Consider the following 57671-nt stretch of genomic DNA (forward strand, 5'->3'; position numbering starts at 1 on the left):
ACACAAGTATGCCAGAGAAAGCTTATCGTTACCCTCTACCAACAAAATATTACACAGAAAACAAGGTTCGTAAATACGGTGCCCACGGCACAAGTCACCAGTTTGTAGCAGGAGAAGCTGCAAAACTATTGGGACGTCCATTAGAGGATTTGAAATTGATTACTTGCCACATCGGTAATGGTGCTTCTATTACAGCCGTTAAAGGTGGTCAATCTGTCGATACTTCAATGGGCTTCACTCCACTTGGTGGTGTGATGATGGGTACTCGTACAGGAGATATTGACCCAGCTATTATTCCTTATTTAATGCAATATACAGAGGACTTTAACACGCCTGAAGACATTAGTCGCGTCCTTAATCGTGAATCAGGGCTTATGGGTGTCTCAGGTAAATCTAGTGATATGCGTGATGTGATTGCTGCGAAAGAAGCAGGAGATCATGATGCTACCTTGGCCTATGAAATCTATATTGATCGTATCCAAAAACATATCGGTCAATACCTCGCAGTCCTAAACGGAGCAGATGCTATTATCTTTACAGCGGGTGTAGGAGAAAATGCAACCGATGTACGTGAAGATGTTATCTCAGGTATCTCTTGGTTTGGCTGTGATGTTGACCCAGAAAAGAACGTCTTTGGTGTGACAGGAGACATCTCAACAGAGGCAGCGAAGATCCGTGTATTGGTTATTCCAACAGATGAAGAGCTAGTTATTGCCCGTGACGTTGAACGCTTGAAAAAATAAGTAAAACTAGTAAAAATATTCCGTACAAGGAGTTGGGAAAGAGATTTTCCTGCTCCTTTTTCTGATGAAATTGTCCAAAACCTTGCTATGATTGGCTTTTTTGAAAAATATGGTATAATAGTAGTAATTTAATAGATGGAGTTGAGTTTTGAAGAAAAACTTTCGTGTAAAAAGAGAGAAAGATTTTAAGGCGATTTTCAAGGAGGGGACAAGTTTTGCCAATCGCAAATTTGTTGTCTACCAACTAGAAAACCAGAAAAACCATTTTCGAGTAGGTCTATCAGTTAGCAAAAAACTGGGGAATGCCGTCACTAGAAATCAAATCAAGCGACGAATTCGACATATTATCCAGAATGCAAAAGGGAGTCTGGTAGAAGATGTCGACTTTGTTGTCATTGCTCGAAAAGGAGTCGAAACCTTGGGATACGCAGAGATGGAGAAAAATCTACTCCACGTATTAAAATTATCAAAGATTTACCAGGAAGGAAATGGGAGTGAAAAAGAAACTACAGTTGACTAGTTTGCTAGGACTGTCTCTATTAATCATGACAGCTTGTGCGACTAATGGGACAACTAGCGATATTACGGCAGATTCGACTGATTTTTGGAGTAAATTTGTTTACTTCTTTGCGGAAATCATTCGCTTTTTATCGTTTGATATCAGTATCGGAGTGGGGATTATTCTCTTTACAATCTTGATTCGTACAGTCCTCTTGCCAGTCTTTCAGGTGCAAATGGTGGCTTCTAGGAAAATGCAGGAAGCTCAGCCACGCATTAAGGCGTTGCGAGAACAATATCCAGGTCGAGATATGGAGAGCAGAACCAAGCTAGAGCAAGAAATGCGTAAAGTCTTTAAAGAAATGGGTGTCAGACAGTCAGATTCTCTTTGGCCGATTTTGATTCAGATGCCGGTTATTTTGGCCTTGTTCCAAGCTCTATCAAGAGTTGACTTTTTAAAGACAGGTCATTTCTTATGGATTAACCTTGGTGGTGTGGATACAACATTTGTGCTTCCGATTTTAGCAGCAGTATTTACCTTTTTAAGTACTTGGTTGTCCAACAAAGCCTTGTCTGAGCGTAATGGAGCTACGACGGTGATGATGTACGGTATTCCGGTCTTGATTTTTATCTTTGCAGTTTATGCGCCAGGTGGAGTCGCCCTATACTGGACAGTGTCCAATGCTTATCAAGTCTTGCAAACCTATTTCTTGAACAATCCATTCAAGATTATCGCAGAGCGCGAGGCGGTAGTTCAGGCACAGAAAGATTTGGAAAATAGAAAAAGAAAAGCCAAGAAAAAGGCTCAGAAAACGAAATAATAAGGAGGAATCTGGTAATGGTAGTATTTACAGGTTCAACTGTTGAAGAAGCAATCCAAAAAGGACTGAAAAAATTAGATATTCCAAGGAAGAAGGCACATATTAAAGTCATTTCCAGGGAGAAAAAAGGCTTTCTTGGTTTATTTGGTAAAAAACCAGCCCAGGTTGACATTGAAGCTATTAGTGAAACGACTGTTGTCAAAGCAAACCAACAGGCAGTAAAAGGTGTTCCGAAAAAAATCAATGATTTGAATGAGCCTGTTAAAACAGTTAGTGAAGCAACTGTTGATTTGGGTCATGTTGTAGAGGTGATTAAAAAGATTGAAGAGGAAGGTCAAGGTATTTCTGATGAAGTCAAGGCTGAAATCTTAAAACATGAAAGACATGCCAGCACTATCTTGGAAGAAACTGGTCACATTGAGATTTTAAATGAACTTCAAATCGAGGAAGCGATGAGGGAAGAAGCGGGCGCTGATGACCTTGAAACTGAGCAAGACCAAACTGAAAATCAAGACTTGACAGAGATGGGCTTGAAAGTTGAACCGAGCTTTGATATTGCCCAGGTGGCTACGGATGTGACTGCCTATGTTCAAGCGATTGTGGATGACATGGATGTTGAAGCCACACTTTCAAATGACTATAACCGTCGTAGCATCAATCTACAAATTGATACCAATGAACCAGGTCGTATTATCGGTTATCATGGTAAAGTTTTGAAGGCCTTGCAACTATTGGCTCAAAATTATCTTTATAATCGCTATTCAAGAACCTTCTACATTACAATCAATGTCAATGATTATGTCGAACACCGTGCAGAAGTCTTGCAGACCTATGCGCAAAAATTGGCGATTCGTGTTTTAGAAGAAGGGCGTAGTCATCAAACAGATCCCATGTCGAATAGTGAACGCAAGATTATCCACCGTATTATTTCACGTATGGATGGCGTGACTAGTTATTCTGAGGGTGATGAGCCAAATCGCTATGTCGTTGTAGATACAGAATAAACAAAATCAGGCTTGACCTGATTTTTTGCTAGCTAGAGGAGATTAAACTAATGTTGAATAAGATAAGAGATTATTTAGACTTTGCTGGTTTGCAGTACCGTAATCCTGACAAAGCAGGAGCAGAGCGAGAGAAAATGCTGGAATTGCGCCACAAAGGCCAAGAGGCTCGAAAGGCTTTTACAGAACTGGCTAAAGCCTTTCAAGCAAGCCATCCAGAATGGCAACTCCAACAGACTAGCCAGTGGATGAATCAAGCGCAGCGTTTGCGACCACATTTTTGGGTCTATCTACAGAGAGACGGACAAGTGACAGAACCTATGATGGCTCTTCGTTTGTATGGAGTACCCTCTGATTTTGGTGTCTCACTAGAAGTTAGTTTTATCGAGCGCAAGAAAGATGAGCAAACTTTGGAGAAACAAACCAAGGTATTAGAAGTTCCAGTTGTAGAAGGGATTTATTATCTAGCCTACTCTGATGGTCAAAGTCAACGGTGGGAGGCGAACGAAGAAAATCGTCAGATCTTAGTCGAGAAGGTAGGCAGTCAAGAAATCCGAAAAGTTTTAGTTAAGGCAGATGTTTCTTTTATTGAAAATCAATCATTGGAAGTGATTTTAGAAAAATTAGATGAAGCTTATGAACGTTTACTTCCCTACTATCAGGCGACCAGAGGGTAGAAGTCACGAGACTTATCTAGCGTCGAATTGTTTAATTGCTATTCTATGTATTTTTTCATATAATAGTAAAATAGAATGTGTGATCCAATAATCACCTCAAATAGAAAGGAAATTCTATGTCAAATCTATCTGTTAATGCAATTCGTTTCCTAGGTATTGACGCTATCAACAAAGCCAACTCAGGTCACCCAGGTGTGGTTATGGGAGCAGCTCCGATGGCTTACAGCCTCTTTACAAAACAACTTCGTATCAATCCAGCTCAACCAAACTGGATTAACCGCGACCGCTTTATTCTTTCAGCTGGTCATGGTTCAATGCTCCTTTATGCTCTTCTGCACCTTTCTGGTTTTGAAGATGTCAGCATGGATGAGATTAAGAGCTTCCGTCAATGGGGTTCAAAAACACCAGGTCACCCAGAATTTGGTCATACAGCAGGGATTGATGCTACGACAGGTCCTCTAGGGCAAGGGATTTCAACTGCTACTGGTTTTGCGCAAGCAGAACGTTTCTTGGCAGCTAAATATAACCGCGAAGGCTACAATATCTTTGACCACTATACTTACGTTATCTGTGGAGACGGAGACTTGATGGAAGGTGTCTCAAGCGAGGCAGCTTCATACGCAGGTTTGCAAAAACTGGATAAGTTGGTTGTTCTTTATGATTCAAATGACATCAACTTGGATGGTGAGACAAAGGATTCCTTTACAGAAAGTGTTCGTGACCGTTACAATGCCTACGGTTGGCATACTGCCTTGGTTGAAGATGGAACAGACTTGGAAGCTATCCATGCTGCTATCGAAACAGCTAAAGCTTCAGGCAAACCATCTTTGATTGAAGTGAAGACTGTCATTGGATACGGTTCTCCAAATAAACAAGGAACTAATGCCGTACACGGTGCTCCTCTTGGAGCAGATGAAACTGCAGCTACTCGTCAAGCTCTCGGTTGGGACTACGAACCATTTGAAATCCCAGAACAAGTTTATGCTGATTTCAAAGAACATGTTGCAGACCGTGGCGCATCAGCTTATGAAGCTTGGACAAAATTAGTTGCTGACTATAAAGAGGCTCATCCAGAATTAGCTGCAGAAGTAGAAGCCATCATCGATGGACGTGATCCAGTTAAAGTGACTCCAGCAGACTTCCCAGCTTTAGAAAATGGCTTCTCTCAAGCAACTCGTAATTCAAGCCAAGATGCCTTGAATGTTGTGGCGGCTAAATTACCAACCTTCCTAGGTGGATCAGCTGACCTAGCTCACTCAAACATGACTTATATCAAGACTGACGGACTTCAAGACGATGCCAATCGCTTGAACCGTAACATTCAGTTTGGTGTTCGTGAATTTGCAATGGGAACGATTTTGAACGGGATGGCTCTTCACGGTGGACTTCGTGTATACGGTGGAACTTTCTTCGTCTTCTCTGACTATGTGAAGGCAGCTGTTCGCTTGTCAGCCTTGCAAGGACTTCCTGTGACTTATGTCTTTACTCACGATTCAATCGCAGTTGGAGAAGACGGTCCAACGCATGAACCGGTGGAACATTTGGCAGGTCTTCGTGCCATGCCAAATCTGAATGTTTTCCGTCCAGCAGACGCGCGTGAAACACAAGCAGCTTGGTACCTTGCAGTGACAAGTAAGAGAACGCCAACTGCCCTTGTCTTGACACGTCAGAATTTGACTGTTGAAGAGGGAACAGACTTCGACAAGGTTGCAAAAGGTGCCTATGTTGTCTATGAAAATGCAGCAGACTTTGATACCATCTTGATTGCGACAGGCTCAGAGGTTAATCTTGCTGTCTCAGCTGCCAAAGAATTGGCTAGTCAAGGTGAAAAAGTCCGCGTAGTCAGCATGCCATCTACAGATGTCTTTGATAAACAAGATGCAGCTTACAAGGAAGAAATTCTTCCAAATGCAGTTCGCCGTCGTGTTGCAGTCGAAATGGGTGCAACTCAAAACTGGTACAAATACGTTGGTCTTGATGGTGCCGTTCTCGGTATTGATACCTTCGGAGCCTCTGCCCCAGCACCAAAAGTATTGGCAGAATATGGCTTTACTGTAGAAAATCTTGTAAAAGTTGTTCAAAACTTGAAATAATCCTAAAAATCAGGGCGCAAGCTCTGGTTTTTCTTACTAGAAAAGCAAGGTACAATCTTGTAAAAGTAGCTGAAATTTGATATAGTAGTCCTATGTAAAAGACAAAGGAGAAACGAATGAATCCAAATTATACATTTTTAATCATGCTAGCCCTTATGTTGGGCTTGATGTTCTTTACGCAACGTTCTCAAAAGAAACAAGCAAAAAAACGTATGGAAAGCTTAAATAAGCTGCAAAAAGGCTATGAAGTGATTACAATCGGTGGACTTTACGGAACAGTCGATGAAGTAGATACGGAGAAGGGAACAATTGTTCTTGATGTAGATGGAGTTTACTTGACTTTTGAATTAGCTGCTATCAAGACCGTATTACCGCTGAAAGAAACAGCTTCACTAGAAGGCGCAATTGAAAAATAAGACGGGATTACGAACTCCCGTTTTTCTATAAAAGAAAGGAAATGGGATGAAAAAACTAGTCTTTGTCTGTCTAGGAAATATTTGCCGTAGCCCTATGGCCGAGTTTGTGATGAAATCGATGACAGATAACTACGAAATCCAAAGTCGAGCGACGTCCTCTTGGGAACATGGCAATCCGATTCATAAGGGGACTCAGGGAATTTTGCAACAGTATGAGATTCCTTATGACAAAGGCAAGACATCGCTTCAGATTAGTAAGGAAGATTTTGAAGCCTTTGATTATATTATCGGCATGGATGCTTCAAATGTTTCTGACTTACGTCAGATGTGTCCAGCAGACTGTCAAGATAAGATTTACTCATTTGCATCTGAAAGTGTTCCAGATCCTTGGTATACAGGAGATTTTGAGGAAACCTATCAGCGTGTTCAAGAGGGCTGTCAAGCTTGGTTAGAACGTTTAGAAAAGGAGAGTGAAGGTGGAAAATCTTAAGAATGTTTACGAAAAGTATCGAGTGTATCTGACTCGTCCACGTTTAGAGCTTTTAGCAGTAGTTGCCATTGTTTTCTGTGCTGTACTCGTCTTTTTTCTAAATATTCCCGGAAAAGGTGTTCTAAAGCTTGATAATGGAACGATTGTTTACGACGGTAGTCTTGTACGTGGTAAAATGAATGGCCAAGGAACCATTACCTTCCAAAATGGGGACCAATATACAGGTGGTTTCAACAATGGAGCCTTCAACGGAAAAGGCACCTTTCAATCCAAAGAAGGCTGGACCTACGAAGGTGATTTTGTAAATGGTCAGGCTGAAGGAAAAGGAAAACTAACAACAGAACAAGAAGTCGTTTATGAAGGGACTTTTAAACAAGGCGTTTTTCAACAAAAATAAAGCCTCCTTATCAAAGGAGGCATTGTTAGAATTACAAAGTAAGCGCTTACCTGCAAATCCCTATCTTTCCAAGCTCCTCTTCCAAGCAAGTTTGTGAAATAAAAAACATTTGAAATAAATTTCACAAACTTTAAAAGAAAAGCTTGCTAAGAAAAGAAAATAACAAACATTTCACAAGGTGCTAAAAATTCTTTGTGAAATACTTATGAAACTGTTTACAAAATATAAATAATGCGTTATAATAAACTTGTGAAAAAATTAACAAAGGATTAAATCCTTGATAGCTATGGAGGAAAATATGGCTGATAAAAAAACTGTGACACCAGAGGAAAAGAAACTCGCTGCTGAAAAACACGTAGATGGCTTGGTGCAAAAAGCTCTAGTTGCTCTTGAGGAAATGCGTAAACTCGATCAAGAACAGGTCGACTACATCGTAGCTAAAGCGTCAGTGGCAGCTTTGGATGCCCACGGAGAATTGGCTCTACATGCCTATGAAGAAACAGGACGTGGTGTATTTGAAGACAAAGCGACTAAGAACTTGTTTGCTTGTGAACACGTAGTAAACAACATGCGTCATACTAAGACAGTTGGCGTTATCGAAGAAGACGATGTAACAGGTTTAACCCTTATTGCTGAACCAGTTGGTGTTGTTTGTGGTATCACTCCTACAACAAACCCAACATCAACAGCAATCTTCAAATCATTGATTTCATTGAAGACACGTAACCCAATCGTCTTTGCCTTCCACCCATCAGCACAAGAATCATCTGCTCATGCGGCACGTATCGTCCGCGATGCAGCTATCGCAGCTGGTGCTCCTGAAAACTGTGTGCAATGGATTACTGAACCATCTATGGAAGCAACTAGTGCCCTTATGAACCACGAAGGTATTGCAACAATCCTTGCAACAGGTGGTAATGCCATGGTTAAAGCCGCATACTCATGTGGTAAACCAGCTCTTGGGGTAGGTGCCGGAAACGTGCCAGCTTATGTTGAAAAATCAGCAAACATTCGTCAAGCAGCACACGATATCGTCATGTCTAAATCATTTGATAATGGTATGGTCTGTGCATCTGAACAAGCGGTTATCATTGATAAAGAAATTTACGATGAATTTGTAGCAGAGTTCAAATCTTACCACACTTACTTTGTAAACAAAAAAGAAAAAGCTCTTCTTGAAGAATTCTGCTTCGGCGTGAAAGCAAACAGCAAAAACTGTGCTGGTGCGAAATTGAACGCTGACATCGTTGGTAAACCAGCAACTTGGATTGCAGAGCAAGCAGGATTTACAGTTCCAGAAGGAACAAACATTCTTGCTGCAGAATGTAAAGAAGTTGGTGAAAACGAGCCATTGACTCGTGAAAAATTATCACCAGTTATCGCAGTTTTGAAATCTGAAAGCCGTGAAGATGGTATTACTAAGGCTCGTCAAATGGTTGAATTTAACGGTCTTGGACACTCAGCAGCCATCCACACAGCTGACGAAGAATTGACTAAAGAATTTGGTAAAGCTGTTAAAGCTATTCGTGTTATCTGTAACTCACCTTCTACTTTCGGTGGTATCGGGGACGTTTACAATGCCTTCTTGCCATCATTGACACTTGGATGTGGTTCTTACGGACGCAACTCAGTTGGGGATAACGTTAGTGCCATTAACCTCTTGAATATCAAAAAAGTCGGAAGACGGAGAAATAACATGCAATGGATGAAACTTCCTTCAAAAACATACTTTGAACGTGATTCAATTCAATACCTTCAAAAATGTCGTGACGTTGAACGTGTCATGATCGTTACTGACCATGCCATGGTAGAGCTTGGTTTCCTTGATCGTATCATCGAACAACTTGACCTTCGTCGCAATAAGGTTGTTTACCAAATCTTTGCTGATGTAGAACCAGATCCAGATATCACAACTGTAAACCGTGGTACTGAGATTATGCGTGCCTTCAAACCAGATACAATCATCGCTCTCGGTGGTGGATCTCCAATGGATGCTGCTAAAGTAATGTGGCTCTTCTACGAACAACCAGAAGTGGACTTCCGTGACCTTGTCCAAAAATTCATGGATATCCGTAAACGTGCCTTCAAATTCCCATTGCTTGGTAAGAAGACTAAATTCATCGCGATTCCAACTACATCTGGTACAGGGTCTGAAGTAACACCATTTGCCGTTATCTCTGATAAAGCGAATAACCGTAAATACCCAATCGCTGACTACTCATTGACACCAACTGTGGCAATCGTAGACCCTGCTTTGGTATTGACAGTTCCTGGATTTGTTGCTGCGGACACTGGTATGGACGTATTGACCCACGCGACTGAAGCTTACGTATCACAAATGGCTAGCGACTACACTGACGGTCTTGCACTTCAAGCCATCAAGCTTGTATTCGAAAACCTTGAAAGCTCAGTTAAGAATGCAGACTTCCATTCACGTGAAAAAATGCACAACGCTTCAACTATTGCTGGTATGGCCTTTGCCAATGCCTTCCTAGGTATTTCTCACTCAATGGCCCATAAGATTGGTGCCCAATTCCACACAATCCACGGTCGTACAAATGCTATCTTGCTTCCATACGTCATCCGCTACAACGGTACACGTCCAGCCAAGACAGCAACATGGCCTAAGTACAACTACTACCGTGCAGATGAAAAATACCAAGATATCGCACGCATGCTTGGTCTTCCAGCTTCTACTCCAGAAGAAGGTGTGGAATCTTACGCAAAAGCTGTCTACGAACTTGGTGAGCGCGTAGGTATCCAAATGAACTTCAAAGCACAAGGAATTGATGAAAAAGAATGGAAAGAACATTCTCGTGAATTGGCCTTCCTTGCTTATGAAGATCAATGTTCACCAGCTAACCCACGTCTTCCAATGGTTGACCACATGCAAGAAATCATCGAAGATGCTTACTATGGCTACAAAGAAAGACCAGGACGCCGTAAATAATTGTTATCAGCCTAGAGGCAGGAATTTCCTGTCTCTTTTTTGTAATTCTATTTGAAAAATGGTATAATCATCGCATATATTTATTTGAAAATCAAATCTTTTATAATCATGCGAGGGGCAAATGAACAAGATAAATGAGTTAGGGGATAAAGTGCGACTTTTAAGAGAGGAGAAAGGCCTTAGTCGTCCAGTTTTTTGCGGGGATGAATCCGAATTATCAGTCCGTCAGTTGGTGAGAATCGAAAAAGGAGAATTTCGCCCGACGATAAAAACACTAGAATATATTGCAGATAGATTAGAAATTCCGTCCTACGTCTTGATGCCAGATTATAAGGAATTACCCAAGCGTTACCAAGAATTAAAGTACTTTCTTTTACATCATCCTGACTATGGAGACAAGGAGTTGCAGGAACAAAAGGAAGAATATTTCGATGAGATTTTTGAGAATTTTTATGATGATTTGCCACGTGATGAGAAGATGATAGTGGATTGTCTTCAAGCTATAGATGCAGTGAGAGCGACGGATAATGAACAGTATGGGATAGCGCTTTTAGATGAATCTTTTGAGGAACTATGGAATCAAAGAGAATTTTCCTTTTCAGATCTTTTAAAAATTAGATTGTATTTTTTGTGTAGTTATTTAGAAAATATAAAAAAAGGACAGTTATCTATTAGCGAACAGCAGAAACTTCAATTAATGTTTCAAAAAGTATGTGATAACGTAGAAAATAGCAGTACGGACGATTTATTTCTTGTTCGTGATGTATTATTTGCAGGGCTGGGAAGTTGTGAATTATTGAATGACTTAGAGTTATTTAAGTTAGCTGTGGAAAAACTTAATTGGATTTCTGAAAAAACACGAGATTTTCAAAAACAACCGATTGTCTTGATGGTGGAGTGGAAATATTATCTTCGGACTGATTATGATACGGCAAAACAAAAGTATGAAGAAGCAAAAATGATGGCGAGGATGTTTGGCAATGAGAAGTTAATCGTTAGTTTAGATAAGGAATGGAGTAAGGATAATAAAAGAGTCTAAGGAAAACTTGACAGTAGAAAACGAAGTAAATGTTTTCACAATAAAAGGCATAATATCAGTCATACAAAAACTTTGATATTATGCCTTTTATTATGGAAAGACGTTTTAAATATTAGCTTTGAATTGAATTTTTGTCTAGTCTAATTTATATTATATTTTGAGAAATGTGATATTTTTGAATACTAGTTTAGATAGCTTTTTACTCTAATTTTACCAGTTTAAATAAAATAGTGACATTTCTGTCATTGGAGAATTTTTTATAAACTGATATAATCCAATGTGTAAGCAAGAAGTTTACTAATTTTTGTTTACTTGAAAAGTTATTGAATAATGTAATTTATCATTAACTTCATTTATATAAAAGGAGGTAGTTAAAGATGGTTAAGTTTTTTTCACTTTTAGGAACGTTGCTTTGGTGGAAATAGACAATCGTTGCTATTTTTATGAAGGTGAGAAGCATGCTAGAATTTGAACGAATAAATAATGTTTTATTGCCTAGCATGTCAGAAGTTGGAGATGTACTGCTCATTCGACAAACGCTATCAACTCTTCTTCAAGCGGAAATAAGAGTTAACGGCTATTTATTGGATTTGATTACAATAAAACCCCAGATATTAAAAATCTATCCATTAGTCGGTATAGCAAATAATGCACTTATTATTGTACGAGAAGTAAATGAGGGACTTGATATGACGTTGGAGAATAACAGGACATTTAGGAATATTGATTTTTTCAGAAGATTAAAGTAGGAATCACAGAAAAGGAGAAAGAATAAATGTGGCGTTGGGTATGGAGAATTATAAAATGGATTCTGATTAGTTTGATATGGGAAGCTATCTGGGGCTGGGTTAAACAATGGTTTAGTAAATAGGAGGAATTATTATGTGGAGCTTCGTATGGAGAATTATCAGATGGATTATTATTGACTGGATTTTAACAGCAATTTGGGGCTGGGTTAAACAGTGGTTCTAGTTTAGAAATTAATAGAACAGAGTTGATTTTTACATAAAATATTAGTAAAATTAGAAATTAATATAAAAGGAGAAAAAATGAAAGTAGAGAACATTTCGTATAGGATAAATAGTAGGATACTGTTTAACAATATTTCTTTTGATACTTCAAATTCAGGTCTTACACTGATTACTGGAAAAAATGGCTCAGGAAAGTCAACATTATTGAAAGTATTACTAGGAATTGTTCAACCACATTCTGGCTCATTGATTTTTGAAGAAAAAGTTAGCTATGTTCCAGATTCTTCGGACAACTATTTCATTGGTTTATCTCCTAATTTATTATTCGGATTTTTACAGAAACAATTTTTTATTGAAACAAATTTGTTCGAAGAACGGTTAAGAGAATTACGAGAACAATTTTATTTGAATGAGAAATTAATGACACAAACAATTCAATCATTGTCATTAGGAGAAAAGAAAAAAGTAATGCTTATAGCAGCATTTTTATTGGATTCGGACTTGTATGTTATGGATGAACCTTTATCAGGTTTAGATCAAATTTCGGTTGAAAATCTGCTTCAATTGATGGAGCAAAAGATAAATCTAGGCAAACACTTCATTATTGTAAGTCACGAGAGGCAAGAAATTTTACCGACAGTTGATCAGATTATTTCTTTGTAGAGGAAAGTTATATGGAAAAGTTTTATTATTCTATTACTCTATTATTCCTATCTCGACAGGGATACTGGAATGATTCGAATAATGTTAAGGAATTATCGTTGCTTCAATCGACCTACAAATATTTTTTTTCATCTGTTAGTTTGATTTTTATATTTTGTTTTGCTAAACAAGAAGTTTATAAGCTATTAAGTGCAAATCAAATTTGGGGTATCCTATCATACTTTGAATTAGTAAAAATACTTGTTCCTGCAATTTTGTTATTAGGAATAATTTATGAAAATATTTATGTTTTAAAAACTAAAACAGAGAGTACAATGAGGATATTTTTCAATGTCACAGGGAGAGAATTTTGGAATATAGTATTTTTAAAGAATTTAATTCTAGTTTCCCCCATCTTAGTAGTTATTTTTTTCTATGATATTTCTTTAGGAATATTTGCGTGTCTACTTGTTTTTTTACTTAATAGTATATTTTTTATACCGAAAATCAGGTATGTTAGGCCAAGGTTTAAAAAATCGTTCAGTATGACCTATTTATTATCTGTCGTTGATGGTTTGACGGTGTTTAAAGCGATGACTATACCTGTATTTTCAACTTTTATGTTTATGTTCATGTGGTTGGTTTTACCAGATTTTTTAGGAATTGATATCTCGAATAAAGCGATGATATTGAATACAGCTTTATTTTCAGGGACAGTATTTTTTAGCAATAAAGGGATAAATTTTTATTTTCTTACTTTAAATAAGGACTTCCCTTATCTTAAGGCTGTGGGGGTCAATCTTAATAGGTTTATAAAAAAAAGAATTTGGTCTTTAAATTTTATTAGTATCTTAGTTCCGTCGATCTCGCTATATTTCTTTTTAAATTATCTGGGGTACGGTTTTATAGATATTTCCCTATTTCTTTTCGGAGTTTCTCTAGCATATTTTTTATGCCAAGGGATACAAATGTTAGAGATAATTATATTTAGAAAGTATCATTTCAAGAATGCGAAAGAATTAGATGCTTTTTCAATTCCTATAAATACAAGGATAACGTTGTGCATTATTCGCTTCGTACCAATTATGGTTTGCTTATTATTCAATCAAATTAAACTATTTGGTTTATGGGGCTTGATATTGTTAAATATAGTTTATATCAGTATTATTTATTGTAGTTTATATCGACATATGTTGTCAAAAGTAATTAAAGGAGATAATCATGTCCATTTTATCCATTAAAAATATTTCAAAGTTTTACACTTTGGACGGTAAACATCAAGAGCAGGCTCTAAGAAATATAAACCTGCAGATTGCAAAAGGTAAAATTACAGCGATTTATGGTCCGTCAGGCTGTGGCAAAACCAGTCTACTCAATATCATCAGTGGTTTAGATAGACAATATGAAGGAGATTTAGAGTTTAAAGGGGAATCCCTCCGTGACTTATCAGAGATTGAACTAACTCAATTTCGTAAAAACAAGATTGGATTTGTGTTTCAAAACTTTAACCTCATTCCTCATCAGTCTGTCTTGGACAATGTCAAGCTACCTCTCTATGTCAAAGATTTATCTGACAGGGAGATGACAATGATTGCAAAGGAGCAATTAAGTAACTTGGGCATGGAGCCTTTTGTAGCTAAAAATGTTAAACAACTTTCTGGCGGACAAAAGCAACGTGTAGCAATAGCGCGTGCTTTGGTGAATCAGCCTGATATGATTGTAGCAGATGAGCCAACGGGTTCGCTGGATTCTCAATCCCAAGAAAAGGTATTGGAGGTATTTAAAAATTTAGCCCAAACAGGGAAAACAGTATTGATTGTAACCCATAATCCAGAGGTTGCCGAATATGCAGATGTGATTATCAAAATGAAGGATGGTGAAGTCGTTGAAGAAGTCAAAAAATAAAGGATTATCATTGAAAAATAAATTCAAACTTTCTTTAAATAACTTTCTGGAAAGAAAGTGGCGTAACCTATTGATTGCGCTAGCAACCTCAATCGGTTTTGTAGGAGTCTTAATTTCTTTCGGCTTGGGAAATGCATTGATTTCGATGATTGATGAAAATACGAATGGAGGTCAAATCCCTTCTCAAGTTCAGATTGCTTTAAACACAAAAAATGTTGGACGAGGCTTCTTGAACCAAGATGATAAGAACTATATCACGGATACAGTTGGAAAAGAAGCTATTAAATATTTGGAGAGTCCTTTTGGGATGATCATGTCAAATATTACTATAGATGGTCAAGAAATGGATCTGAGTCAAACGATGCCTTCTTATGCTCAAGTAGTGAGTCTATATGAGGATACAAGTATTTCTGTTAGTAGTAATGAGGCGGACAAAGTATTAGCTGGCTCCCTCTATACTGATGCAAATGAACAGGGCTTGACGATTCCAAGCAGTTTACTAAAAAATTGGAATGAACAGACAGGAAACAATCTGACAGCTACTGATCTTATTGGCAAATCAGTCTCAGCAAGTATTGTAGAAAATGCTGCCGAAGCTAGCAAGACTGCTCAATTTCAAACAAAGATTGTGCGTGTGATCAATGATGAAGATGACATGGAGGACAGCAATAGTTTCATGCCGTCTCATCAAATGGAAACGATTTTGAAAGAGGCTGGATTTACAAAAGCTGTATCTTATTTTATCTTGGAACTCAAAGATCCATCACAGACAAAAGCGATAACAGAAGAATTGCAGAAAAACAAGAAGTATACTGTTCTTTCTCAACAGAAGGTTCTTGATATTGTGATTACTTTTATTCGTGTCATTCAGGGATTGTTGATTGTACTTTCATCACAAGCTATTGTGGTAGCAGCGGTCATGATTGGTATCATTATTTACATCAATATCATGCAACGTTCTAAGGAAATAGGTGTCATGAAGGCAGTTGGTTATCAAAATCGTGATGTCAAAGGAATTTTTATTTACGAGGCTATCTGGATTGTAGGAATCGCCTTGCTGCTGGCATTTTTGGTTGCACAAGGGGTGGGAAGTTTGGCGAATGCGATTGTAAGTCACTTTTACCCATCCATCACGAAGGTTTTTGAATTAAATTTGTTATCTGTTTTAGGAACTCTAGCTTTCGCTCTCTTGCTTGGTTATGTATCAGCTTACTTCCCGGCGCGTAAAATTAGTAAAATGGATCCTGTAGAATCGCTACGATATGAATAGTAAGGGATTACTTGATTTACAGTTTAAAAAAGAAACTAACATAGAAAAACAATGTCCGTACTTGCAATTAAACTTAAATAGTTATATAATAGGTTTGTTGAAAGGTGATTTGTAGTGATTCAAGTTACTCTTTTCACAATAAAAATTTCATGATTTTCATAAGGAGGAAATCACTAATGGTAGTTAAAGTTGGTATTAACGGTTTCGGACGTATCGGTCGTCTTGCTTTCCGTCGTATCCAAAACGTAGAAGGTGTTGAAGTTACACGCATCAACGACCTTACAGATCCAGTTATGCTTGCACACTTGTTGAAATACGACACAACTCAAGGTCGTTTCGACGGTACTGTTGAAGTTAAAGAAGGTGGATTCGAAGTTAACGGTAAATTCGTTAAAGTTTCTGCTGAACGTGATCCAGAACAAATCGACTGGGCTAACGACGGTGTAGACATCGTTCTTGAAGCAACTGGTTTCTTTGCTACTAAAGCAGCTGCTGAAAAACACTTGCACGCTGGTGGTGCTAAGAAAGTTGTTATCACTGCTCCTGGTGGATCAGATGTTAAAACAGTTGTATTTAACACTAACCATGACGTTCTTGATGGTACTGAAACAGTTATCTCAGGTGCTTCATGTACTACAAACTGTTTGGCTCCAATGGCTAAAGCTCTTCATGACAACTTCGGTATCGTTGAAGGTTTGATGACTACTATCCACGGTTACACTGGTGACCAAATGGTTCTTGATGGACCACACCGTAAAGGTGACCTTCGCCGTGCTCGTGCTGCTGCAGCTAACATCGTTCCTAACTCAACTGGTGCTGCTAAAGCAATCGGTTTGGTTATCCCTGAATTGAACGGTAAATTGGATGGAGCTGCTCAACGTGTTCCTGTTCCAACAGGTTCTGTAACTGAATTGGTAGCAGTTCTTGAAAAGAACGTTACTGTTGATGAAGTGAACGCAGCTATGAAAGTAGCTTCAAACGAATCATACGGTTACACAGAAGATCCAATCGTATCTTCAGATATCGTAGGTATGTCTTACGGTTCATTGTTTGACGCAACTCAAACTAAAGTTCTTGACGTTGACGGTAAACAATTGGTTAAAGTTGTATCATGGTACGACAACGAAATGTCATACACTGCACAACTTGTTCGTACTCTTGAATACTTCGCAAAAATCGCTAAATAATTCTTGAGTCGATAAAAAGCAAGGCCTCTTGGTCTTGCTTTTCTTATATGGAAAAATGGATGACACAATCATCCATTCTTTTTTAATTCTTTTTCAAAAGTATTCGAGAGGGCAGTGAAGCTTAATTTCTCTAATGTAAGCGGATGGGTAAAGGACAGTCGAAAGGCATGAAGCATAAGCCGACTTGTTTTTGATTTACTATTATAGAGAGGGTCGCCTAGGATCGGGGAGTTATGATGGGAAAGGTGGACACGAATCTGATGGGTTCGCCCTGTCTTTAGTTTGCAACGAACCAAGGAAGTCTTATTTGAGAATTGCTTTAATCTGCTTACATGCGTTTCAGCATATTGCCCATTTTTTGCATCAACTATTCTTTTTCTACGATCATGGCGATCACGTCCAATTTTGTCTCTGAAAACAAGCTCTTTACGGTTGGCATTTCCATCAACTAGAGCCCAATATTCCCTAGAAATCTCTTTTTTCTCCAATAAGCGATTGAGAATGGGCAGGATAAAAGGATTTTTGGCAAAGAGAATCAAACCACTGGTTTCCATATCCAGGCGGTGAACGACATAGCAGGTTTGGCCAACATAGGCACTGACATGGTTAAGAAGGGCGATTTCGTTTGGCTGATTACCATGCGTTTTCATACCCTCAGGTTTGTTCACAATAACCAAGTGTTGATCTTGATAGACTTCTTGAATTAAGTCTGGGTTGCCCCAAGGGATTTCTTTTTCGGGATAATCTTCCTTGTCAAAAGTTAACTGGCAAATATCTCCAGGATTTACCATCTCGTTCCAGTGAACTTCTTCTTGGTTTATCAAAATATGTTTCTTGATTCTCAAAAAATGACGGATTTTTCTAGGGATGAGGAGTTGTTCCTCTAGTAATTGCTTAACCGTCATTGGAGGTAAAGAGGCGGGTAATGTAAATGTGAATTTCATACAGATATTGTAACAAAAAAAGCCCTATTTGGATAGAAAATAGCTAAATTCTTGTCTTCCTATGATGAAGATGATAAAATAAACGCATGAAATTAGATAAATTATTCGAGAAATTTCTTTCTCTTTTTAAAAAAGAAACAAGTGAACTAGAGGACTCTGATTCTACTAGCTTACGTCGCTCTCGTAGTGATCGAAAAAAATTAGCCCAAGTGGGTCCAATTCGAAAATTCTGGCGTCGCTATCACCTAACAAAGATTGTTCTTATACTAGGTTTGAGTGCAGGATTACTAGTTGGAACCTATTTGTTTGCTGTAGCCAAGTCAACCAATGTCAATGATTTGCAAAACGCCTTGAAAACTCGGACTATCATTTTTGACCGTGAAGAAAAAGAGGCTGGTGCCTTGTCTGGTCAAAAAGGAACCTACGTTGAACTGACTGACATCAGTAAAAACTTGCAGAATGCTGTTATTGCGACAGAAGATCGTTCTTTCTATAAAAACGACGGGATTAACTACGGCCGTTTCTTCTTGGCTATTGTCACTGCTGGTCGTTCAGGTGGTGGTTCTACTATTACCCAACAGCTGGCTAAAAACGCCTATTTGTCACAGGATCAAACTGTTGAGAGAAAAGCAAAAGAATTTTTCTTGGCTTTAGAATTGACTAAAAAATATAGCAAAAATCAGATCCTAACTATGTATCTTAACAACGCCTATTTTGGAAATGGTGTGTGGGGTGTAGAAGATGCGAGTAAGAAATACTTTGGAGTTTCTGCATCAGAAGTGAGTTTGGATCAAGCTGCGACTCTGGCAGGGATGCTCAAAGGGCCGGAACTGTATAATCCTTTGAATTCCGTAGAGGATTCTACCAATCGTCGCGATACTGTTTTGCAAAATATGGTTGCAGCGGGATATATTGATAAAAATCAAGAAACTGAAGCTGCAGAAGTTGATATGACTTCGCAATTGCACGATAAGTATGAAGGAAAAATTTCAGATTACCGCTATCCTTCTTACTTTGATGCTGTGGTTAATGAAGCTGTTTCCAAGTATAATCTAACAGAGGAAGAGATTGTCAATAATGGTTACCGCATTTATACAGAGCTGGATCAAAACTACCAAGCAAATATGCAGGTTGTCTATGAAAATACATCGCTATTTCCGAGAGCAGAGGATGGAACATTTGCACAATCAGGAAGTGTAGCTCTTGAACCGAAAACAGGAGGAGTTCGTGGAGTTGTCGGTCAAGTTGCTGACAATGATAAAACTGGATTCCGGAATTTCAACTATGCAACCCAATCAAAACGTAGCCCTGGTTCTACAATTAAGCCTTTAGTTGTTTATACGCCAGCAGTTGAGGCAGGTTGGGCTTTGAATAAGCTCTTGGATAACCATACCATGCAGTATAACAGCTATAAGGTTGATAACTATGCAGGAATCAAAACGAGTCGAGAAGTTCCTATGTATCAAGCCTTGGCAGAATCGCTTAATCTACCTGCTGTTGCCACTGTTAATGATTTGGGCCTTGATAAGGCTTTTGAGGCAGGAGAAAAATTCGGACTCAACATGGAAAAGGTCGACCGTGTTCTTGGCGTCGCCTTGGGAAGTGGTGTCGAAACCAATCCTCTGCAAATGGCTCAAGCATATGCTGCCTTTGCAAATGAAGGTTTAATGCCGGAAGCTCATTTTATTAGTAGAATTGAAAATGCTAGTGGACAGGTTATTGCAAGCCATAAAAATTCACAAAAACGGGTGCTTGATAAAGCTGTAGCTGACAAGATGACCAGTATGATGTTGGGGACGTTCACCAACGGAACTGGTGTTAGTTCATCACCTGCAGACTATGTCATGGCAGGGAAAACTGGTACAACCGAAGCAGTTTTTAATCCTGAATACACAAGTGACCAGTGGGTAATTGGTTATACTCCGGATGTAGTGATTAGTCACTGGCTTGGTTTTCCGACCACTGATGAAAATCACTATCTAGCAGGATCTACTTCAAACGGTGCAGCCCATGTCTTTAGAAATATTGCAAATACCATTTTACCTTATACGCCAGGAAGTACCTTTACAGTTGAAAATGCATATAAGAAAAATGGAATTGCACCAGCTAACACAAAAAGACAAGTACAAACTAATGATAATAGCCAGACAGATGATAATTTGTCTGATATTCGAGGACGTGCGCAAAGTCTAGTAGATGAGGCTAGTCGGGCTATCTCGGATGCTAAGATTAAGGAAAAAGCTCAAACAATATGGGATTCGGTAGTCAATCTATTTCGCTAGGGTATCCACATTAACTCCCTTAGCCTTGATCATCATTTCAGGAGAAAACTTTTGGTTATGGTAGTGGAGAATCTTTTCCTTTATACTCAATGAAAATCAAAGAGCAAACTAGGAAGCTAGCCACAGGTTGCTCAAAGTACAGCTTTGAGGTTGCAGATAAAACTGACGAAGTCAGTAACCATACGTATGGCAAGGTGAAGCTGACGTGGTTTGCTCTTTGATTTTCGAAGAGTATTAGTTCCTTGGTTAAGCTTGATTTCTTGACCGAGCGCTTGCGATGATTTTCATAAGACTGTTGAGCATAGTCGGCAGAATAAACCTCTTTAAAGCGCCCTTTTCCAAGACATTGTCGGACTGTCCCACGCTTGATTTCAGTATGGATAGTTTGAGGAGCTTTTCCAAGTAGAGAGGCAATTTCTCTATTTGATTTCCCTTCCTTTTTCCATCGTTCGATTAAGCGATGGCTATCGATTGTCAAATGTTTGCCTTTTGTAGTATAAATGTTTTGCATCTCTGTGCCTTTCTTGTGTTTTTGGTTGAACAACAAGTATAACACAGAGGTGTTTTCTTATGCCTATAACAGCTTCAAGCCTCTTATCAAATGAAATTGAGGACTAGCTATAAGCTAGTTGAACTATCTAATTTTTAGGAAGACTGGGTGGCTAACTTCATTATAGAACTTTCAAACATAGTTTTCTCTGAAATTTTTTCAAACAATCTTCAAAAAATACTTGAAAGTGTTTACAATTAGTGATAAAATGGAATAAGTAGAAGCATGAAAACGAAATTTTCATACCGCCTCTTTTTTTGGAGTCTCGTGAGGTATGATATAGAAAGGAAATAGAATGAATACAGACGATACAGTAACGATTTATGATGTCGCCCGTGAAGCAGGAGTTTCAATGGCGACGGTTAGCCGTGTAGTCAATGGCAATAAGAATGTAAAAGAGAACACCCGTAAAAAAGTGCTTGAGGTGATTGACCGTTTGGATTACCGTCCAAACGCTGTGGCGCGTGGTCTTGCAAGTAAAAAGACAACCACTGTCGGTGTCGTGATTCCAAATATTACCAATGGTTATTTTTCGAGTTTGGCCAAGGGGATTGATGATATTGCAGAAATGTACAAATACAATATTGTCCTAGCTAATAGCGATGAAGATAACGAGAAAGAAGTTTCTGTTGTCAATACTCTCTTTTCAAAGCAGGTAGATGGCATTATCTTTATGGGTTATCACTTGACAGATAAAATTCGCTCAGAATTTTCGCGTTCACGTACTCCGATTGTTCTCGCAGGAACTGTCGATGTTGAGCACCAGTTGCCAAGTGTCAATATTGACTATAAGCAAGCAACGATTGATGCAGTGAGTTACCTTGCTAAAGAAAATGAGCGTATTGCTTTCGTTAGCGGTCCGCTAGTGGATGACATCAATGGTAAGGTTCGTTTAGTTGGCTACAAGGAAGCCTTGAAAAAAGCAGGAATCGCTTATAGTGAGGGTTTGGTATTTGAATCTAAGTATAGCTATGATGATGGTTACGCCTTGGCAGAGCGTTTGATTTCATCAAATGCAACTGCAGCAGTTGTGACAGGTGATGAGTTGGCAGCAGGAGTCTTGAACGGTTTGGCTGATAAGGGTGTTTCTGTACCAGAAGAATTTGAAATTATTACTAGTGATGATTCACAAATCTCACGCTTTACCCGTCCAAACTTGACAACGATTGCTCAACCTCTTTATGACCTTGGTGCCATTAGTATGCGTATGTTGACTAAGATTATGCACAAGGAAGAGTTGGAAGAACGTGAAGTTCTCTTACCTCATGGATTGACAGAACGTCGTTCAACACGAAAACGTAAATAGAAAAAATCAGGGAATCGAGAAGATTTCCTGATTTTGTGCTCTTAAACAAGAGATGTCGACTCAATGAATACCACAGAGCGGACTAGGCGGCTGGTTAAAGGCTGCGCAACACACTGCTTTGAGGTTGTAGATGAAACTGACGAAGTCAGCTCAACACACTGTTTTGAGGTTGCAGATAGAACTGACGAAGTCAGCTCAAGGCACTGTTTTGAGGTTGCAGATAGAACTGACGAAGTCAGCTCAAAACATGTTTTTGAGGTTGTAGATGAAACTGACGAAGTCAGCTCAACACACTGTTTTGAGGTTGCAGATAGAACTGACGAAGTCAGCTCAAGGCACTGTTTTGAGGTTGCAGATGGAAGCTGATGCGGTTTGAAGAGATTTTCGAAGAGTATTAGCCTTCCATATAGTCTTTCAAAGCTTGTCCTTTTAGTCCGGCATTGAGGGCAATGAGGAGTTTCAAGCGGGCTTTTTGGGCATTGAGTTCTTTAACAAAGAAGACACCTGCCTTTTGCAACTGTACGCCTCCACCCTGGTAGGCATAAACAGGCTCGGCAATACCGTTAAAGCATCGTGATACCAGAGCGACTGGGATTCCTTTTTGCAGAAGGCTTTCTAATTTTTGAGCCGTTTCTTTGGGAATATTACCAGCTCCGAAGGCTTGGATAATCAAACCGTCCAATTGTTCCAAATCCAGCATATCAATCAGCTCATCTGTCATACCAGCATAAGCCGAGATGATAGGGACTAATCCTTGTATGTGATCAAGGTCAAAGCGGACACGAGGTTCAGCTGTTTTAAAGTAGAGTATTTCCTGTTTCATAATCAGGCCAAGTGGCCCGTGTGTTGGAGTCTGGAAGGTGCTGACGTTGGTCGTATGTGTTTTGGTGACATACTTGGCAGCGTGGATTTCATCGTTCATAACGACCAAAACTCCTTTGTCAGCAGCCCTGTCATCGCTAGCCACCCGTAAAGCACTCAGATAGTTATAAACACCGTCGCTACCGAGTTCGTTGGAGCTGCGCATGGCACCTGTTAGAACGATAGGCATATGGGGAACTTCCATGGTATCAAGGAAATAGGCTGTTTCCTCTAAAGTATCGGTCCCGTGTGTAATCACCACCCCATCGTAATTATCTGCTTCCTCTTTCATTTTTTGGTAGAGGGCCAGCATATGTTTGGGTTTGATATGGGGGCTTGGCAGGTTAAAAAAGTCTAAGGCGTGGACTTGGATTCCTTCAAGTGGGTTGGACACATGATTCATGGGATTATCTGAACTCGTCACAACAGCGCCAGAAGCATCGGCCTGCATGGAAATAGTCCCACCTGTATGTAAAACAAGGATTTTCTTAGGCATGATTTACTCACTCTTTCTGAAATGTGGTATAATCATTGTATCACAAAAGGGGAGATTGGGATAGGATGGAAGTCAAAGCTGTTTTTTTTGATATCGATGGAACCTTGGTTAACGATCGCAAGAGTGTTTTGAAATCCACTAAGGACGCGATTAAGATTGTCAAAGAACAAGGGGTGCTTGTCGGCGTAGCGACAGGGCGAGGACCTTTTTTTGTTAAGGAATTGATGGACGATTTGGATCTGGATTTTGCGGTAACCTACAATGGCCAGTATATCTTTAATAAAGAAAGAGTCTTGTTCACGAGCCCAATTTCCAAGTTACATTTGCGCCATCTAATTGCTTATGCTAAAAAAGAGGGCAAGGAGATTGCCCTAGGGACCAAGGATGCCATGCTGGGTTCTAAAATCATGTCTTTTGGTCTGGGTTCTTTTTCTCAACGAATCAGTCGCTTCGTTCCCTCTGTCTTAACTCGGACGGTGAGTCATTCCTTTAATCGCATGGTCAGCAAGGTTGTTCCCCAAAAGGAAGAAGACCTGCTTCATCTGATGAATCAGCCTATTTACCAAGTTTTGATGCTGATGACACCGGAAGAATCTGAGAAGGCGGCGGCTGATTTTGAAGACTTGAAATTGACACGTAGCAATCCTTTTGCAGCAGATGTCATCAATCAAGGAAACTCTAAATTGGAAGGCATACGCCGAGTTGGGAAAGAATATGGCTTTGACCTCAACCAAGTCATGGCTTTTGGTGACTCAGATAATGACCTTGAAATGCTGGCTGGTGTCGGTATGTCGGTCGCTATGGGAAATGGTAGTAGCAGTGTCAAGGAAGTTGCCAAACACATTACCACTAGCAATCAGCAAGACGGAATACACAAGGCCTTGGAACATTTTGGTGTTTTGGCTTCAGAAAAAGTTTTTGTCAGCCGTGACTATCATTTCAATAAGGTCAAGACCTTCCACCACATGATGGATGAACGGACCCAAGAAGAACCTCGAGCTTGGGATTTAGAAGGTGCAACCCACAGGGCTGGCTTTAAAATAGAAGAATTGGTGGAGTTTGTTCGAGCTGCCAGCCCTTCTGAAGAGGACTTTGGTCAAGCTCTATCGCAACTTCATCAAGCTCTTGATAAGGCAGCAGAGAAAGTAGCCAAGAAGACACCTGCTCAGCAAGATTTGGTAGGGCAGGTGGATGCCTTGATTGATACGCTTTACTTTACCTATGGTAGTTTTGTTTTGATGGGGGTGGACCCAGAACGTATTTTTGATATCGTCCATCAGGCCAATATGGGGAAAATTTTTCCAGATGGCAAGGCTCATTTTGATCCAGTGACCCACAAAATCTTAAAACCAGATGATTGGGAAGAAAAATATGCTCCAGAACCTGCTATTAAAAAGGAACTGCAGCGCCAGCTCAAGGCTTACGAACGCCATAAAGAGAGAAATAATACTCAATGAAAATCAAAGAGCAAACTAGGAAACTAGCCGCAGGTTGCTCAAAGCACTGCTTTGAGGTTGTGGATAGAACTGACGAAGTCAGCTCAAAACACTGTTTTGAGGTTGTGGATAGAACTGACGAAGTCAGTAACCATACCTACGGCAAGGCGACGTTGACGTGGTTTGAAGAGATTTTCGAAGAGTATAAATAGTAAATAAAAAGGAGCGCTGAGCTCCTTTTCTTCGTGATTATAAGGTTTTTTCTTGTTCTCTCACAACCAGCAAATCGACCTTAGCATGGCGGAGAATGTATTCAGATGAAGAGCCGACCAAGAGGCGTTCAAAGGCGTTGAGACCAGTTGCGCCAACGAGGATGAGGTCTACTTCTTCAGCATCGGGAATAGTACGTGCCAGTAGGGTCTTTGGATTTCCCATTTCAATGACGATGTGAACATCTGCTACCCCAGCATCTTTAGCACGTTTTTCGTACTCTTTCATCAGACTTTCAGCGTCGACTTGGAGTTGTTCGTAAACTTCAGCGTCAAAGGTGGATACGCTTTGGAGAGCGCGTGTGTCAATGACATGGGCGATGGTGAGTTTAGCGTCGTTTCGTAGAGCAGAATGAACTCCCTTGATAAAAGCCAAGTCCGCTTCCTTAGAACCATCGATTGCGACCATGATATTTTGGTAACGTTGTGCCATAATGAAACCTCCTGAAATTTTCTTACTATAATTGTAAACCTTTTCACTATAGAAGTAAAGCAAAAAAAGTATTTTTTAAAAGAATGTTAGCACTTAAAATCTATATAAATATATGATAAAATAAAAGAAAGGATAGCAGGAAAGAAGTGAAGGGAGGGAGAATGATGAAAAACTCTTTTCAAGAAACAAAAAATTCAAATTTCCTTTATTATGGAATCATCCTAGTTTCAGTCTTGGTAGAAGTTGTCATGATCTGGCAATTAGAGAGTCTGGTACCGCTTCTCTATCCAGGTTTTATTGGATTTTTAGTCTTTCATGTACTCTACCATTTGCTATTATTCCTAGTCGCTAAAAGAAGTGGTCGCTGGGATTACTTGATGATATGGGGGATTTTCCTCATGTTCAATCTTCTCTATGACTCCTTTTTAGGCTTGCTTTTTCTAGTTTTATCTTTTGGTATGTGATGTGACTTTCGCAAAATACCTGCTATCTCCCCTGTCTTGGCCTCGCTTTTAGCGAGGTTTTTTTTCTATCTTAATCTAGTAAAACATTTCAGCAAACTTGTCGCATTTTCTTTCTAGTGGTATAATGTTACTATCTCGATGAATTGAGGAAACAAGATGAAAGAATATAACAAGTCTAGTAAGTTAGAGCATGTTGCTTATGATATCCGTGGTCCTGTTTTGGAAGAAGCCATGCGGATGCGAGCAAACGGAGAAAAGATTTTACGTCTGAATACAGGAAATCCAGCAGAATTTGGTTTTACAGCGCCAGACGAAGTCATTCATGACTTGATTATGAATGCGCGTGATAGTGAGGGATATTCTGACTCCAAAGGGATTTTCTCAGCCCGTAAGGCCATTATGCAGTATTGTCAACTGAAGAAATTCCCAAATGTAGATATTGATGATATCTACCTTGGAAATGGTGTTAGTGAGTTGATTGTCATGTCTATGCAGGGGCTTTTGGACAATGGGGATGAGGTCTTGGTACCTATGCCAGACTATCCTCTTTGGACAGCGGCTGTCAGCCTAGCTGGAGGAAATGCTGTTCACTATATCTGTGATGAAGCTGCAGAATGGTACCCAGATATTGACGATATCAAGTCAAAAATCACTTCCAACACCAAGGCAATCGTCCTTATCAATCCAAACAACCCAACTGGAGCCCTTTATCCGAAGGAACTCTTGTTGGAGATTATTGAGATTGCCCGTCAAAACGATTTGATTATCTTTGCAGATGAAATTTACGACCGCATGGTAATGGATGGCCATGTGCATACGCCTGTGGCTAGCTTGGCACCAGATGTTTTCTGTGTTAGCATGAATGGTCTATCAAAATCTCACCGTATCGCTGGTTTCCGTGTAGGTTGGATGGTCTTGTCTGGTCCTAAGACACACGTTAAAGGCTATATCGAAGGGCTCAATATGCTATCCAATATGCGCCTTTGCTCTAACGTTTTGGCTCAGCAAGTCGTCCAAACTTCCTTGGGTGGCCACCAGTCAGTCGATGAATTGCTCCTTCCTGGTGGACGAATTTACGAGCAAAGAAATTTCATCTACAATGCTATTAAAGAGATTCCAGGTCTCTCTGCTGTTAAACCCAAGGCGGGGCTCTATATCTTCCCTAAAATCGACCGCAATATGTACCGTATCGATGATGATGAGCAGTTTGTCCTTGATTTCTTGAAGCAGGAAAAGGTTCTCTTGGTGCATGGTCGAGGCTTTAACTGGAAGGAACCAGATCACTTCCGTATCGTTTACCTTCCTCGTGTTGATGAACTAGCCCAAATCCAAGAAAAAATGACTCGTTTCTTGAAACAGTATCGTAGATAGGGCTTAAATACTATCGTTCGAATCACAGTATTTCGCTAAGACGCTTGTCAAAGCCTGGCTTTCTTGTTATAATGGATAGGATGGAGGCATTATGGCACTAAAAAAAGCAAGCCTAGCTTGTGCGGTTTGTGGTTCGAGAAACTATTCAATCAAGATTAGTGGAAACCCCAAGCCTACACGACTAGAAGTAAATAAATTTTGTAAGCATTGTGGTAAGTACACTACACACAGAGAAACGAGATAGGAGAGAGCGATGCGTTTTATTGGAGATATTTTTAGACTTCTTAAAGAAACAACATGGCCAACTCGCAAGGAAAGCTGGAGAGATTTTCGTTCTATCATGGAATACACAGCTTTCTTTGTAGTAATTATTTACATTTTTGACCAGTTGATTGTTTCAGGTTTGATTCGATTTATTAACATTTTTTAGAAGAGTAGTGAAAGTACACTAAAAATCTTCTATTTATGAAAGGAAATATCATGGATAGTTTTGATAAAGGGTGGTTTGTTTTACAAACTTATTCTGGTTATGAAAATAAGGTAAAAGAAAATCTATTACAACGTGCACAAACCTACAATATGTTGGATAATATTCTACGTGTTGAAATTCCAACACAAACAGTGCAAGTTGAAAAAAATGGAAAGAGAAAAGAAGTAGAAGAAAATCGCTTTCCAGGTTATGTTCTTGTAGAAATGGTCATGACAGATGAAGCTTGGTTTGTTGTTCGAAACACACCAAATGTTACAGGATTTGTCGGATCACACGGGAACAGATCAAAACCAACTCCATTATTGGAACAAGAAATTCGTGACATTTTGATATCTATGGGACAAACTGTTCAAGAATTTGATTTCGATGTTGAGGTTGGTCAAACTGTACGAATTATTGAAGGTGCTTTTGCAGATTACACTGGTAAGATTACAGAAATTGATAATAACAAAGTGAAGATGATTATCTCTATGTTTGGGAATGACACAGTTGCAGAAGTAAACCTAAACCAAATCGCAGAATTATAACCCTGAGAGAGGCTTGTCCTCTCTTTTTTGTGCAGTTTAGACGGTGTAGGGAACAGAATGGGGAGAAATAACCAAATTAGCTTTTTGATTTGTTAAACTGTATTTAGAAAGGGGAAGATTATGCTTAAAGAATTGTATGAAGAAGTTCAGGGAATTGTATACAAGTGTAGAAATGAATATTACTTGCATTTATGGGAACTATCGGATTGGGACCAAGAAGGCATGATTTGCTTACATGAATTGATCAGTAGAGAAGAAGGGCTTGTAGAAGATATCCCTCGTTTAAGGAAATATTTCAAAACCAAGTTTCGAAATCGAATTTTAGACTATATCCGTAAGCAAGAAAGCCACAAACGAAGATATAATAAAGAACCCTATGAAGAAGTGGGTGAAATCAGTCATCGTATAAGTGAGGGAGGTCTCTGGCTAGACGATTATTATCTCTTTCATGAAACATTAAAAAATTATAGAAGCAAACAAAGTAAAGAGAAACAAGAAGAACTAGAACGCGTCTTAAGAGATGAACGCTTCCGAGGGCGTCAAAGAGTGCTAAAGGACTTACGTATTGTGTTTAAAGAGTTTGACATCAGGTTAAAATAATCAAATTTGGAAAAGCTAACTTGCTAAAGTTGGATTAACCAAACAGAATCTGCTGTATCCTAGAAAAGGAAAAACTGCTAAGAAACAAGCTAGTTCCAACTTAGCCATAGTTTTTAGTTTTCGTATCTTTAAATCAGCTAAAATAATCCACAACTATATATATATTGTAACTGATAAGATATCGAACAAGTCTAGTATAAAAGAAGTACTTTTCAAGAAATGGTAAAAATCCTAAGAGAACCCTGCCGTACGAAACAAGCTAAGGGTATTTCGAAAAACAAAGAAGTACAATTTTTTATAGGAAAAGATTTCGTCAAAAAATCGTCAATCCCCTTGAAAAATCTAGCTAAATAGGGTATAATGTAAATAATCATTTGTCGTAGGTTTTGTCTGAAATATTGTCCAGACAAGGCTCACAGCAGTTAAATCTTCTGAAAAAGTCAGATTTAGCTGCTCTTTTTGTGCTTTTTTTCAGGATTTTGAGTACTTGTAACAAAGATTTAAAGATTCTGAAAATTTATCAAGAGGACACGGTGATAAGGGTTTTACAACCATATGACGATTAGAAAGCCTGATTGACAAGGCTTGGAACTTATTTACAAAGGAGAATCATCTTGGCAGGACATGACGTTCAATACGGGAAACATCGTACCCGTCGTAGTTTTTCAAGAATCAAAGAAGTTCTTGACTTACCAAATTTGATTGAAATTCAAACTGACTCATTCAAAGATTTCCTAGACCACGGTCTTAAGGAAGTGTTTGAAGATGTATTGCCAATTTCAAACTTCACAGACACAATGGAGTTGGAATTTGTTGGATATGAAATCAAGGAACCAAAATACACGCTAGAAGAAGCTCGTATCCACGATGCTAGCTACTCAGCACCAATTTTTGTAACCTTCCGCTTGATCAATAAAGAAACAGGCGAAATCAAGACCCAAGAAGTTTTCTTTGGTGATTTCCCAATCATGACGGAAATGGGTACTTTCATCATCAATGGTGGTGAACGTATCATCGTATCTCAGTTGGTTCGCTCACCAGGTGTTTACTTTAATGATAAAGTTGATAAAAACGGTAAAGTGGGCTACGGTTCAACTGTTATCCCTAACCGTGGAGCTTGGTTGGAACTTGAAAGCGACTCAAAAGACATCGCCTACACTCGTATCGACCGTACTCGTAAGATTCCATTTACAACCTTGGTTCGTGCGCTTGGTTTCTCAGGTGATGATGAAATCTTTGATATCTTTGGTGATAGCGAATTGGTTCGCAACACTGTTGAAAAAGATATCCACAAGAACCCAATGGATTCTCGTACAGACGAAGCTTTGAAAGAAATTTACGAACGCCTTCGTCCAGGTGAGCCTAAGACAGCTGAAAGCTCACGTAGCTTGCTTGTGGCTCGTTTCTTTGACCCACGTCGCTATGACTTAGCAGCAGTTGGTCGTTACAAGATCAATAAAAAGCTCAATGTTAAAACGCGCTTGCTTAACCAAACAATTGCTGAGCCATTGGTAGACCCTGAAACAGGAGAAATCTTGGTAGAAGCTGGAACAATCATGACTCGTAGCGTGATTGAAAGTATTGAAAACCATTTGGATGGCGACTTGAACAAGATTGTCTACATTCCAAATGATGCTGCTGTAGTAACAGAGCCAGTTGTTCTTCAAAAATTCAAGGTTGTTGCCCCAACTGATCCAGACCGTGTAGTCACTATCATTGGTAATGCCAATCCAGATGACAAGGTTCGTATCGTCACTCCTGCAGATATTCTTGCTGAGATGAGCTACTTCCTCAACCTGGCTGAAGGACTTGGTCGTGTAGATGATATCGACCATCTTGGAAACCGTCGTATCCGTGCGGTTGGTGAATTGCTTGCCAACCAAGTACGCCTTGGACTTTCTCGTATGGAACGTAATGTCCGTGAACGTATGTCTGTTCAAGACAATGAAGTCTTGACACCACAACAAATCATCAATATTCGTCCTGTAACAGCTGCGGTTAAAGAATTCTTTGGTTCATCACAGTTGTCACAGTTCATGGACCAACACAACCCACTTTCTGAGTTGTCTCACAAACGCCGTTTGTCAGCCTTAGGACCTGGTGGTTTGACACGTGACCGTGCTGGATATGAAGTACGTGACGTGCACTACACTCACTATGGTCGTATGTGTCCAATCGAGACACCTGAAGGACCTAACATCGGTTTGATCAATAACTTGTCATCTTACGGACACTTGAATAAGTATGGCTTTGTTCAAACACCATACCGTAAAGTTGACCGTGAAACAGGTGTTGTTACGAACGAAATCGTTTGGTTGACAGCCGATGAAGAAGATGAATTTACTGTAGCACAGGCTAATTCTCGTCTGAATGAAGATGGGACATTTGCTGAGAAAGTTGTCATGGGACGTCACCAAGGGGTCAACCAAGAGTATCCAGCTAACGTTGTTGACTATATGGACGTATCACCAAAACAGGTAGTTGCCGTTGCGACAGCATGTATTCCTTTCTTGGAAAACGATGACTCCAACCGTGCCCTCATGGGAGCCAACATGCAACGTCAGGCTGTGCCATTGATCAATCCTCAAGCACCTTACGTTGGTACTGGTATGGAATACCAAGCAGCCCACGACTCTGGAGCGGCTGTGATTGCTCAGTATGATGGTAAAGTTACTTACGCAGATGCTGACAAGGTAGAAGTTCGTCGTGAAGATGGTTCATTGGACGTTTACCACATCCAAAAATTCCGTCGTTCAAACTCAGGTACTGCTTACAACCAACGCACTCTCGTAAAAGTTGGCGATGTTGTTGAAAAAGGCGATTTCATCGCTGATGGACCTTCTATGGAAAATGGAGAAATGGCACTTGGACAAAACCCAATCGTTGCCTACATGACTTGGGAAGGTTACAACTTCGAGGATGCCGTTATCATGAGCGAACGCTTGGTCAAAGACGATGTCTACACATCTGTTCACCTTGAAGAATACGAATCAGAAACGCGCGATACAAAGCTTGGGCCTGAAGAAATCACTCGCGAAATTCCAAACGTTGGTGAAGATGCCCTTAAAGACCTTGACGAAATGGGTATTATCCGTATCGGTGCTGAGGTTAAAGAAGGTGATATCCTTGTAGGTAAAGTAACACCTAAGGGTGAGAAAGACCTTTCAGCTGAAGAACGTCTCTTGCACGCTATCTTCGGAGACAAGTCACGTGAAGTTCGTGATACTTCTCTTCGTGTACCACACGGTGCCGATGGTGTCGTTCGTGATGTTAAGATCTTTACACGTGCAAATGGAGATGAGCTGCAATCAGGTGTTAACATGCTGGTTCGCGTCTACATTGCTCAAAAACGTAAGATCAAGGTCGGAGATAAGATGGCCGGACGTCACGGAAATAAAGGGGTTGTCTCTCGTATCGTTCCTGTAGAAGACATGCCTTACCTTCCAGATGGAACTCCAGTCGATATCATGTTGAACCCACTTGGGGTGCCATCACGTATGAATATCGGTCAGGTTATGGAGCTCCACCTTGGTATGGCTGCTCGTACTCTTGGTATTCACATCGCAACACCAGTCTTTGACGGAGCAAGTTCTGAAGACCTTTGGTCAACTGTTAAAGAAGCTGGTATGGATAGCGATGCTAAAACAATCCTTTACGATGGACGTACTGGGGAACCGTTTGATAACCGTGTTTCTGTCGGAGTCATGTACATGATCAAACTCCACCACATGGTTGACGATAAATTGCACGCGCGTTCAGTCGGACCTTACTCAACCGTTACCCAACAACCACTCGGAGGTAAAGCTCAGTTTGGTGGACAACGTTTCGGTGAGATGGAGGTTTGGGCTCTTGAAGCATATGGTGCATCAAATGTCCTTCAAGAAATCTTGACTTACAAGTCTGACGATATCAACGGACGTTTGAAAGCCTATGAAGCTATTACAAAAGGAAAACCAATTCCAAAACCAGGTGTTCCAGAATCCTTCCGAGTTCTTGTCAAAGAATTGCAATCTCTTGGTCTTGACATGCGTGTCCTAGACGAAGATGACCAAGAAGTGGAACTTCGCGACTTGGATGAAGGAATGGACGAAGATGTCATCCACGTAGATGACCTTGAAAAAGCCCGCGAAAAAGCAGCACAAGAGGCTAAAGCAGCCTTTGAAGCTGAAGAAGCTGAGAAAGCAACAAAAGCGGAAGCAACAGAAGAAGCTGCTGAGTAAGAAAAAGCAGTTCACTTAGAATAGAAAGGGAAGAAATAGTGGTTGATGTAAATCGTTTTAAAAGTATGCAAATCACCCTAGCTTCTCCAAGCAAAGTCCGTTCATGGTCTTATGGAGAAGTCAAAAAACCTGAAACAATCAATTACCGTACCTTGAAACCAGAACGTGAAGGACTCTTTGATGAAGTGATCTTTGGTCCTACAAAAGACTGGGAATGTGCTTGTGGTAAATATAAACGCATTCGTTACAGAGGAATTGTTTGTGACCGTTGTGGGGTTGAAGTAACGCGTACGAAAGTTCGTCGTGAGCGTATGGGACATATCGAATTGAAAGCTCCTGTATCTCACATCTGGTACTTCAAGGGGATTCCAAGCCGTATGGGCTTGACCCTTGATATGAGTCCTCGTGCCCTCGAGGAAGTTATCTACTTTGCAGCTTATGTGGTGATTGATCCTAAGGATACACCACTTGAGCACAAGTCTATCATGACAGAGCGCGAATACCGTGAGCGCTTGCGTGAGTATGGTTATGGTTCATTTGTTGCCAAGATGGGTGCCGAAGCCATCCAAGACCTTTTGAAGCAAGTAGATCTTGAAAAAGAAATTGCTGAACTCAAAGAAGAATTGAAAACAGCTACTGGGCAAAAACGTGTCAAAGCCATCCGTCGTTTGGATGTTTTGGATGCCTTTTACAAGTCTGGAAACAAACCTGAATGGATGATTCTCAACATTCTTCCGGTTATTCCACCAGATCTTCGTCCAATGTTGCAGTTGGATGGTGGCCGTTTTGCCTCATCTGACTTGAATGACCTTTACCGCCGTGTTATCAACCGTAACAACCGTTTGGCTCGTTTGCTTGAGTTGAATGCGCCTGGTATCATCGTTCAAAATGAGAAGCGTATGCTTCAAGAAGCGGTTGACGCTTTGATTGACAATGGTCGTCGTGGTCGTCCAATCACAGGACCAGGTAGCCGTCCTCTTAAATCATTGAGCCACATGCTTAAAGGGAAACAAGGACGCTTCCGTCAAAACTTGCTCGGTAAACGTGTTGACTTCTCAGGACGTTCCGTTATCGCCGTTGGTCCAACTCTTAAGATGTACCAATGTGGTGTGCCACGTGAAATGGCGATTGAGCTCTTTAAACCATTCGTGATGCGTGAAATCGTTGCCCGTGATATTGTGCAAAACGTCAAAGCAGCTAAACGCTTGGTGGAACGCGGAGACGAACGTATCTGGGATATCCTTGAAGAAGTGATTAAAGAACACCCAGTGCTTTTGAACCGCGCACCGACCCTTCACCGTTTGGGTATCCAAGCCTTCGAGCCAGTCTTGATTGATGGTAAGGCCCTTCGCTTGCATCCGCTTGTCTGTGAAGCCTACAATGCCGACTTTGACGGGGACCAAATGGCCATCCACGTACCGCTTTCAGAAGAAGCCCAAGCAGAAGCTCGTATCTTGATGCTAGCTGCTGAGCACATCTTGAACCCGAAAGATGGTAAACCAGTTGTTACTCCATCTCAGGACATGGTTTTGGGTAACTACTACTTGACCATGGAAGAAGCTGGTCGTGAAGGTGAAGGAATGGTCTTCAAAGACCGTGACGAAGCGGTTATGGCTTACCGTAATGGTTATGTTCACCTTCACTCACGTGTTGGTATCGCAACAGATAGCTTCAACAAACCATGGACAGAAGAGCAAAAACACAAGGTCTTGCTTACAACAGTTGGTAAAATCCTCTTCAACGACATCATGCCAGAGGGTCTACCATACTTGCAAGAACCAAACAATACCAACTTGACAGAAGGCGTTCCAGCTAAATATTTCTTGCCACTTGGTGGAGATATCAAGGAAGCTATCAGCAAACTTGAACTCAACCCTCCATTCAAGAAGAAAAATCTTGGAAATATCATCGCTGAAATCTTCAAACGTTTCCGTACGACAGAAACTTCTGCTCTACTTGACCGTATGAAGAACCTCGGTTACCACCACTCAACTCTTGCAGGATTGACAGTGGGTATTGCCGATATTCCAGTCGTTGATGACAAGGCTGAAATCATTGAAGAATCACACAAACGTGTAGAACAAATCACAAAACAATTCCGTCGTGGTATGATTACAGACGACGAGCGTTACAATGCCGTTACAGCTGAATGGCGTGCTGCCCGTGAAAAACTAGAGAAACGTTTGATTGCCAACCAAGATCCTAAGAACCCAATCGTTATGATGATGGACTCTGGAGCCCGTGGTAATATCTCAAACTTCTCACAGCTTGCCGGTATGCGTGGTCTGATGGCGGCTCCGAACGGACGTATCATGGAATTGCCAATCCTTTCAAACTTCCGTGAAGGTTTGTCAGTACTCGAAATGTTCTTCTCAACTCACGGTGCGCGTAAAGGTATGACCGATACGGCCCTTAAGACAGCCGACTCAGGTTACTTGACTCGTCGTTTGGTTGACGTTGCCCAAGACGTTATCATCCGTGAGGACGACTGTGGAACTGACCGTGGTCTCTTGATCCGTTCTATCGCAGAAGGAAAAGAGATGATCGAGTCTCTAGAAGAACGTCTCAATGGTCGTTACACTAAGAAAACTGTTAAACATCCAGAAACTGGTGCAGTGATTATCGGTCCAAATGAGCTGATTACAGAAGACAAGGCGCGTGAAATTGTCAATGCTGGTGTGGAAGAAGTGACTATCCGCTCTGTATTTACATGTAACACTCGTCATGGTGTCTGCCGTCACTGTTATGGTATCAACTTGGCGACTGGTGATGCGGTTGAAGTTGGTGAAGCAGTTGGTACAATCGCTGCCCAATCTATCGGGGAACCTGGTACACAGCTTACAATGCGTACCTTCCACACGGGTGGGGTTGCCTCAAATACCGATATCACTCAGGGTCTTCCTCGTGTCCAAGAAATCTTTGAAGCCCGCAATCCTAAAGGGGAAGCGGTTATCACAGAGGTTAAAGGACAAGTTACAGCTATCGAAGAAGATGCATCAACTCGTACTAAGAAAGTCTTTGTTAAGGGTGAAACTGGTGAAGGTGAATACGTTGTTCCATTTACAGCTCGTATGCGTGTTGAAGTTGGGGACCAAGTAGCGCGTGGTGCTGCTCTTACAGAAGGTTCTATCCAACCAAAACGTCTCCTTGCAGTTCGTGATGTCTTGTCAGTTGAAACTTACCTTCTCGGTGAAGTACAAAAAGTTTACCGTAGCCAAGGGGTAGAAATCGGTGACAAACACATCGAGGTAATGGTTCGTCAAATGATTCGTAAAGTCCGTGTCATGGATCCAGGTGACACAGATCTTCTCATGGGTACCCTTATGGATATCAATGACTTTACAGATGCTAACAAAGACGTCCTTATCGCAGGTGGAGTTCCAGCGACAGGTCGCCCAGTCCTCATGGGAATTACCAAAGCCTCACTTGAAACAAATAGTTTCTTGTCAGCGGCTTCCTTCCAGGAAACAACTCGTGTCCTTACAGATGCAGCTATCCGTGGTAAGAAAGACCATCTCCTTGGACTTAAAGAAAATGTTATCATCGGTAAGATCATCCCAGCAGGTACTGGTATGGCTCGTTACCGTAACCTTGAACCACATGCTATCAACGAAGAAGAATACCTTAATCCTCCAGTAGAGGAAGAAGGAAATGAAGAAACAACAGAAGTAGTTGTGGATACTGCCGTTGAAACTGTGGAAGAAACAGTAGAATAAGAGAGAATGAGAGAGCCCTCGGGTTCTCTTTCTCTTTTTCTGAAAACTTTCTCCATTTTTCCATGAAATGTGGTAAAATAATACTCAATGAAAATCAAAGAGCAAACTAGGAAACTATCCGCAGGTTGTTCAAAGCACTGCTTTGAGGTTGTAGATAGAACTGACGAAGTCAGCTCAAAACACTGTTTTGAGGTTGTGGATAGAACTGACGAAGTCAGCTCAAAGCACTGCTTTGAGGTTGTAGATAAGACTGACGAAGTCAGTAACATATACCTACGGCAAGGCGACGTTGACGTGGTTTGAAGAGGTTTTCGAAGAGTATAAAAGAAAGAAGCTGACAAAGGAGACAGGGATGGAACAAACATTTTTTATCATTAAACCAGACGGTGTAAAAAGAGGACTAGTGGGTGAAGTGTTGAAACGCATCGAACAACGTGGATTTACAATCGAAAAATTGGAGTTGCGTTCACAGATTTCAGAAGAGCTGATTGACCAGCACTATCAGGACTTAGTTGACCAGAGTTTTTACCCACTGATTTGTGAATTTATGACTTCAGGCCCGGTTCTTGTGGGTGTCATTTCTGGTCCTAAAGTAATCGAAACTTGGCGGACCATGATGGGTGCAACTCGTCCAGAAGAAGCTTTACCAGGGACTATTCGAGGTGATTTTGCAAAAGCGGCTGGAGAAAATGAGGTTATTCAAAATGTTGTTGTACATGGTTCAGATTCAGAAGAGTCAGCTAAGCGAGAAATTGCTCTTTGGTTTTAAGAGTGAATTGGCTCAATCAATTGGTTAAAAAACTCATTTGAATAGAAAGTATAGTCAATTAGTTTAAGATATGACGCATGATATCAAACTTTTTAGTTTTTGATATGGTGCGTTTTTTGATTAAGTGACTATTAGTTCGTATCGCTCCGTTAGGTGCAAGACAAAAAACACCCGCTATGCGGGTGCGCGTCGAAGGTTATACCAAAAAACTCCAAACGCGATACAATAAAGGTGTTCAAGCCAATTGTAAAGCGAAAGGTGAAAAATATGGCACAAAAGGTTCTTTTGTCCTGTTCTTGTTTCAATCAACTATAATATTTAAGTAACTCATCGTGCAATTAAAAACAAGGATTTTTATTTCAGACGATCCATCGTGAACACTTCATCAGCCATCTCCCAAATTGCCGGATTATGTGTTGCGATAATGATTAGCCTATTATCATCTCGAAGAGATAGCAAAATCTCCATAATCAACTGAGAGGTTGCTGGGTCTATTGAAGCTGTTGGCTCATCTGCCAGAATAAGGGGTGGATTCTTTAAGATAACTTTTGCCAAGGCAACCCGTTGCGATTCTCCGCCCGATAACTCAAAGATGCGCTTATCTAGGTCAAGATAAGCCAGGCCGACCTGTTCTAAAGCCTGCTTCTGCCTCAACCGCTGTTCCGACCGACTCAACTTTTGACCAATGAGACCTAGCTTAAGGTTTTCTTCAATACTTTGGTTTTCAATTAAGCCAAAGTTCTGGAAGAGGTAGCCCAATTCGTGACGGAAAAAATCACTCGATTTATAATTGGCCAAGTCTTTACCTCGGTAAAAAATCGTCCCATCATAAGATTCTAATTTCCCAATCATATTCATCAAGGTTGTTTTTCCGCTACCACTTGAACCAATTAAGGCATAGACTTTTCCAGCCTCAAATGTCATTGAAAGATTCGAAAATAACTCTCGTTCTCCAAAAGATTTACTCACCTGTTTAAGTTCAATCATATTAACCTCCCTTCAAAACAAGCATGGACATCTTGTTTTCTTTCTGCATTTGGACATGTAACTGTAAAAGAGATAGACCAGTAAAGAGTAACAAGACTAAGAAAGCAACTACTATCTCTATCATAAGAAATACACTCGCAACAAATCCCAGTAAAAACACACCCAGTTGAGCAAAGAGATAAGTGCGATGGATTTCTAAGAACCTGAGACCTGCAATGCGTTTGATAAAAATGGCACGTCTAAATTCTTCAAAGTAGAGCCTATTCATAGTGTTAAACAACAAGATTGAAGTTGCAATCCCAAGCACAGCTCCTGCTAGCATTACCCAACGTTCCCTCTGGATATTATCCAATAATGTGATGTAGTTGTGGTAACCTGTTTGCATTTCTGAGACCCAATTTTCAATGCCTTGTCTCTGGATAAGCTCCTGGGCATCAGACAATTGATTAAAGAGAACGTAGTTCTGTACTGCGTCTACCCAAAACACAATGGACTGTGGACCAGTTGATTGGGGTGTTATAACAATGATGATTGGATCTTTCAAAAACTGCTGGTAAGAAATAGGGGTCGTATTATACACAAAACGATCATGACCTGATTCCAAATAACCTACCGTAGCAGTCATTTGCTGTCGTTCATCTTTACTAGACATGCGACTGGTTAAGTCGTCTTCAAAAACAGATTTATAATGTTCTTCCTCTGAACGGAGGTGTTCAGGCAGCAATAAGACAAACTCCCCTACATCAAGGTGATTCATCTTTTGCTTAATAGTTGTATCTACAGGAATGTTTTGACGCTCCAAGTATTGCGGTGTGACGATAAGGACATTGCCATTCGGGCTGTAATTGTGCCATTCTGTAGAGGTTGTCAAGTTTTTGGAGGAAGCCATGCCATTTTGCAAAGTACGGTCAATTAACTGGTGTCTAGATAAGAAAGCCTTTTGTTCTGAAACAGCCAGATCCATCAATTGATACCAAGTTCTGAGTTTTCTTTGAGCTTGTTCATCAAAACCAGGACTCGTTCCTTCACGGCTGATTGATAGGATAGTCAGTTGCCTTTCCTGACTCCAAACCTCTTGTCCAATCCGATGCTGTTGCCAGGCTTGGGAATACTTTAAGCTACTCCCTATTCCCAGCGTTACAATAATAATCGCTAATAGTTGACCGATTAAAATCAAACTAATGATTCCTCTGACAGGCACTTGCCCTTTTATAATCTGCATCAGGTGTATCTTTTTTATCCCAACTGCGAAGAGTTGAGCGAAAAACAGGGAGATCGACAACAAGATGAGATTATAACAGAGCAAGCCTGCTCCTATGGTCATTAGGGATTGCGTTGGAAGCGACAGAATTTTTTGCATAAGAATGGCGAGCACGCCAGCTAAACTGAAACCAACAGCTATCCCTTTCAAATCCTCACCAACTGGTCTAAGGAAAATGGACCACCGTTTCTCTCCTGAAATGAGGCGAATGCCCGACGACCGTAATTGGCTAATTTGACTAATTAAAGTCAGTGCTCCAAAGGTTAAGATGAAAATCAATAGACTGATTAACTGAAATCCGTTACTAAAGATAGCCATTAACGTAGATAGTTTAGATGGAATTGTCAGGTGCATGTTAGTCAAGCCAAGTTGACTTAGCTCCTCCCTTAGCAAGTGAATATCTAGGTTTCCATTGAATACAAAATAGTTTGTTTCAACACTACTACTTTGAGCATCTTCTAGATTTTTTTCCTGTAGCCCATCAGGCAACTTTCCGTTCCCAAAGGTCGTATAAGAAAACACTGGAGTACCTTCTGAGTTAGGATCCTGGTGTTGAATCGCAATAAAGCTATCCGTTTCTTCTGCTAGTTTTTCCAAGCGTGTAGCAACATGTTGAAAAGTTGTTTCAGGGGAAGAATCATGTACAACAACGTTGGGGTAATAATGGGAGACATATGTATCAGTCCAAATGGTAAATACCCAAACAAAGAACAAACTAGCAAGCAGGTTGGATATGAGTATAAATAATTTTTTCATAGTGCATTCCTTATTCTAAAATAGAGGACAGAAATACCCATGCCCTCTATAAACTAACAAGCTTACTAAACTATTGATAAAAGAATCTTCTTCAATTATTCTTTACCATCCCGCATCAAATGTAACTTGCTCCCCAATTATTTGGATCATGATAGCCTCCATAGGTCCACTCGCCACCACGGTGAGAAGCTACCAAAACAGGAAGAGCCAAACTAAATGCCAAAACGGCAAGGGATGATGCAACTACATATTTTAATTAGAAATCTCAGTCTGAATTATAGTATCCTATTTTTTCCTCCTTTCTAACTGCATGTTCCTTTCTACAGACAGAGATCTAATTTTATAAACCAATCTTAAATACTTTAGATTTTGTAACTCATAATTTTCAACAGTTGGTTAACTATGAAAGCATTTTATCAAACATCTCCATTCTTATATCTATCTGGTATTGTTACAAGCTCTCATCAGAATACCTTTCTCTAAATAGTTGAATTTTAAAGTAATACGACATCAATCAGCCTTCCCAACATCAAGACCATTGGACTTCTTTTGTGATTACACTCGAATCTCCAATTGTTTATTCTTCTGAATGAATTGTTGGTAAGGAATTGTATTACTAAACGTAAAAACACCTAGTAATGCTAATATAGCTAATTTTTGAATTCCACGATTATTTTCATTCGTGAAACCCTTTTCTTTTTCGTTATCCTTATTTTAACAGATATATTTTATTTAGCCAAGCATTTTTATGTAATTTTTGACTTTTTTTTATTTATTATCGTAAAGAATTATTTATTCCTTTAACTTGCTATTTTGAACTAAAAATTTTATAATGAAATTAAGCAAATAGGAAGGTTTATTATCTTTAATGAATACACTCGCAGAGAAATTCAGATTGAAAAGAAAAGAGTTGAGACTCTCCCAACAAACTCTTGCAGAAGGAATTTGTGAACAAAGCCAGATTAGTAAAATTGAGAGAGGGCATTTCATTCCCTCCGCAGACCTTTTGTTCAAACTCTCCCAACGACTCGAAGTGCCATTAGATTATTTTTTTAATGAACAAATTGAAATTAAATCTAACCTCTCTAATTTCAAGCAATTATCTGCTCGACTATTAGATGACAGAAATTATGACAATTTGGAATATATTTATAGAATAGAGATTGAACGAAGTACTTTTCTAACACTAGAAGACCGAACTTACCTTGAATGGATTAAAGCTATTATTGACTTCTATCAATATGACAGTAAGTGTGAGGCTATTTCTTCATTGGAAAATATATTATTAAAAGTAGCCTCAACTACTCTGATTTATTTAAAGGCATTGAATACTCTATCTAACTTCTATTCCTTAGTAGGTCGTGAACAAGAATATGAGGCAAACTACTCTCATTTGATGGAGTTATATCAGACAAAAAATTTTGAGCATCAAGAGTTTTTATTTGGCTACATCAGAGTTCGTTACAACTACGCTCACTACCTAGTGTCAAAGGAAAAATATAACGAAGCCATCCAAGAAGCTCTTGAGACGATTGAACTCTGTAAACAAAGACAGACAAGCTACCAACTGGCTCCTCTACTTATTCTTGTAGGAAATGCTGGAGCCAAATTTCTAGACAAAGAACAAGTCAAAAATTATTATATAGAAGCAAGAGAGTTATGTAAGATTTATAACAATCCTTTAATGTTGATGAAGATAGAAAATTATTTGAAGGAATTAGATACTGTTTAGTTAATCTTGACATTATAGTTTTTCTGAAACGTTAAATAACCTGTAAGGCTGATAGTGAAATGAATACTATCAGCCTTATTTCAAGTTTATATTCTTCGAAAATCTCTTCAAACCACGTCAGTTCTAACTCCAACCTCAAAACAGTGTTTTGAGAAACCTGTGGCTAGCATCCTAGTTTGCTCTTTGATTTTCATTGAGTATTAGTCTCTCGTGTTTGTTTAGCGTCTAAAAGAGACATTTGAGAAGATTGGAAACAGTTCTCTCTTTTCTCCTAGTATAATGATTGGTAGGAAGGGAGAGAAAAGATGAAATCAATGAGAATCTTATTTTTGTTAGCTTTAATTCAAATCAGTTTGAGTAGCTGTTTCCTATGGAAAGAATGCATCTTGTCCTTTAAACAAAGTACAGCTTTTTTCATCGGAAGTATGGTCTTCGTTTCAGGAATCTGTGCTGGAGTAAATTATCTTTATACCCGTAAGCAAGAAGTTCATAGTGTCCTAGCCAGTAAGAAGTCAGTGAAGCTTTTTTACAGTATGTTACTCTTAATTAATTTATTAGGAGCTGTCCTTGTTTTGTCAGACAACTTGTTCATCAAAAATACGTTGCAGCAAGAATTAGTTGACTTTTTATTGCCATCCTTTTTCTTTCTATTTGGGCTAGATTTGTTGATTTTTTTACCCTTGAAAAAATACATGCGCGATTTTCTTGCTATGCTAGACAGAAAAAAGACAGTATTGGTGACTATTTTAGCAACACTTCTCTTCTTAAGAAATCCAATGACCATTGTCTCACTTCTGATGTATATTGGACTGGGTTTGTTTTTTGCAGCCTATCTTGTCCCAAATTCGGTTAAAAAGGAAGTTTCCTTTTATGGTCATATTTTCCGAGATCTTGTATTGGTCATTGCTACGCTCATTTTCTTTTAGAGAAAGCTTGTTTTTATGGATGTTATGATGGTAAGTTTAGCAGGAAAATAGACACAAAAGAAAAGTTTTTGGTATAATAAGAATATGTACACAAAAAATGAAGAAGAGCTGCAAGCCTTAGGGGAACGATTGGGCCATTTATTAGAAAAGAATGATGTTTTAATCTTAACTGGAGAACTGGGTGCAGGTAAAACGACCTTTACTAAAGGACTTGCTAAAGGTTTACAGATTTCTCAAATGATTAAGAGTCCAACCTACACTATTGTGAGAGAGTATGAAGGTAGACTTCCACTTTTCCATTTAGATGTTTATCGTATTGGAGGAGATGCGGATTCTATTGATTTAGATGAGTTTCTCTTTGGTGGCGGAGTGACTGTTATTGAGTGGGGGAATCTCTTAGGAGATGCCTTGCCAGATACTTATTTAGAGTTGGAAATTCTAAAAGAAGAAGACGGTCGCAGATTACATTTCCAAGCAAAGGGTTTGCGTGCAGAAAAACTCTTAGAGGAGCTTCGACATGGAGTATGAATTGCTCATTAGAGAAGCAGAGCCTAAAGATGCAGCTGAATTAGTGGCCTTTTTAAATCGTGTAAGTTTGGAGACAGATTTTACCAGCCTAGACAGAGATGGTATTCTCTTGACCAGTGAGGAGATGGAAATATTCCTCAACAAGCAAGCTAGTTCGGACAATCAGATAACCTTACTTGCATTCTTAAATGATAAAATTGCTGGTCTTGTAAATATTACAGCTGACCAGCGCAAGAGAGTCCGTCATATTGGAGATCTCTTCATTGTGATTGGAAAAAGATATTGGAATAATGGATTGGGAAGTTTGTTGCTAGAAGAAGCGATAGAGTGGGCACAAGCAGGTGGCATTCTGCGTCGTCTCCAACTGACTGTCCAAACTCGTAATCAAGCAGCAGTCCATCTTTATCAAAAGCATGGCTTTGTAATTGAAGGTCGCCAAGAGCGTGGAGCATATATAGAAGAAGGGAAATTTATCGATGTTTACTTGATGGGTAAACTGATCGATTAGTAGAAATATGGTTAAAAAAATTATTGGAATGGTGCTAGCTTTACTTTCTGTAACTGTAGTAGGAGCAGGTATTTTTGCTTATACTATTTATCAACAAGGGACAGAAACCTTAGCTAAAACCTATAAAAAAATCGGCGAAGAAACCAAGGTTATAGAAGCAACTGAACCTTTGACCATTCTGTTAATGGGAGTGGACACCGGAAATGCTGAACGAACTGAAACTTGGGTCGGTAGAAGTGATAGCATGATCTTGATGACAGTGAATCCTAAAACGAAAAAAACAACGATGATGAGTTTAGAGCGGGATATTCTGACCCGCATTGAATCAGGGAATGGTCAGGCTCATGAAGCGAAACTGAATTCAGCATATGCAGATGGTGGAGCAGAGCTTGCTATAGAAACCATTCAAAAAATGATGAATATCCATATTGATCGCTATGTGATGGTCAATATGAAAGGGTTGCAAAAACTAGTGGATGCAGTAGGTGGTATTACAGTCAATAATACCCTAGGTTTCCCAATTTCTATCAGTGACCAAGAAGAATTTAATACCATTTCTATCGGTGTTGGGGAGCAACATATTGGGGGAGAAGAAGCCCTAGTCTATGCACGAATGCGTTACCAAGATCCTGAGGGGGATTATGGTCGCCAAAAACGTCAACGTGAAGTTATTCAAAAAGTCATGGAAAAAGCCCTCAGTTTAAATAGCGTTGGTCATTATCAAGAGATTCTAAAAGCTTTGAGTGACAATATGCAGACCAATATTGATTTGTCTGCAAAAAGTATCCCTAACTTGCTAGGCTATAAAGATTCATTTAAAACCATTGAAACTCAGCAGTTGCAGGGTGAAGGAGAGATGCTTCAAGGTGTTTCTTACCAGATTGTTTCGAGAGCACATATGTTGGAAATGCAAAATCTACTCCGACGTTCTTTGGGACAAGAAGAAGTCACTCAGCTTGAAACCAATGCGGTCTTATTTGAAGATTTATTTGGCAGAGCACCTGTTGGTGATGAAGATAATTAACTTTTGATACAAATAAAAAATCAATCGTAGGAAAATTCCTGCGATTTTTTCAAAAAAATACGAATAGATAGGTAGGAGGTAGCATGAAAGCAGAAATCATTGCTGTTGGAACAGAGATTTTGACAGGACAGATTGTCAACACCAATGCTCAGTTTTTATCAGAAAAACTAGCAGAGATTGGGGTAGACGTATATTTTCAGACGGCTGTAGGAGACAATGAAGCTCGTCTCTTGGCTTTGCTTGAGATTGCCAGTCAACGTAGCAGTCTGGTGATTTTGACAGGCGGTTTGGGACCAACTGAGGACGATTTGACCAAACAAACTCTAGCTAAATTTTTAGGGAAAGAATTAGTCTTCGATCCTCAGGCCCAGAAGAAGTTGGATATCTTTTTTGCCCAGAGACCAGACTATGCCCGAACACCGAATAACGAAAGACAAGCTCAAATTGTAGAAGGAGCGACTCCACTGCCAAATGAAACAGGACTGGCTGTGGGAGGAATATTGGAAGTCGATGGAGTGACCTACGTTGTCCTTCCAGGTCCACCAAGTGAATTGAAGCCTATGGTTTTAAACCAACTTCTACCCAAGTTGATGACAGGGAGCAAGCTGTATTCCCGAGTTCTTCGTTTCTTTGGGGTTGGCGAGAGCCAGCTGGTGACGATTTTGGCTGATTTAATTGATAATCAGATCGATCCTACCTTGGCACCTTATGCCAAGACAGGAGAGGTAACCTTGCGTCTGTCAACAAAGGCTAGCAGTCAAGAAGAGGCGAATCAAGTGCTGGATATTTTGGAAAATCAAATATTAGGTCGCCAGACCTTTGAAGGCCTTTCTTTACGAGAACTTTGTTATGGTTATGGGGAAGAAACTAGTTTAGCCAGTATTGTGGTAGAAGAACTGAAAAGGCAAGGGAAAACCATCACGGCTGCTGAGAGTTTGACAGCAGGGCTTTTCCAAGCAACTGTAGCGGATTTTTCAGGAGCTTCCAGTATATTTAAGGGTGGTTTTGTGACCTATAGCTTGGAGGAAAAATCAAGGATGTTGGATATTCCTGCCAAGGATTTGGAAGAGCAGGGTGTGGTGTCTGAATTTACAGCTCAGAAGATGGCTGAGCAGGCACGAATCAAGACCCAGTCTGATTATGGTATTAGTTTGACTGGAGTGGCAGGACCAGATAGCCTAGAAGGGCACCCAGCTGGGACAGTCTTCATAGGCTTGGCACAGGAGCAAGGAACTGAGGTTATCAAGGTGAATATTGGAGGCAGAAGTCGAGCAGATGTACGTCACATTGCGGTTATGCATGCCTTTAACCTAGTTCGCAAGGCTTTATTAAGTGACTAACTTTTGATATAATAGTAGATAGGTCTGAGGACCATTAGAATGTAGGAGAATAGAATGGCGAAAAAACCAAAAAAATTAGATGAAATTTCAAAAAAATTTGGGGCAGAACGTGAAAAAGCCTTGAATGATGCTCTTAAATTGATTGAGAAAGACTTTGGTAAAGGATCAATCATGCGTTTGGGTGAACGTGCCGAGCAAAAGGTGCAAGTGATGAGCTCAGGTTCCTTGGCGCTTGACATTGCCCTTGGTTCAGGTGGTTATCCTAAGGGACGTATCATCGAAATCTATGGGCCAGAGTCATCTGGTAAGACAACGGTTGCCCTTCATGCAGTTGCACAAGCGCAAAAAGAAGGTGGGATTGCTGCCTTTATCGATGCGGAACATGCCCTTGATCCAGCTTATGCTGCGGCTCTTGGTGTCAACATTGACGAATTGCTCTTGTCACAACCAGACTCAGGAGAGCAAGGTCTTGAAATTGCAGGAAAATTGATTGACTCAGGTGCAGTTGATCTTGTCGTAGTCGACTCAGTTGCAGCCCTTGTACCTCGCGCGGAAATTGATGGAGATATAGGAGATAACCACGTTGGTTTGCAGGCTCGTATGATGAGCCAGGCCATGCGTAAACTTGGCGCCTCTATCAATAAAACCAAAACAATTGCCATCTTTATCAACCAATTGCGTGAAAAAGTTGGGGTCATGTTTGGAAATCCAGAAACAACACCTGGTGGACGTGCTCTGAAATTCTATGCTTCAGTGCGTTTGGATGTTCGTGGTAATACACAAATTAAGGGAACTGGTGACCAAAAAGAAACCAATGTTGGTAAAGAAACTAAGATTAAGGTTGTAAAAAATAAGGTAGCTCCACCGTTTAAGGAAGCCGTAGTTGAAATTATGTACGGAGAAGGAATTTCTAAGACTGGTGAACTCTTGAAGATTGCAAGCGATTTGGATATTATCAAAAAAGCAGGGGCTTGGTATTCTTATAAAGATGAAAAAATTGGGCAAGGTTCTGAGAATGCTAAGAAATACTTGGCAGAGCACCCAGAAATCTTTGATGAAATTGATAAGCAAGTCCGTTCTAAATTTGGCTTGATTGATGGAGAAGAAGCTTCAGAACAAGATACTGAAAACAAAAAAGATGAAGCAGTTCAAGCAGATTCTGTGAATGAAGAAGTAACTCTTGACCTAGGCGATGAGCTTGAAATCGAAATTGAAGAATAAGCTGTCAAAGTAGTGGAGAAATCCGCTGCTTTTTCGGTTTTTTGTTCAAGATTTCAGATTGACTATAGTTTGCTGTTTCTTGTGGCTCCACTAGAAAGCTGATATAATAGCCTTATGAATAAAAAACGAACAGTGGACCTGATACATGGTCCGATTCTTCCCTCTCTCTTAAGCTTCGCCTTCCCAATCTTGCTGTCAAATATTTTTCAACAGCTCTATAACACTGCTGATGTCTTGATTGTTGGACGATTTCTTGGCCAAGATTCCTTGGCTGCAGTAGGGGCGACGACAGCGATTTTTGACCTGATTGTAGGATTTACTCTTGGTGTTGGAAATGGCATGGGGATTGTCATTGCCCGTTATTACGGGGCTCGGAATTTCACTAAAATAAAGGAAGCAGTAGCAGCAACTTGGATTTTAGGTGCTCTTTTGAGCATTCTAGTGATGCTACTGGGCTTTCTTGGTTTGTATCCTCTTTTACAGTACCTAGATACCCCTGCAGAAATTCTTCCCCAGTCCTATCAATATATTTCTATGATTGTGACTTGTGTTGGTGTCAGCTTTGCTTATAATCTTTTTGCAGGCTTGTTGCGGTCTATTGGGGACAGTCTAGCTGCCCTTGGATTTTTGATTTTTTCTGCCTTGGTTAATGTGGTTCTGGATCTCTATTTCATTACGCAATTGCATCTGGGAGTTCAATCGGCAGGACTTGCTACCATTATTTCGCAAGGCTTATCAGCGGTTCTTTGCTTTTATTATATCCGTAAGAGTGTGCCTGAGCTACTCCCTCAGCTCAAGCATTTCAAATGGGACAAGGCCTTATACGCCGATCTTTTGGAGCAAGGTTTGGCTATGGGCTTGATGAGTTCAATTGTGTCCATCGGCAGTGTGATTTTACAGTCTTCTGTTAATACCTTTGGTGCAGTGATTATTAGTGCCCAGACGGCAGCTCGACGCATTATGGCCTTCGCCCTTCTTCCCATGACCGCTATTTCTGCATCAATGACGACCTTTGCCTCTCAGAATCTTGGGGCTAAGCGACCAGACCGCATTGTTCAAGGTCTTCGAATCGGTAGTCGTTTAAGTATATCCTGGGCAGTTTTTGTTTGTATCTTCCTCTTTTTTGCCAGTCCAGCCCTGGTTTCCTTCTTGGCTAGTTCGACGGATAGCTACTTGATAGAAAATGGAAGTCTCTATCTGCAAATCAGTTCAGCCTTTTATCCTATTTTGAGTCTCTTGTTGATTTATCGAAATTGTTTGCAGGGTTTGGGGCAAAAAGTCCTTCCGCTGGTTTCTAGCTTTATCGAACTAATCGGGAAAATTGCTTTTGTGGTCTTGATTATCCCTTGGGCAGGCTATAAGGGAGTTATCCTTTGTGAACCCCTAATCTGGGTTGCCATGACCATTCAACTGTACTTCTCACTGTTCCGTCACCCCTTGATAAAAGAAGGCAAGGCAATCTTGGTAACCAAAGTGCAATCCTAGTTGGATTTACTGAATAAAATCTATTTCCTCTAGTGAAAATCGAAAAAACTTGTGTTATAATAAGAAAGATTAAAATGTGAAAAAGGAGATTCCTAATGGGACGTAAATGGGCCAATATCGTAGCCAAGAAAACGGCTAAAGATGGAGCTAACTCTAAAGTATATGCAAAGTTTGGTGTAGAAATCTATGTAGCAGCTAAAAAAGGTGATCCAGATCCAGAATCAAACTCAGCCTTGAAATTCGTTATCGACCGTGCTAAACAAGCTCAAGTGCCAAAACACGTTATCGATAAAGCTTTGGACAAGGCTAAAGGAAACACAGACGAAACCTTTACAGAAGGACGTTACGAAGGTTTTGGACCAAATGGTTCTATGCTGATCGTGGATACTTTGACTTCAAACGTTAACCGTACAGCGGCTAATGTCCGTGCAGCTTTTGGTAAAAATGGCGGAAATATGGGCGCTTCAGGTTCAGTTTCATACCTCTTCGATAACAAGGGTGTTATTGTATTTGCAGGTGAAGATGCCGATGCAGTCTTTGAGCAATTGCTAGAAGCAGATGTGGATGTGGATGATGTAGAAGCAGAAGAAGGTACAATCACAGTTTACACAGCTCCAACTGACCTTCACAAGGCTATCGTTGCCCTTCGTGAGTCAGGTATCCAAGAATTCCAAGTGACAGAATTGGAAATGATTCCTCAGTCAGAAGTAGAATTGTCAGGGGATGACCTTGAAACCTTTGAAAAACTTTACAGCGTTCTTGAGGACGACGAAGACGTACAAAAGATTTATACGAACGTAGATGGGTTCTAATTTAACCTAGAGAACATAATCCTAAGTGAAAAAATCACTTGGGAGTTTTTTTATCTACAAATTAGTTCTCATAGAAACTTTTTCTTGACATCTCTTTTCAAAGTGATAAAATAGTTCTCATGAAAACTTATTTAGTTCCTAGGAGAACTAAATACAAGGATTAGAAAGGAGCAATCATGGATAAACCGATGTTGGTCTTTAAGCGTTTTAGTCATCAGATTCATCTGATGGTACAAAGGGAAGCCAAACGTTGTGGTATTGAATTTATGGGTGGACCGCAAGGTCAGGTTGTACGTTTTTTGGATATCCGTGAGGAAAACCAAGACTTGGTCTTGATTAAAGATATTGAGCAAGAACTCAATATTAGCAAATCTGTTGCTAGTAACTTGGTCAAGCGTATGGTGCAAAATGGTCTGGTAGAATTGGAGGCGAGCTCTAGCGATAAGCGGGCTAAGTTTGTTCGTCTGACGGAAAAATCGCGTTCTCAAATGCAAGAATTTAAGGCCTTTTTTAAACGCATAGACAAGCAGTTGTTGGCAGATGTAGATGAAGGCGAATTACTGATTTTTGAGAAAGTCCTGGCTCAACTACAGGAAAATATCAAGAGAATAGGAGGAGATAATGAAGAAATTAGCAAAACGAATTAGTGGAAAAGAATGGGGGATGATTTTACTAGCCATTCTCTTTACCTGCTTTTCAGTTTATCTAGAGTTGGAAGTGCCGACCTATATCTCTAAAATCACGGATTTACTAGGAACTCAGGCTACCAACTTGGATGAGTTATGGCAACCAGCAGGTATGATGGTGGGAATGTCCTTTCTTGCCTTCTTATCCGCAGTTGCAGTTGGATTTTTTGCGTCCAGAGTGGCGGCTTCTTATACTAGTAGGCTGAGAAGTGATATTTTTAACCGAGTTTTGGATTACTCGCAGACAGAGATTAAGAAATTCTCTATTCCCAGTCTCCTAACTCGTACCACCAATGACATTACTCAGGTTCAGATGTTGATTACCATGGGCTTGCAAGTAGTTACGCGTGGTCCGATTATGGCTATCTGGGCTATTGGGAAGATTTTAGGTCATTCAGAATACTGGCTCTGGGCCGTACTTGTGGCAGTGATTGTCAACGTTTTAATGACGACTGTTTTGATGACGTTAGCCTTTCCAAAACAGTCCTTGATTCAAAGTCTGACTGATAAACTGAACAGTATCACTCGTGAAAGTTTAACAGGTATTCGTGTTGTTCGTGCTTACAATGCAGAAGATTACCAAAATGAAAAATTTGCAGCAGCAAATGATGAGCTGACACGTTTGAATTTGTTTGTCAACCGTCTTATGGCTATTTTAAACCCCATCATGATGGGAATTTCAAGTGGTTTGAGTGTGGCGATTTACTGGATTGGGGCCTATGTAATCAACGATGCTGCTCCGACAGCCCGTCTGCCTCTCTTTAGTGACATGGTTGTTTTCATGTCCTATGCCATGCAGGTTGTCATGGGCTTCCTTCTCATGGGGGCACTCTTCATCGTTCTTCCCCGAACCATGGTCTCTGCTAAGCGGATTAATCAAGTTCTAGATTTGCATTCGTCTATCCAAAATCCTGCTCAAGTGCAGCAGGCTGATGAAAACCTCAAAGGCCAGGTCGAATTTAAGGATGTGACCTTCCGCTATGCGGCAAATTCGGAAGCGGTTATTGAGCACGTTAGTTTTAGAGCAGAAGCTAGTCAAACAGTGGCCTTTATTGGGTCAACAGGTTCTGGTAAATCAACTCTGGTCAATCTGATTCCACGTTTCTACGATGTGTCAGAAGGAGAAATTCTGGTGGATGGTGTCAATGTTCAAGACTATGACTTGAAAGATTTGCGCAACAAGGTTGGTTATATTCCTCAGAAAGCGGTTCTCTTTTCAGGTGATGTCAAGGGCAATTTAGACTTTGGACAGAGTCAAGAAACACCACTTAGTGAGCAGGCTATGTGGCAAGCTCTGGAATTGGCCCAGTCTAAGAACTTTATCGAAGACAAGGAAGCGGGCTTAGAGTCAGAAGTGGCCCAAGGAGGAACCAACTTCTCAGGTGGTCAAAGACAGCGTCTGGCCATTGCGCGTGCCTTGGCTCGGAAACCAGAAATCCTCATCTTTGATGACTCCTTCTCAGCCTTAGATTACAAGACAGATCGAGTCCTACGCCAAGAGCTAGCAGAGAAAACTAAGTCTATGACCAAGCTCATTGTTGCACAGCGTATTTCAACGATTATGGATGCAGATTTGATTTTGGTCTTGGATCAAGGGAAAGTCGTGGGGCAAGGCACCCACAAGGAACTTCTAGCTAATAACGAAGTTTACCAAGAAATTGCCTATTCACAACTATCGAAGGAGGAATTGGAACATGGAAAATAAGAAAATGTCTCTCTGGAAACAGAGTAAACCCTATCTTGCAGGCCTCCAGTTTGCCCTTCTGCTAGCCTTTCTAGCAACAATCGTATCCAATATCATTACTGTATATGGTCCAACCCGCATCAAGGAAATGACTAATATTATTGCCAGTGGTCTGGAAACAAGTGTAGATGTCGCGACGGTTGCAGCCATTGGTGGTTTTTTGGCCGTCATTTATGTGATCGGACTTCTATCAAATTATTTGCAGGCCTTTCTGTTTACAACAGCTATTCAACGTTTTTCAGAGCGTTTGAGAAGAGCTATTGCAGAGAAAATCAATAGCCTACCATTGGGATATTTTGATGGACACTCTCAGGGGGATACTTTGTCTCGTGTAACCAATGACGTTGACACTGCAGCCCAGTCCCTTAATCAAAGTCTGGGAACAGTTCTTTCATCCACTTTACTGGTCGTGGCAGTCTTGGTAACCATGTTTGGGATGAACTGGATTTTAGCCTTGGTGACGGTTGTGTCAACTCTTATCGGTTTTGCTTTCGTGTCTGTCTTTATGGGCAAATCCCAGGGCTTCTTTAAGAGTCAGCAACAAGATTTGGCAGCTGTCAATGGCTATGTGGAGGAAATGTACTCTGGCCATAATGTGGTGACCAGTTACAATGCCATCGAGAGTACGAAAGAAGAGTTTGCGATATTAAACCATCGTCTGCATGACAGTATCTGGAAATCTCAGTTTATTTCAGGGATTATGATGCCGATTATGATGTTTATTGGGAACTTTAGCTATGCCTTGGTGATTATCGTTGGTGCAGCCTTGGCCTTAAATGGGCACATCAGTATCGGTATTATCGTTGCCTTTATGGCCTACGTTCGTATTTTTTCTCAGCCTCTTTCACAAATTGCCCAAGGGATTACTAGTTTGCAGCAGGCTAGTGCGGCCATGGGACGTGTCTTCGAATTCCTAGCTGAAGAGGAAATGGAAGACGAATCCCATAAAGAAAGACAATTGAGCGATATGAAAGGTCAAGTAGTCTTTGATCGAGTCTCCTTTGGTTATACACCAGAGCGAACCATTATTCATGACTTTTCTGCGACCGCTCATGCAGGTCAAAAGGTTGCCATTGTCGGACCGACCGGAGCTGGGAAGACAACCATTGTCAATCTTTTGATGAAGTTTTATGAGATTGATAAAGGAAGTATCCGCATCGATGGCGTGGATACCAAGGAGATGAAGCGTTCGGAAGTACACGATGCCTTTTCAATGGTCTTGCAGGATACTTGGCTCTTTGAAGGAACCATTCGCGACAATCTTATCTATAACCAAGAGGGTATTAGTGATGAGCGCGTGATTGAAGCCAGCAAGGCTGTAGGGATTCACCACTTTATCATGACGCTGCCAGATGGTTACGATACCGTCTTGGACGACACAGTGACCTTGTCTGTCGGACAAAAACAACTCTTGACCATTGCTCGTGCTTTGCTGAAAGATGCACCACTCCTAATCCTAGATGAGGCGACTTCTTCTGTTGATACCCGTACAGAGGAATTGATCCAGAAAGCCATGGACCGTTTGATGGAGGGAAGGACTTCCTTTGTCATCGCCCACCGCTTGTCTACTATCCGAAATGCTGATCTGATTCTTGTTATGAAAGATGGAAATATCATCGAGCAAGGAAATCATGATGAGCTGATGGCGCAAGCTGGTTTCTACGCTGACCTCTACAACAGTCAGTTTACAGAAGATGAAGCAGAAGAATAAACCAAAAGAAGGCTTGACGGCCTTCTTTTTCTGCACTATACTAGAAGACAAGTGCTTCCCTGTAAGCAAAATTTGAGTAAGCGATGAGAAAATATATGAAAAATTATCAAGAATGGTATGGCCACGTTGCTAGTAACATTGGGAATAAGCCCTTTCTTCTGAGCTTGTTAAGATCTTTCAATCGGTTTATGACAGTAGTTATGCCTATGATTTATCTAACCTTGTTAGCCACTACCTATCTCCAACAAGGACTTGGAAAACAGGCCGGAATCTATTTGTTTATCCCTGCATCAGGTTTTGTGATTTTATCCCTTCTCCGTAAGAAAATCAATGCCCCTAGGCCTTATGAGGAATGGGATATTAAACCCTTGCTTGACAGAGATAGTCCTGGTCAGTCTATGCCCAGTCGTCATGTCTTTTCAGCAACCATTATCTCCATGGCTTGCTTACATGCTAGTTTATCTGTAGGGGTTATCTTGTTGGTTTTTTCAACCCTCCTCGGTCTAGTGAGAGTCTTGGGTGGAGTGCATTTTCCCAAGGATGTAGTAGTTGGTTATATTTGTGGTCTTGCGTGGGGTGTGATTTTCTTTCTATTTTGACCTGTAAGTTAAGGCGGTCCAACAACCACTTACGGGTCTAAAGTAACCACTTGCTTTTTTGCTCTTGTTTTCTTATTTTAGCTTTGATATAGTAGAGTCAGAAAGGAGATGGAATGAAGTTACGAATCGAAATTGACAGCAATTTAGAGGAAACTGAAATTGTCATCAAGGCAGCGGCTTTGACAGATGAGATTGCGGATTTACAGCGCCTCTTGCAAGAATCCAAGTCTCCTAGGTTGATTTTTTACAAGGGGACGGGTGAATATTATCTGGACTTGTCGGAAATTCTTTTCTTTGAAACAGAGGGAAACAAGATTTACGCCCATACCCAGAAAGATGCCTACGAGGTTCGACTTAAACTCTATGAGTTAGAGTCTATCCTGCCTCGTTATTTTAGTCGGGTATCCAAGTCGACTATTGCAAATATCCGTCAGGTTTACTCGGTGGACAAGTCCTTTTCAGGAACGGGCACCATTTCCTTTTATCAGACTCATAAGGAGGTTCATGTCTCACGACATTACCAATCCCTCCTAAAAGAAAATCTAAGAAATATGAGGTAAGAACATGAAAAAGAAAGCATTTGGTATTGTTTTATTGGTTTTAGCGGCCTGGATTTTGTTGCAAGGAAATTTTGGCATTCCTTCTTTGGATGGTAAAATATGGCCTTTACTTGGTATCGTCTTTTTTGCCTATCAGTCAGTTGAATCTTTGCTTCGTCGTCACCTGACATCAGCAGTTTTTACCGCTCTAGTAGCCTTAATGATTGCAAATCATTTTTATAACATTTTGCCTATCCCAAATCAGTCATTGTTCTGGGCTAGTATTTTAATCGTAATGGGTGTCAGCGCACTTACTCATTCTAACAGAACTTGGAACGGGAAAAAATGGTGGTATGATGGTAAAAAGACCATTCTAACAGATAAGGAAGTTGCTTTTGGTACAGGGACTTTCTACAAGCAAAACCAAGAGTTGGTAGAAGACCAAGTAGAAGTTGGTTTTGGCAATGCCAAGATATATTATGACAATGCAGAGATTTTAGGAGATAGCGCAACCTTGAAGGTGGAAGTTGGTTTCGGAAGTGCAGTTATTTATGTTCCCCAACATTGGCGAGTGGATTTGAAGGTAGAAACTTTCTGTGGCGTAGCCAAGGCAGATACTCCTCTAGCCCCAACCAGCAAAACCTTGATTATCCGTGGAGATGTGGCCTTTGGGAAGTTGGGGATTGTCTACGTTAAATAAAAAATCTGAAAAATCTTCTAGGTTCTCAGCAAACATTTGCCTTGAGCTATTGACAAAAGTGAAAGAATCAGATAGAATAGTAAAGTATGTTTAGTAACTGATCACTTTATAGCCGGCTAAACGAATACAAAATCTATGAGGAGGTATTCATCGTGAAACGTACTTATCAACCAAGTAAACTTCGTCGTGCGCGCAAACACGGATTCCGTAACCGTATGTCAACTAAAAACGGTCGTCGCGTATTGGCAGCTCGTCGTCGTAAAGGACGCAAAGTTTTGGCTGCATAATCCAAACGAATTAGAACAAAAGTCAGTAGGAACTCGAGTCTACTGGCTTTTATTATGTTTAAAAGATACAAAAGAGTAGATATAAAAAGTAGATTTTGGTAGGAAATAAAGGACAAGTATGAGGAGTGTTTTCAATCAATAAGTTTATAAAAATTCAATATATTGTAATATAACAAAAATTCCTACTAATTTTAAAGGTTAAAATTGACGGGGGGGGGGGATTTATAGTAAAATAGGACTTGTACATCAATATAAAAGATTGATTTATTATAAGAATATTTTTATAAAACAATCATATCTTTTAGAAAAAAATGAATGGAGAAAGATGAAATAATGAAGTATACGAAAGCTAAAAAGCAGTCGCCGAAAATGTGGAACCGTTTGGAGAAGTTTTCTATCCGTAAATTTAGCATTGGAGCGGCGTCATGCTTGATTGGAGCTATTACTGTGCTTGCTCCGTCGTCCCAAATAGTTAAGGCGAATGGAATAACCACGACATCTGCTAGTGGTCAGACTACGGTTTATGCACATGGGGAAGATGTACAGGGGCTTCGAGGAACTTCAACAAGTATTTATAATGTTTATCAAATGGAGGTAGATACTTCTAAGTACACAAAAGAAAATCCAGTTATTACTGTTACTCTGACTTTTAATAAACCAAATCAGGATGGTCAACCTTCGGTGTTTTTGGGTGGACGTCCGATGTATTGGTTCACTGTGCCAGAAGCGGTTCAGGAATTAGGGGGAGCAAATGAATTTACGTTAAACAACAAAAATGGATCTAAGGAGTTTAGTAATTGGGGTAGTTGGGGGACCAATTCACGTTTTGTACAAGGGACAAATGCAACTACGTGGAAGAAAAATAATAACACCACTGGGGAAAGGTTAGGAAAATGGCCTAGAGAGAGTATAGATGCAGACTTTAATAAAGTATTGGGTCTCAATAATGATCGCTGGTATGATAACGGGACCATGCCTACGCAAGACATCA

The 57671-nt window shown here is 40.2% G+C and carries 53 protein-coding genes and 3 pseudogenes (2 of these 56 only partly in view); 49 read left to right on the plus strand and 7 right to left on the minus strand.

Features of this window, described 5'->3' with window-relative positions:
• The 17 genes from PCY12_RS04620 to gap all read left to right on the plus strand — a co-directional run.
• On the plus strand, window positions 1-743 hold the 3' portion of the coding sequence (locus tag PCY12_RS04620; RefSeq protein ID WP_301351809.1) for an acetate kinase. 448 nt of this gene lie to the left of the window's left edge; only the last 743 of its 1191 coding nucleotides appear in the window; the start codon falls outside the window, past its left edge; the stop codon is at window positions 741-743.
• Between the two features lie 148 nt (window positions 744-891).
• Entirely contained in the window at window positions 892-1263 is a 372-nt protein-coding gene (gene rnpA / locus PCY12_RS04625; RefSeq protein ID WP_000739245.1) for a ribonuclease P protein component, read from the plus strand.
• The gene (locus PCY12_RS04630) at window positions 1238-2062 is read left to right on the plus strand and encodes a membrane protein insertase YidC (protein WP_301351810.1); all 825 of its coding nucleotides are present in this window, start codon (window positions 1238-1240) and stop codon (window positions 2060-2062) included. Before rnpA ends, PCY12_RS04630 begins: the two co-directional genes overlap by 26 nt.
• A gap of 17 nt (window positions 2063-2079) precedes the next feature.
• Entirely contained in the window at window positions 2080-3066 is a 987-nt protein-coding gene (jag, locus tag PCY12_RS04635) for an RNA-binding cell elongation regulator Jag/EloR (protein ID WP_301351811.1), read from the plus strand.
• Between the two features lie 50 nt (window positions 3067-3116).
• Entirely contained in the window at window positions 3117-3740 is a 624-nt protein-coding gene (locus PCY12_RS04640) for an HI_0552 family protein (RefSeq protein WP_301351813.1), read from the plus strand.
• 116 nt (window positions 3741-3856) lie between these two features.
• Window positions 3857-5833 carry a transketolase gene (gene tkt / locus PCY12_RS04645; RefSeq protein WP_301351814.1) on the plus strand — a complete coding sequence of 659 codons (1977 nt, stop codon included), beginning with the start codon at window positions 3857-3859 and terminating at the stop codon, window positions 5831-5833.
• Window positions 5834-5949: 116 nt separating this feature from the next.
• Window positions 5950-6249, plus strand: a complete 300-nt coding sequence (gene yajC / locus PCY12_RS04650; RefSeq protein WP_023945658.1) for a preprotein translocase subunit YajC — start codon at window positions 5950-5952, stop codon at window positions 6247-6249.
• Between the two features lie 46 nt (window positions 6250-6295).
• Window positions 6296-6739: a low molecular weight protein-tyrosine-phosphatase gene (locus PCY12_RS04655; RefSeq protein WP_301351815.1), complete on the plus strand. Its 444-nt coding sequence runs from the start codon at window positions 6296-6298 to the stop codon at window positions 6737-6739.
• Window positions 6726-7136, plus strand: coding sequence for an MORN repeat-containing protein (locus tag PCY12_RS04660; protein WP_301351816.1), 411 nt, complete (start codon window positions 6726-6728; stop codon window positions 7134-7136). The genes PCY12_RS04655 and PCY12_RS04660 overlap by 14 nt, the downstream gene beginning before the upstream one ends.
• A gap of 298 nt (window positions 7137-7434) precedes the next feature.
• A complete protein-coding gene (adhE, locus tag PCY12_RS04665; protein ID WP_301351818.1) occupies window positions 7435-10086 on the plus strand; it encodes a bifunctional acetaldehyde-CoA/alcohol dehydrogenase in 2652 nt (883 codons plus the stop codon).
• A 121-nt stretch (window positions 10087-10207) separates the two neighbouring features.
• Window positions 10208-11125, plus strand: a complete 918-nt coding sequence (locus tag PCY12_RS04670; RefSeq protein ID WP_301351820.1) for an XRE family transcriptional regulator — start codon at window positions 10208-10210, stop codon at window positions 11123-11125.
• A 458-nt stretch (window positions 11126-11583) separates the two neighbouring features.
• Window positions 11584-11874: a hypothetical protein gene (locus tag PCY12_RS04675; RefSeq protein WP_050248117.1), complete on the plus strand. Its 291-nt coding sequence runs from the start codon at window positions 11584-11586 to the stop codon at window positions 11872-11874.
• A 300-nt stretch (window positions 11875-12174) separates the two neighbouring features.
• Window positions 12175-12759 carry an ATP-binding cassette domain-containing protein gene (locus PCY12_RS04680; RefSeq protein WP_301351821.1) on the plus strand — a complete coding sequence of 195 codons (585 nt, stop codon included), beginning with the start codon at window positions 12175-12177 and terminating at the stop codon, window positions 12757-12759.
• A gap of 11 nt (window positions 12760-12770) precedes the next feature.
• Window positions 12771-13979, plus strand: a complete 1209-nt coding sequence (locus PCY12_RS04685; RefSeq protein ID WP_301351822.1) for a hypothetical protein — start codon at window positions 12771-12773, stop codon at window positions 13977-13979.
• A complete protein-coding gene (locus PCY12_RS04690) occupies window positions 13960-14643 on the plus strand; it encodes an ABC transporter ATP-binding protein (RefSeq protein WP_301351823.1) in 684 nt (227 codons plus the stop codon). Before PCY12_RS04685 ends, PCY12_RS04690 begins: the two co-directional genes overlap by 20 nt.
• On the plus strand, window positions 14612-15913 hold the full coding sequence (locus PCY12_RS04695; protein ID WP_301351824.1) for an ABC transporter permease: 1302 nt from the start codon (window positions 14612-14614) through the stop codon (window positions 15911-15913). The genes PCY12_RS04690 and PCY12_RS04695 overlap by 32 nt, the downstream gene beginning before the upstream one ends.
• A gap of 176 nt (window positions 15914-16089) precedes the next feature.
• Window positions 16090-17100, plus strand: a complete 1011-nt coding sequence (gene gap, locus PCY12_RS04700) for a type I glyceraldehyde-3-phosphate dehydrogenase (protein WP_049512662.1) — start codon at window positions 16090-16092, stop codon at window positions 17098-17100.
• 68 nt (window positions 17101-17168) lie between these two features.
• Here gap and PCY12_RS04705 read toward each other — a convergent pair whose 3' ends face one another.
• Window positions 17169-18044, minus strand: a complete 876-nt coding sequence (locus PCY12_RS04705) for an RluA family pseudouridine synthase (protein ID WP_301351826.1) — start codon at window positions 18042-18044, stop codon at window positions 17169-17171.
• A gap of 86 nt (window positions 18045-18130) precedes the next feature.
• Between PCY12_RS04705 and pbp2a the strand changes: the two genes are divergently transcribed.
• The gene (gene pbp2a, locus PCY12_RS04710; protein ID WP_301351827.1) at window positions 18131-20326 is read left to right on the plus strand and encodes a penicillin-binding protein PBP2A; all 2196 of its coding nucleotides are present in this window, start codon (window positions 18131-18133) and stop codon (window positions 20324-20326) included.
• A gap of 235 nt (window positions 20327-20561) precedes the next feature.
• Here pbp2a and PCY12_RS04715 read toward each other — a convergent pair.
• Window positions 20562-20837: pseudogene (locus PCY12_RS04715) on the minus strand (helix-turn-helix domain-containing protein); the annotation flags it as partial.
• 334 nt (window positions 20838-21171) lie between these two features.
• Between PCY12_RS04715 and ccpA the strand changes: the two are divergent.
• Complete coding sequence (gene ccpA, locus PCY12_RS04720) at window positions 21172-22182, plus strand: catabolite control protein A (RefSeq protein ID WP_301351828.1); 1011 nt, start codon at window positions 21172-21174, stop codon at window positions 22180-22182.
• Window positions 22183-22245: 63 nt separating this feature from the next.
• Window positions 22246-22548, plus strand: a complete 303-nt coding sequence (locus PCY12_RS04725; protein ID WP_301351830.1) for a hypothetical protein — start codon at window positions 22246-22248, stop codon at window positions 22546-22548.
• Between the two features lie 28 nt (window positions 22549-22576).
• Here PCY12_RS04725 and PCY12_RS04730 read toward each other — a convergent pair whose 3' ends face one another.
• A complete protein-coding gene (locus tag PCY12_RS04730) occupies window positions 22577-23539 on the minus strand; it encodes an asparaginase (RefSeq protein ID WP_301351832.1) in 963 nt (320 codons plus the stop codon).
• Window positions 23540-23604: 65 nt separating this feature from the next.
• Here PCY12_RS04730 and PCY12_RS04735 point away from each other — a divergent pair, with 65 nt between their 5' ends.
• The gene (locus PCY12_RS04735; protein ID WP_301351834.1) at window positions 23605-24996 is read left to right on the plus strand and encodes a Cof-type HAD-IIB family hydrolase; all 1392 of its coding nucleotides are present in this window, start codon (window positions 23605-23607) and stop codon (window positions 24994-24996) included.
• Window positions 24993-25187: a hypothetical protein gene (locus PCY12_RS04740; protein ID WP_301351836.1), complete on the plus strand. Its 195-nt coding sequence runs from the start codon at window positions 24993-24995 to the stop codon at window positions 25185-25187. The genes PCY12_RS04735 and PCY12_RS04740 overlap by 4 nt, the downstream gene beginning before the upstream one ends.
• 37 nt (window positions 25188-25224) lie before the next feature.
• Here the strand turns inward: PCY12_RS04740 and PCY12_RS04745 are convergent, their stop codons facing one another.
• A complete protein-coding gene (locus PCY12_RS04745) occupies window positions 25225-25677 on the minus strand; it encodes a universal stress protein (protein ID WP_031223038.1) in 453 nt (150 codons plus the stop codon).
• Between the two features lie 161 nt (window positions 25678-25838).
• Here PCY12_RS04745 and PCY12_RS04750 point away from each other — a divergent pair, with 161 nt between their 5' ends.
• The 10 genes from PCY12_RS04750 (at window position 25839) to ndk (ending at window position 37834) form a co-directional block, all read left to right on the plus strand.
• On the plus strand, window positions 25839-26141 hold the full coding sequence (locus PCY12_RS04750) for a hypothetical protein (protein WP_301351838.1): 303 nt from the start codon (window positions 25839-25841) through the stop codon (window positions 26139-26141).
• Between the two features lie 156 nt (window positions 26142-26297).
• Window positions 26298-27512, plus strand: coding sequence for a pyridoxal phosphate-dependent aminotransferase (locus PCY12_RS04755; RefSeq protein WP_164226913.1), 1215 nt, complete (start codon window positions 26298-26300; stop codon window positions 27510-27512).
• Between the two features lie 91 nt (window positions 27513-27603).
• A complete protein-coding gene (gene rpmG / locus PCY12_RS04760) occupies window positions 27604-27756 on the plus strand; it encodes a 50S ribosomal protein L33 (RefSeq protein WP_001809375.1) in 153 nt (50 codons plus the stop codon).
• Window positions 27757-27765: 9 nt separating this feature from the next.
• A complete protein-coding gene (secE, locus tag PCY12_RS04765; protein WP_138338366.1) occupies window positions 27766-27942 on the plus strand; it encodes a preprotein translocase subunit SecE in 177 nt (58 codons plus the stop codon).
• 50 nt (window positions 27943-27992) lie between these two features.
• The gene (gene nusG / locus PCY12_RS04770; RefSeq protein WP_301351839.1) at window positions 27993-28529 is read left to right on the plus strand and encodes a transcription termination/antitermination protein NusG; all 537 of its coding nucleotides are present in this window, start codon (window positions 27993-27995) and stop codon (window positions 28527-28529) included.
• Window positions 28530-28649: 120 nt separating this feature from the next.
• A complete protein-coding gene (locus tag PCY12_RS04775) occupies window positions 28650-29129 on the plus strand; it encodes a sigma-70 family RNA polymerase sigma factor (RefSeq protein ID WP_061439995.1) in 480 nt (159 codons plus the stop codon).
• A 614-nt stretch (window positions 29130-29743) separates the two neighbouring features.
• Window positions 29744-33349: a DNA-directed RNA polymerase subunit beta gene (gene rpoB / locus PCY12_RS04780; protein WP_265480175.1), complete on the plus strand. Its 3606-nt coding sequence runs from the start codon at window positions 29744-29746 to the stop codon at window positions 33347-33349.
• 38 nt (window positions 33350-33387) lie between these two features.
• Window positions 33388-37065, plus strand: coding sequence for a DNA-directed RNA polymerase subunit beta' (rpoC, locus tag PCY12_RS04785; RefSeq protein ID WP_301351840.1), 3678 nt, complete (start codon window positions 33388-33390; stop codon window positions 37063-37065).
• An 87-nt stretch (window positions 37066-37152) separates the two neighbouring features.
• Window positions 37153-37368: a hypothetical protein gene (locus PCY12_RS04790; RefSeq protein WP_301351842.1), complete on the plus strand. Its 216-nt coding sequence runs from the start codon at window positions 37153-37155 to the stop codon at window positions 37366-37368.
• Between the two features lie 49 nt (window positions 37369-37417).
• Window positions 37418-37834 carry a nucleoside-diphosphate kinase gene (gene ndk, locus PCY12_RS04795; RefSeq protein ID WP_125417183.1) on the plus strand — a complete coding sequence of 139 codons (417 nt, stop codon included), beginning with the start codon at window positions 37418-37420 and terminating at the stop codon, window positions 37832-37834.
• A gap of 354 nt (window positions 37835-38188) precedes the next feature.
• On the opposite strand, the gene PCY12_RS04800 is transcribed toward ndk, so the two are convergent.
• The 3 genes and pseudogenes from PCY12_RS04800 to PCY12_RS04810 form a co-directional block, all read right to left on the minus strand.
• Window positions 38189-38821 carry an ABC transporter ATP-binding protein gene (locus PCY12_RS04800; protein WP_000571434.1) on the minus strand — a complete coding sequence of 211 codons (633 nt, stop codon included), beginning with the start codon at window positions 38819-38821 and terminating at the stop codon, window positions 38189-38191.
• A gap of 1 nt (window position 38822) precedes the next feature.
• A complete protein-coding gene (locus tag PCY12_RS04805; RefSeq protein WP_301351843.1) occupies window positions 38823-40838 on the minus strand; it encodes a DUF1430 domain-containing protein in 2016 nt (671 codons plus the stop codon).
• 558 nt (window positions 40839-41396) lie between these two features.
• A pseudogene (locus PCY12_RS04810) lies at window positions 41397-41501 on the minus strand (PhrA family quorum-sensing system peptide); the annotation flags it as partial.
• A gap of 205 nt (window positions 41502-41706) precedes the next feature.
• Between PCY12_RS04810 and PCY12_RS04815 the strand changes: the two are divergent.
• From PCY12_RS04815 to PCY12_RS04895, 17 genes and pseudogenes are all read left to right on the plus strand, one after another.
• The gene (locus tag PCY12_RS04815; RefSeq protein WP_301351844.1) at window positions 41707-42570 is read left to right on the plus strand and encodes a helix-turn-helix transcriptional regulator; all 864 of its coding nucleotides are present in this window, start codon (window positions 41707-41709) and stop codon (window positions 42568-42570) included.
• A 305-nt stretch (window positions 42571-42875) separates the two neighbouring features.
• Window positions 42876-43496, plus strand: coding sequence for a hypothetical protein (locus PCY12_RS04820; RefSeq protein WP_050208075.1), 621 nt, complete (start codon window positions 42876-42878; stop codon window positions 43494-43496).
• Between the two features lie 84 nt (window positions 43497-43580).
• Window positions 43581-44024: a tRNA (adenosine(37)-N6)-threonylcarbamoyltransferase complex ATPase subunit type 1 TsaE gene (gene tsaE / locus PCY12_RS04825; RefSeq protein WP_301351845.1), complete on the plus strand. Its 444-nt coding sequence runs from the start codon at window positions 43581-43583 to the stop codon at window positions 44022-44024.
• The gene (locus PCY12_RS04830) at window positions 44014-44532 is read left to right on the plus strand and encodes a GNAT family N-acetyltransferase (RefSeq protein ID WP_301351846.1); all 519 of its coding nucleotides are present in this window, start codon (window positions 44014-44016) and stop codon (window positions 44530-44532) included. Before tsaE ends, PCY12_RS04830 begins: the two co-directional genes overlap by 11 nt.
• 7 nt (window positions 44533-44539) lie before the next feature.
• Window positions 44540-45556, plus strand: a complete 1017-nt coding sequence (locus PCY12_RS04835) for an LCP family protein (protein WP_000239274.1) — start codon at window positions 44540-44542, stop codon at window positions 45554-45556.
• An 83-nt stretch (window positions 45557-45639) separates the two neighbouring features.
• Complete coding sequence (locus PCY12_RS04840) at window positions 45640-46896, plus strand: competence/damage-inducible protein A (RefSeq protein WP_301351847.1); 1257 nt, start codon at window positions 45640-45642, stop codon at window positions 46894-46896.
• 54 nt (window positions 46897-46950) lie between these two features.
• Entirely contained in the window at window positions 46951-48117 is a 1167-nt protein-coding gene (gene recA / locus PCY12_RS04845; protein WP_050441079.1) for a recombinase RecA, read from the plus strand.
• Between the two features lie 114 nt (window positions 48118-48231).
• On the plus strand, window positions 48232-49602 hold the full coding sequence (locus PCY12_RS04850; protein ID WP_301351848.1) for an MATE family efflux transporter: 1371 nt from the start codon (window positions 48232-48234) through the stop codon (window positions 49600-49602).
• A gap of 95 nt (window positions 49603-49697) precedes the next feature.
• On the plus strand, window positions 49698-50414 hold the full coding sequence (locus PCY12_RS04855; RefSeq protein ID WP_023940351.1) for a YebC/PmpR family DNA-binding transcriptional regulator: 717 nt from the start codon (window positions 49698-49700) through the stop codon (window positions 50412-50414).
• Window positions 50415-50590: 176 nt separating this feature from the next.
• Window positions 50591-51061 carry a MarR family winged helix-turn-helix transcriptional regulator gene (locus PCY12_RS04860; RefSeq protein WP_301351849.1) on the plus strand — a complete coding sequence of 157 codons (471 nt, stop codon included), beginning with the start codon at window positions 50591-50593 and terminating at the stop codon, window positions 51059-51061.
• A complete protein-coding gene (locus tag PCY12_RS04865) occupies window positions 51036-52805 on the plus strand; it encodes an ABC transporter ATP-binding protein (RefSeq protein WP_301351851.1) in 1770 nt (589 codons plus the stop codon). The genes PCY12_RS04860 and PCY12_RS04865 overlap by 26 nt, the downstream gene beginning before the upstream one ends.
• Entirely contained in the window at window positions 52795-54555 is a 1761-nt protein-coding gene (locus PCY12_RS04870; protein WP_301351852.1) for an ABC transporter ATP-binding protein, read from the plus strand. The genes PCY12_RS04865 and PCY12_RS04870 overlap by 11 nt, the downstream gene beginning before the upstream one ends.
• 95 nt (window positions 54556-54650) lie before the next feature.
• Window positions 54651-55154, plus strand: coding sequence for a phosphatase PAP2 family protein (locus PCY12_RS04875; protein ID WP_301351854.1), 504 nt, complete (start codon window positions 54651-54653; stop codon window positions 55152-55154).
• 113 nt (window positions 55155-55267) lie between these two features.
• Window positions 55268-55714, plus strand: coding sequence for a LytTR family DNA-binding domain-containing protein (locus PCY12_RS04880; RefSeq protein ID WP_020901878.1), 447 nt, complete (start codon window positions 55268-55270; stop codon window positions 55712-55714).
• A 4-nt stretch (window positions 55715-55718) separates the two neighbouring features.
• Window positions 55719-56393 carry a hypothetical protein gene (locus PCY12_RS04885; protein ID WP_301351855.1) on the plus strand — a complete coding sequence of 225 codons (675 nt, stop codon included), beginning with the start codon at window positions 55719-55721 and terminating at the stop codon, window positions 56391-56393.
• A gap of 152 nt (window positions 56394-56545) precedes the next feature.
• The gene (gene rpmH / locus PCY12_RS04890) at window positions 56546-56680 is read left to right on the plus strand and encodes a 50S ribosomal protein L34 (protein ID WP_000831905.1); all 135 of its coding nucleotides are present in this window, start codon (window positions 56546-56548) and stop codon (window positions 56678-56680) included.
• 369 nt (window positions 56681-57049) lie between these two features.
• Window positions 57050-57671, plus strand: a pseudogene (locus tag PCY12_RS04895) (DUF1542 domain-containing protein) (its annotated part continues 5126 nt past the right edge of the window); the annotation flags it as partial.

It is taken from the genome of Streptococcus sp. SPS1, assembly GCF_030439915.1.
In the GTDB taxonomy this organism is placed as follows: Bacteria; Bacillota; Bacilli; order Lactobacillales; family Streptococcaceae; genus Streptococcus.

Bases quoted from the DNA above. Each gene is read 5' to 3' on its own strand.
- jag (WP_301351811.1), top strand. From the start codon at position 2,080: ATGGTAGTATTTACAGGTTCAACTGTTGAAGAAGCAATCCAAAAAGGA.
- PCY12_RS04640 (WP_301351813.1), top strand. From the start codon at position 3,117: ATGTTGAATAAGATAAGAGATTATTTAGACTTTGCTGGTTTGCAGTAC.
- tkt (WP_301351814.1), top strand. From the start codon at position 3,857: ATGTCAAATCTATCTGTTAATGCAATTCGTTTCCTAGGTATTGACGCT.
- yajC (WP_023945658.1), top strand. From the start codon at position 5,950: ATGAATCCAAATTATACATTTTTAATCATGCTAGCCCTTATGTTGGGC.
- PCY12_RS04655 (WP_301351815.1), top strand. From the start codon at position 6,296: ATGAAAAAACTAGTCTTTGTCTGTCTAGGAAATATTTGCCGTAGCCCT.
- adhE (WP_301351818.1), top strand. From the start codon at position 7,435: ATGGCTGATAAAAAAACTGTGACACCAGAGGAAAAGAAACTCGCTGCT.
- PCY12_RS04670 (WP_301351820.1), top strand. From the start codon at position 10,208: ATGAACAAGATAAATGAGTTAGGGGATAAAGTGCGACTTTTAAGAGAG.
- PCY12_RS04675 (WP_050248117.1), top strand. From the start codon at position 11,584: ATGCTAGAATTTGAACGAATAAATAATGTTTTATTGCCTAGCATGTCA.
- PCY12_RS04680 (WP_301351821.1), top strand. From the start codon at position 12,175: ATGAAAGTAGAGAACATTTCGTATAGGATAAATAGTAGGATACTGTTT.
- PCY12_RS04685 (WP_301351822.1), top strand. From the start codon at position 12,771: ATGGAAAAGTTTTATTATTCTATTACTCTATTATTCCTATCTCGACAG.
- PCY12_RS04690 (WP_301351823.1), top strand. From the start codon at position 13,960: ATGTCCATTTTATCCATTAAAAATATTTCAAAGTTTTACACTTTGGAC.
- PCY12_RS04695 (WP_301351824.1), top strand. From the start codon at position 14,612: ATGGTGAAGTCGTTGAAGAAGTCAAAAAATAAAGGATTATCATTGAAA.
- gap (WP_049512662.1), top strand. From the start codon at position 16,090: ATGGTAGTTAAAGTTGGTATTAACGGTTTCGGACGTATCGGTCGTCTT.
- PCY12_RS04705 (WP_301351826.1), bottom strand. From the start codon at position 18,044: ATGAAATTCACATTTACATTACCCGCCTCTTTACCTCCAATGACGGTT.
- pbp2a (WP_301351827.1), top strand. From the start codon at position 18,131: ATGAAATTAGATAAATTATTCGAGAAATTTCTTTCTCTTTTTAAAAAA.
- ccpA (WP_301351828.1), top strand. From the start codon at position 21,172: ATGAATACAGACGATACAGTAACGATTTATGATGTCGCCCGTGAAGCA.
- PCY12_RS04725 (WP_301351830.1), top strand. From the start codon at position 22,246: ATGAATACCACAGAGCGGACTAGGCGGCTGGTTAAAGGCTGCGCAACA.
- PCY12_RS04730 (WP_301351832.1), bottom strand. From the start codon at position 23,539: ATGCCTAAGAAAATCCTTGTTTTACATACAGGTGGGACTATTTCCATG.
- PCY12_RS04735 (WP_301351834.1), top strand. From the start codon at position 23,605: ATGGAAGTCAAAGCTGTTTTTTTTGATATCGATGGAACCTTGGTTAAC.
- PCY12_RS04740 (WP_301351836.1), top strand. From the start codon at position 24,993: ATGAAAATCAAAGAGCAAACTAGGAAACTAGCCGCAGGTTGCTCAAAG.
- PCY12_RS04745 (WP_031223038.1), bottom strand. From the start codon at position 25,677: ATGGCACAACGTTACCAAAATATCATGGTCGCAATCGATGGTTCTAAG.
- PCY12_RS04750 (WP_301351838.1), top strand. From the start codon at position 25,839: ATGATGAAAAACTCTTTTCAAGAAACAAAAAATTCAAATTTCCTTTAT.
- PCY12_RS04755 (WP_164226913.1), top strand. From the start codon at position 26,298: ATGAAAGAATATAACAAGTCTAGTAAGTTAGAGCATGTTGCTTATGAT.
- rpmG (WP_001809375.1), top strand. From the start codon at position 27,604: ATGGCACTAAAAAAAGCAAGCCTAGCTTGTGCGGTTTGTGGTTCGAGA.
- secE (WP_138338366.1), top strand. From the start codon at position 27,766: ATGCGTTTTATTGGAGATATTTTTAGACTTCTTAAAGAAACAACATGG.
- nusG (WP_301351839.1), top strand. From the start codon at position 27,993: ATGGATAGTTTTGATAAAGGGTGGTTTGTTTTACAAACTTATTCTGGT.
- PCY12_RS04775 (WP_061439995.1), top strand. From the start codon at position 28,650: ATGCTTAAAGAATTGTATGAAGAAGTTCAGGGAATTGTATACAAGTGT.
- PCY12_RS04790 (WP_301351842.1), top strand. From the start codon at position 37,153: ATGAAAATCAAAGAGCAAACTAGGAAACTATCCGCAGGTTGTTCAAAG.
- ndk (WP_125417183.1), top strand. From the start codon at position 37,418: ATGGAACAAACATTTTTTATCATTAAACCAGACGGTGTAAAAAGAGGA.
- PCY12_RS04800 (WP_000571434.1), bottom strand. From the start codon at position 38,821: ATGATTGAACTTAAACAGGTGAGTAAATCTTTTGGAGAACGAGAGTTA.
- PCY12_RS04805 (WP_301351843.1), bottom strand. From the start codon at position 40,838: ATGAAAAAATTATTTATACTCATATCCAACCTGCTTGCTAGTTTGTTC.
- PCY12_RS04815 (WP_301351844.1), top strand. From the start codon at position 41,707: ATGAATACACTCGCAGAGAAATTCAGATTGAAAAGAAAAGAGTTGAGA.
- PCY12_RS04820 (WP_050208075.1), top strand. From the start codon at position 42,876: ATGAAATCAATGAGAATCTTATTTTTGTTAGCTTTAATTCAAATCAGT.
- tsaE (WP_301351845.1), top strand. From the start codon at position 43,581: ATGTACACAAAAAATGAAGAAGAGCTGCAAGCCTTAGGGGAACGATTG.
- PCY12_RS04830 (WP_301351846.1), top strand. From the start codon at position 44,014: ATGGAGTATGAATTGCTCATTAGAGAAGCAGAGCCTAAAGATGCAGCT.
- PCY12_RS04835 (WP_000239274.1), top strand. From the start codon at position 44,540: ATGGTTAAAAAAATTATTGGAATGGTGCTAGCTTTACTTTCTGTAACT.
- PCY12_RS04840 (WP_301351847.1), top strand. From the start codon at position 45,640: ATGAAAGCAGAAATCATTGCTGTTGGAACAGAGATTTTGACAGGACAG.
- recA (WP_050441079.1), top strand. From the start codon at position 46,951: ATGGCGAAAAAACCAAAAAAATTAGATGAAATTTCAAAAAAATTTGGG.
- PCY12_RS04850 (WP_301351848.1), top strand. From the start codon at position 48,232: ATGAATAAAAAACGAACAGTGGACCTGATACATGGTCCGATTCTTCCC.
- PCY12_RS04855 (WP_023940351.1), top strand. From the start codon at position 49,698: ATGGGACGTAAATGGGCCAATATCGTAGCCAAGAAAACGGCTAAAGAT.
- PCY12_RS04860 (WP_301351849.1), top strand. From the start codon at position 50,591: ATGGATAAACCGATGTTGGTCTTTAAGCGTTTTAGTCATCAGATTCAT.
- PCY12_RS04865 (WP_301351851.1), top strand. From the start codon at position 51,036: ATGAAGAAATTAGCAAAACGAATTAGTGGAAAAGAATGGGGGATGATT.
- PCY12_RS04870 (WP_301351852.1), top strand. From the start codon at position 52,795: ATGGAAAATAAGAAAATGTCTCTCTGGAAACAGAGTAAACCCTATCTT.
- PCY12_RS04875 (WP_301351854.1), top strand. From the start codon at position 54,651: ATGAAAAATTATCAAGAATGGTATGGCCACGTTGCTAGTAACATTGGG.
- PCY12_RS04880 (WP_020901878.1), top strand. From the start codon at position 55,268: ATGAAGTTACGAATCGAAATTGACAGCAATTTAGAGGAAACTGAAATT.
- PCY12_RS04885 (WP_301351855.1), top strand. From the start codon at position 55,719: ATGAAAAAGAAAGCATTTGGTATTGTTTTATTGGTTTTAGCGGCCTGG.